39 protein-coding genes and 1 pseudogene (1 of these 40 running past the window's edge) are annotated in these 45,916 nt (G+C 55.3%); 25 read left to right on the forward strand and 15 right to left on the reverse strand.

The genetic code is table 11. The annotated features are described in order from the left end of the window. Together BR04_RS09155 and BR04_RS09160 are read left to right on the forward strand one after the other, a co-directional pair. Positions 1 to 1,061, forward strand: partial view of a response regulator gene (locus BR04_RS09155; RefSeq protein WP_496355698.1) — the 3' portion only. Its footprint begins 154 nt before the window's first position; only the last 1,061 of its 1,215 coding nucleotides appear in the window; the start codon falls outside the window, past its left edge; its stop codon occupies positions 1,059 to 1,061. Positions 1,062 to 1,179: 118 nt separating this feature from the next. Further along, on the forward strand, positions 1,180 to 1,614 hold the full coding sequence (locus BR04_RS09160; RefSeq protein ID WP_496355699.1) for a response regulator: 435 nt from the start codon (positions 1,180 to 1,182) through the stop codon (positions 1,612 to 1,614). Between the two features lie 121 nt (positions 1,615 to 1,735). On the opposite strand, the gene BR04_RS09165 is transcribed toward BR04_RS09160, so the two are convergent. From BR04_RS09165 to BR04_RS09205, 9 genes are all read right to left on the reverse strand, one after another. Continuing rightward, a complete protein-coding gene (locus BR04_RS09165) occupies positions 1,736 to 2,101 on the reverse strand; it encodes a DMT family protein (protein ID WP_496355700.1) in 366 nt (121 codons plus the stop codon). Positions 2,102 to 2,489: 388 nt separating this feature from the next. Beyond that, complete coding sequence (locus tag BR04_RS09170) at positions 2,490 to 3,908, reverse strand: transferase (RefSeq protein WP_496355701.1); 1,419 nt, start codon at positions 3,906 to 3,908, stop codon at positions 2,490 to 2,492. Between the two features lie 420 nt (positions 3,909 to 4,328). Then, positions 4,329 to 5,147 (reverse strand): DUF4198 domain-containing protein, encoded by an 819-nt coding sequence (locus BR04_RS09175; protein ID WP_496355702.1) that lies wholly within the window; start codon positions 5,145 to 5,147, stop codon positions 4,329 to 4,331. 492 nt (positions 5,148 to 5,639) lie between these two features. Beyond that, complete coding sequence (locus BR04_RS09180; RefSeq protein WP_496355703.1) at positions 5,640 to 6,383, reverse strand: NADH-quinone oxidoreductase subunit B family protein; 744 nt, start codon at positions 6,381 to 6,383, stop codon at positions 5,640 to 5,642. Between the two features lie 66 nt (positions 6,384 to 6,449). Continuing rightward, positions 6,450 to 7,958: a hydrogenase large subunit gene (locus tag BR04_RS09185; RefSeq protein ID WP_496355704.1), complete on the reverse strand. Its 1,509-nt coding sequence runs from the start codon at positions 7,956 to 7,958 to the stop codon at positions 6,450 to 6,452. Beyond that, the gene (locus BR04_RS09190) at positions 7,958 to 9,379 is read right to left on the reverse strand and encodes a proton-conducting transporter transmembrane domain-containing protein (protein WP_496355705.1); all 1,422 of its coding nucleotides are present in this window, start codon (positions 9,377 to 9,379) and stop codon (positions 7,958 to 7,960) included. Before BR04_RS09190 ends, BR04_RS09185 begins: the two co-directional genes overlap by 1 nt. A gap of 11 nt (positions 9,380 to 9,390) precedes the next feature. After that, positions 9,391 to 10,032 (reverse strand): hydrogenase, encoded by a 642-nt coding sequence (locus BR04_RS09195; protein ID WP_496355706.1) that lies wholly within the window; start codon positions 10,030 to 10,032, stop codon positions 9,391 to 9,393. Further along, positions 10,029 to 10,949, reverse strand: coding sequence for a respiratory chain complex I subunit 1 family protein (locus BR04_RS09200; protein WP_496355735.1), 921 nt, complete (start codon positions 10,947 to 10,949; stop codon positions 10,029 to 10,031). Before BR04_RS09200 ends, BR04_RS09195 begins: the two co-directional genes overlap by 4 nt. A gap of 133 nt (positions 10,950 to 11,082) precedes the next feature. Further along, the gene (locus tag BR04_RS09205; protein WP_496355707.1) at positions 11,083 to 13,041 is read right to left on the reverse strand and encodes a proton-conducting transporter transmembrane domain-containing protein; all 1,959 of its coding nucleotides are present in this window, start codon (positions 13,039 to 13,041) and stop codon (positions 11,083 to 11,085) included. Between the two features lie 688 nt (positions 13,042 to 13,729). Between BR04_RS09205 and BR04_RS09210 the strand changes: the two genes are divergently transcribed. The 11 genes from BR04_RS09210 to BR04_RS09260 all read left to right on the forward strand — a co-directional run bounded on the left by BR04_RS09210 (position 13,730) and on the right by BR04_RS09260 (position 30,535). Further along, the gene (locus tag BR04_RS09210) at positions 13,730 to 14,935 is read left to right on the forward strand and encodes a hypothetical protein (RefSeq protein ID WP_496355708.1); all 1,206 of its coding nucleotides are present in this window, start codon (positions 13,730 to 13,732) and stop codon (positions 14,933 to 14,935) included. A gap of 49 nt (positions 14,936 to 14,984) precedes the next feature. Further along, positions 14,985 to 15,983 carry a 4Fe-4S binding protein gene (locus BR04_RS09215; protein WP_496355709.1) on the forward strand — a complete coding sequence of 333 codons (999 nt, stop codon included), beginning with the start codon at positions 14,985 to 14,987 and terminating at the stop codon, positions 15,981 to 15,983. A gap of 72 nt (positions 15,984 to 16,055) precedes the next feature. Then, a complete protein-coding gene (locus BR04_RS09220; protein WP_496355710.1) occupies positions 16,056 to 17,411 on the forward strand; it encodes a 2-hydroxyacyl-CoA dehydratase in 1,356 nt (451 codons plus the stop codon). A 13-nt stretch (positions 17,412 to 17,424) separates the two neighbouring features. After that, positions 17,425 to 18,225: an acyl-CoA dehydratase activase gene (locus tag BR04_RS09225; protein WP_496355711.1), complete on the forward strand. Its 801-nt coding sequence runs from the start codon at positions 17,425 to 17,427 to the stop codon at positions 18,223 to 18,225. Beyond that, a complete protein-coding gene (locus tag BR04_RS09230; protein WP_496355712.1) occupies positions 18,222 to 18,881 on the forward strand; it encodes an urease accessory protein UreH domain-containing protein in 660 nt (219 codons plus the stop codon). The genes BR04_RS09225 and BR04_RS09230 overlap by 4 nt, the downstream gene beginning before the upstream one ends. Positions 18,882 to 19,046: 165 nt before the next feature. Continuing rightward, positions 19,047 to 20,861 (forward strand): TonB-dependent receptor plug domain-containing protein, encoded by a 1,815-nt coding sequence (locus tag BR04_RS09235; protein WP_496355713.1) that lies wholly within the window; start codon positions 19,047 to 19,049, stop codon positions 20,859 to 20,861. A gap of 267 nt (positions 20,862 to 21,128) precedes the next feature. Beyond that, entirely contained in the window at positions 21,129 to 21,746 is a 618-nt protein-coding gene (locus BR04_RS09240; protein ID WP_496355714.1) for a Fic family protein, read from the forward strand. A 48-nt stretch (positions 21,747 to 21,794) separates the two neighbouring features. Continuing rightward, positions 21,795 to 26,033 (forward strand): PAS domain S-box protein, encoded by a 4,239-nt coding sequence (locus BR04_RS09245; protein ID WP_496355715.1) that lies wholly within the window; start codon positions 21,795 to 21,797, stop codon positions 26,031 to 26,033. 3 nt (positions 26,034 to 26,036) lie between these two features. Next, positions 26,037 to 27,179, forward strand: a complete 1,143-nt coding sequence (locus tag BR04_RS09250; protein WP_496355716.1) for a hybrid sensor histidine kinase/response regulator — start codon at positions 26,037 to 26,039, stop codon at positions 27,177 to 27,179. Between the two features lie 23 nt (positions 27,180 to 27,202). Continuing rightward, on the forward strand, positions 27,203 to 28,357 hold the full coding sequence (locus tag BR04_RS09255; RefSeq protein WP_496355717.1) for a hybrid sensor histidine kinase/response regulator: 1,155 nt from the start codon (positions 27,203 to 27,205) through the stop codon (positions 28,355 to 28,357). 162 nt (positions 28,358 to 28,519) lie between these two features. Next, positions 28,520 to 30,535 carry a methyl-accepting chemotaxis protein gene (locus BR04_RS09260; RefSeq protein ID WP_496355718.1) on the forward strand — a complete coding sequence of 672 codons (2,016 nt, stop codon included), beginning with the start codon at positions 28,520 to 28,522 and terminating at the stop codon, positions 30,533 to 30,535. Positions 30,536 to 30,627: 92 nt separating this feature from the next. On the opposite strand, the gene BR04_RS09265 is transcribed toward BR04_RS09260, so the two are convergent. From BR04_RS09265 to BR04_RS09275, 3 genes are all read right to left on the reverse strand, one after another. Then, positions 30,628 to 31,449, reverse strand: a complete 822-nt coding sequence (locus BR04_RS09265) for a 4Fe-4S dicluster domain-containing protein (RefSeq protein WP_496355719.1) — start codon at positions 31,447 to 31,449, stop codon at positions 30,628 to 30,630. Between the two features lie 823 nt (positions 31,450 to 32,272). Continuing rightward, positions 32,273 to 32,593 carry a hypothetical protein gene (locus BR04_RS09270; RefSeq protein WP_496355720.1) on the reverse strand — a complete coding sequence of 107 codons (321 nt, stop codon included), beginning with the start codon at positions 32,591 to 32,593 and terminating at the stop codon, positions 32,273 to 32,275. Positions 32,594 to 32,820: 227 nt separating this feature from the next. Then, a complete protein-coding gene (locus BR04_RS09275; protein ID WP_496355721.1) occupies positions 32,821 to 32,949 on the reverse strand; it encodes a hypothetical protein in 129 nt (42 codons plus the stop codon). A gap of 192 nt (positions 32,950 to 33,141) precedes the next feature. Between BR04_RS09275 and BR04_RS09280 the strand changes: the two genes are divergently transcribed. From BR04_RS09280 to BR04_RS09310, 7 genes are all read left to right on the forward strand, one after another. After that, complete coding sequence (locus tag BR04_RS09280; RefSeq protein WP_496355722.1) at positions 33,142 to 34,419, forward strand: double-cubane-cluster-containing anaerobic reductase; 1,278 nt, start codon at positions 33,142 to 33,144, stop codon at positions 34,417 to 34,419. A gap of 30 nt (positions 34,420 to 34,449) precedes the next feature. Beyond that, complete coding sequence (locus tag BR04_RS09285) at positions 34,450 to 35,241, forward strand: acyl-CoA dehydratase activase (RefSeq protein ID WP_496355723.1); 792 nt, start codon at positions 34,450 to 34,452, stop codon at positions 35,239 to 35,241. 72 nt (positions 35,242 to 35,313) lie between these two features. Beyond that, positions 35,314 to 36,399, forward strand: coding sequence for a YedE family putative selenium transporter (gene yedE / locus BR04_RS09290; protein ID WP_496355724.1), 1,086 nt, complete (start codon positions 35,314 to 35,316; stop codon positions 36,397 to 36,399). Positions 36,400 to 36,427: 28 nt separating this feature from the next. Next, complete coding sequence (locus tag BR04_RS09295; protein ID WP_320356003.1) at positions 36,428 to 36,646, forward strand: sulfurtransferase TusA family protein; 219 nt, start codon at positions 36,428 to 36,430, stop codon at positions 36,644 to 36,646. Positions 36,647 to 36,729: 83 nt separating this feature from the next. Next, entirely contained in the window at positions 36,730 to 37,593 is an 864-nt protein-coding gene (locus BR04_RS09300; protein WP_496355725.1) for a radical SAM protein, read from the forward strand. After that, positions 37,575 to 38,426: a substrate-binding domain-containing protein gene (locus BR04_RS09305; protein ID WP_496355726.1), complete on the forward strand. Its 852-nt coding sequence runs from the start codon at positions 37,575 to 37,577 to the stop codon at positions 38,424 to 38,426. Before BR04_RS09300 ends, BR04_RS09305 begins: the two co-directional genes overlap by 19 nt. Then, positions 38,419 to 39,186 (forward strand): 4Fe-4S binding protein, encoded by a 768-nt coding sequence (locus BR04_RS09310; RefSeq protein ID WP_496355728.1) that lies wholly within the window; start codon positions 38,419 to 38,421, stop codon positions 39,184 to 39,186. The genes BR04_RS09305 and BR04_RS09310 overlap by 8 nt, the downstream gene beginning before the upstream one ends. 69 nt (positions 39,187 to 39,255) lie before the next feature. On the opposite strand, the gene BR04_RS09315 is transcribed toward BR04_RS09310, so the two are convergent. Continuing rightward, positions 39,256 to 39,693 (reverse strand): C-GCAxxG-C-C family protein, encoded by a 438-nt coding sequence (locus BR04_RS09315; protein WP_496355729.1) that lies wholly within the window; start codon positions 39,691 to 39,693, stop codon positions 39,256 to 39,258. Positions 39,694 to 39,808: 115 nt separating this feature from the next. On the opposite strand from BR04_RS09315, the pseudogene BR04_RS09320 reads away from it, so the two are divergent. The 3 genes and pseudogenes from BR04_RS09320 (at position 39,809) to BR04_RS09330 (ending at position 42,265) form a co-directional block, all read left to right on the forward strand. Beyond that, positions 39,809 to 40,699: pseudogene (locus BR04_RS09320) on the forward strand (LysR family transcriptional regulator). A gap of 147 nt (positions 40,700 to 40,846) precedes the next feature. Continuing rightward, complete coding sequence (gene pepE, locus BR04_RS09325; RefSeq protein WP_496355730.1) at positions 40,847 to 41,677, forward strand: dipeptidase PepE; 831 nt, start codon at positions 40,847 to 40,849, stop codon at positions 41,675 to 41,677. 213 nt (positions 41,678 to 41,890) lie between these two features. Then, positions 41,891 to 42,265, forward strand: coding sequence for a hypothetical protein (locus BR04_RS09330; protein ID WP_496355731.1), 375 nt, complete (start codon positions 41,891 to 41,893; stop codon positions 42,263 to 42,265). 67 nt (positions 42,266 to 42,332) lie between these two features. Here BR04_RS09330 and BR04_RS09335 read toward each other — a convergent pair whose 3' ends face one another. Next, positions 42,333 to 42,791 (reverse strand): 4Fe-4S dicluster domain-containing protein, encoded by a 459-nt coding sequence (locus BR04_RS09335; RefSeq protein WP_496355732.1) that lies wholly within the window; start codon positions 42,789 to 42,791, stop codon positions 42,333 to 42,335. A gap of 20 nt (positions 42,792 to 42,811) precedes the next feature. Then, on the reverse strand, positions 42,812 to 43,129 hold the full coding sequence (locus tag BR04_RS09340; protein WP_496355733.1) for a PCP reductase family protein: 318 nt from the start codon (positions 43,127 to 43,129) through the stop codon (positions 42,812 to 42,814). Between the two features lie 260 nt (positions 43,130 to 43,389). On the opposite strand from BR04_RS09340, the gene BR04_RS09345 reads away from it, so the two are divergent. Beyond that, the gene (locus BR04_RS09345; RefSeq protein WP_496355734.1) at positions 43,390 to 45,450 is read left to right on the forward strand and encodes an RNA/DNA-binding domain-containing protein; all 2,061 of its coding nucleotides are present in this window, start codon (positions 43,390 to 43,392) and stop codon (positions 45,448 to 45,450) included. 301 nt (positions 45,451 to 45,751) lie between these two features. Continuing rightward, the coding region (locus BR04_RS09350; protein WP_496355736.1) for an IS1634 family transposase N-terminal domain-related protein at positions 45,752 to 45,916 on the forward strand (165 nt) is incomplete at its 3' end.

Consider the following 45,916-nt stretch of genomic DNA (forward strand, 5'->3'; position numbering starts at 1 on the left):
AGGCCCTCTACAGCACGCCCAGCGTATTCAACAGCTTTACCCACGAAAAGGAACGCGCCGTGGCCTGCATGAAGGCAACCCTCGCGGACCTGCTGGAAACGGAAGGGCAGGTTTTCACAGGCCATGCTGCCCTGCTCTTTCCGCCTTCCGTCACCCATGCTCTGAGGGTTCTTGTCATGGCAGATCAGGGCTGGCGCATCAACCAGGCCAAGGCCATGGGGATTTCGGAAAAGGATGCACTGCGGGAAATCCGTCAGGACGATGAAAGTGCCTTTATCTGGGCCAAACATCTCTGGGACAAAAGCCCCTGGGATGCCAGCCGCTATGACATGGTGCTGCCCATGGACAAAACAGCCAACGCCCTGGAGCGTATTCTGGAACAAATGGAAAATCCTGCGGTGCAGATTACGGACATCAGCCGCAAAGCCATTGAGGATTTCCGCCTTGCAGCCCGCGTGGAACTGGCCCTCGCCCGTGAAGGCCACCCGATTTCCGTCAGCGCCTCCGGTGGCAAAGTCACGCTCACCATCGAAAAAAAGGTGACCCTCCTTTCCATGCTGGAAAAAGAACTCCAGAAAATCGCCTCTGCCGTAGAAGGGGTGCGGGAAGTGGAAACCACCGTGGGCCAGAAATTTCATCAGGCAGACATCTACCGCAAATACGATTTCGATATGAGCTACAAGGTTCTGCTGGTGGATGATGAACAGGAATTCGTACAGACCCTTTCCGAGCGTCTTCGTATGCGGGATGTACCCAGCCATGCCGTGTATTCCGGGGAAGAAGCCCTGGGAATCCTGGAAGATGAGACCCCGGAAGTCATGGTGCTGGATCTCAAGATGCCGGGAGTGGATGGCTTTGAAACCCTGGCCAGGGTTAAAAAGAGCAACCCGGATATTGAGGTGATTATTCTCACCGGCCATGGAACGGAAATGGACCGTCAGCGCTGCATGGAAATGGGAGCCTTTGCCTATCTCCAGAAACCTGCGGACATTGATCTGCTCACCACCACCATGAAACAGGCCTATGCCCGTATTCAGTCCAAACGTACCCTTTCCGCATAACCCCTGAGGGGAGCCGAACGGCTCCCCCGGATACCCTTTTCATCACAAGCCACGGCCAGGAGACTCCTTCAGCCGTGGCTTTGTCACACAAAGCCCAAGCCCCCCCAAAGGAAGGCCTATGAAAATCAGAACAGTTCTCGTGGACGACGAAGCCGCCTTTGCCGATACCCTTGCGGAAAGACTTTCCATGCGAAATTTTACCGTAGAGGTGGCCTACAGCGGCAGCCAGTTTCTGGAAACCCTCACCCGGAACAGCACAGGCATGGACGTCGTGGTACTGGATGTCCAGATGCCCGGAATCTCCGGCCTGGAGACCCTCAGGGAAATCAAAAAGATCAATCCCCTCATTCAGGTGATTCTTCTCACAGGTCAGGCAACGGTGGAAATGGCCATTGAGGGCATGAAACAGGGTGCCTTCGATTTTCTCATGAAGCCCACGGAAACCGAAGTCCTCGTACTGAAAATCGAGGGGGCTTTTGCCATCAAGGCGGCCCACGAAGAACGCATCCGCATGGCCGAAATGCAGAACATCCTTTCCCACAGGGGCTGGTAGGCCAGGCTTCTGCCTTCAGAAAAACGGAAGGGATGTGCAGAACGTCCCTCCCATGACTGGCCTGAAAGTGCCGTGCCTGCCAAGGGCCCTCTCTCCGCTGCCTCCCCCTCTCCCGGACAACTCACCCCATGATCCGGCTTCGGAACAGAAAAAACACCGCCCCCAGAATACAGAGTCCGGCCCAGAGGTAGTCCAGGGTAAGCCGCTCTTTCAGATAAAAGATGGAGAAGGGCACAAAAACGGAAAGGGTGATCACCTCCTGAAGAATCTTCAGTTCCCCCACCCGCATGACGCCATGGCCGATGCGGTTGGCCGGAACCTGAAAAAGATACTCAAACAGGGCTATCCCCCAGCTGGCGAGGGCCGCGATGATCCAGACCCTGTGATTCAGGTTCTTAAGGTGACCGTACCAGGCAAAGGTCATGAAAATATTGCTGATGAGAAGAAGGCCAATGGTAAGCAGCGTGGGATGCAGTGCGGGGTACATGGTGCAATGAGTCTCCGGACTTGGGGGAAGGATGTGAAAAAAACGCCTGTCAGGCTTTTCATCTCATAAAACCTTCCTGCATTCCTGTCCAGCACGTCCTTTCATGCGAAAAACAAAACTGATTACCATCTTGCTTCAGCTATCGTTCCCACGCTGGAGCGTGGGAACGATGGGTTCAATGCTGCATGGACAAAATCTGCGACTGCATGGCTGAATCAGAGTGGTAATCAGAAAAACAAATGCCGGATATGGTTTTTGAGAGCCTGCAAAAAGCCATATACAGCAAGACAAATACCTTCCCCTTCAGGTTTTCCGCTACAAATGATCCCGCAGGAAAAGCGCTTCTTCAAGCCCTCTTCCTGCGGGATACAGACCGTTTCTCCTGGAATCAGGGCCGGATATCAATGGTGGGGAAAAGCCCCTGATACCGTCCTGTCAGATAGGGCTGAATGGTATTGAAGGCAATGAAACTGTCATCCTGGGCATGGCCCGTCTGGCCGGTTTCCTTATAATAGGCCCCATTGACATCCAGGATATGGTCAATCCTGCGTTTAAAGACTTCCACAAAAGCCCTGCCATCTCCCCGGAACACCATGTTCCCCAAGGCCACCTCACCATCCACAGTCTCCAGATCTTTTAAGGCAATGCTGTGCATTTTCAGATCTTCGGCATTCCGGATCAGCCCCCAGACCGCGGTCTCGGGCGGTATTTCAAGGCCTTCTTCAAGGTCAATGATGGTATGGGGCATCACCATGCAGCCCCTGCCGATTTTAAGAGGAGCCCCTTCCGCGCCGCAGACAAAGGAATTGAAGCCCACAAACACCCTTTCAGCAAGATGGGCATTGATGATTTTAGCCCCATGGGCGGTGACATCATTCTTTTCCAGCCTGGAATTGATAATATAGGAATTTTCCTGGGCATTGGCCCCAGGCCCCATCCAGGCATTGTCCAGATAGGCTCTCTGGGAAACCAGCACGGCCTCATGCACCTGGGTCTGCCCCCGGATCACGGCATAGGAGCTGACAGCACTGTCTTCGGGCACATCAATGGGAAGCTCCAGATAGGGATTGGCAAACACCTCATCAAAGCCCTCCTTCCGGCTCTCCACAAAATCCATGATAATCCCTTCGGGAAGGGAACCCGGTTCAAAACGAATATAGGGTTTCAGCTTCTCAGCATCAAAGGTGTAACGGAACTCAAAGGCATCCTTTTTAAGCCAGATGGTACCATCGGGAATGTTTTCATGGAAAAGATCGCCTGCCTGCACATAGGAAAAGGTGCCGATTTTGCATCCATGCAGGGTGCACAGATCCACCGTGGCAAACGGCCCGAGAAAGCAGCCTTCCACGGGTGCGCCATGGATATTGGCATAGTGGGCAGCGGCGGTATTCTGGATCAGAAATTCCTCCGGATGTTCCGGGTCATGGGAATAATTATGCACCAGGGTATTGATTAAAAAACTGTCCCGGATACGGATGATCTCATCATCCTCCAGCACGATGCTGCCACCCTTGTGCTCAAAGACATCCCCTTTCCGTTTCAGTTCATCCCCCCGGATATCGCATTTATAGAGAATGGAATGATCCACAACACATTTACCGAGAAAGTAACTTCCGCCCACATTGGATTTTGAAAAATTGAAATACAGGGGATGCTGGCTGGTCACACCATAAAATCCATAAAACCTGACAAGTTTTTCCTTGGACACCAAATTCCCTATGGAGGTATCCACTTTAAAGTGGAACTCCCTGAGGTTAAGATTCACGCGGGAAAGGATTCGTTCAATCAGTAGTTCAAGCTGCTGCATGTTGCCTCCAGGTTCTTTACGTTTCCATTAGAAGATGGGGTCATGGTTGTGCGCTTCCGCCTTTGCTCCACATGTACCGATCCATGGGAATCTTTGCTGTCCGGGGCTTTCCCCCTGAAGAAAGTCCCTCCTGACCGATCTGTACTCTGCAAGAAATGATCCAGGGCCAAAACGCCCCCGGTCACCCAGCAGATCCGGGGCATCCTACCCTGAAAAGGGCGGCTTTACCAGAACCTCTCTCCGTAATCGGCAGGACAGAAGCCCGCCGGGGCCTCTTTTTTTCTGAAAAAGGGACAAAAAACATAAAGAAACAAAAAGACACAAACAAATTAAAACAAAAAGAGACAAATAAAAAAGCAGGCAACTGCATTCCCATCCCGCAGCTGCCTGCTGTACCCCATTCCTTCTGAAAGCGCCTGCTCATTCCCCCCGAACAAAGGGCAGGGCAAAGGTCATGGTGGCGGTGTAACTGATTTTCTCACATTTTTGGGCCAGCTCCCCGGTTGCCGGAAAGCTGCGACTGGCTTTCACAATCCATGGACCATAAAAGGTCTCCAGCAGAAGCTTTCCCCTGCCCGCACTGTCCGTACGGGTTTTCACCTGCCTGGCATTGGCTGCAAAAAGACTGCTGGCCACCAGCTCATAATCCGCAGCAGGACGTCCATCCATCCGAACCTCCACCTCCAGACTGTCCCCCGGCTGAAGGCGGTTGGGATTCACCAGGGGAAGAATTTCTACCTTCTGACCGATGGGTGTGGCAAAGGGATTGACATCCGGCCCGTCCAGGGGGAGGCTGCGCTGGGGCAGGACAGATACCAGGGCCTTGGCATATTTTTCATAATAGACCTGATGAAAATCCTTTTTCCCCTCCACAGGCCCGTAAAAGGCAGGGATCACACGGGCGGCAAAAACCCTGGCCCCCGGCGTTTCCATATCAAGCCGCACAGCCCGGAAACCTTCCTTCCCCACCTCCATGGGAACCCGCCTGCCGTCAGGCTCAATGCGCTCAAGCCCTCCCCAGATGTGATCCGAAATGAAATCCGCCATGGGATAGCTGTGTCCCCAGCCCACATACACCACAGTCTTGGCTCTGGGTGTGGGCGCATATTTGGGGTGCTGCCAGAGGGCAGGGCTGTATTCTGTCATGTTCAACCAGAGTTCATGGCTCCAGGCCTGGGGCAGCATAACGCCCAGCCCCAGAAGCCCTCCCAGTAAGAGGGCCTTTAAGCATTTTTTCATTTAACTCTCCTTTTTAGGGTCATCTAAAAAACTGCGTCAACCTTGACTATCCCCGACCCTTCCCTTTGTCAATTTATTTTTTATATGTAAAAAAAACTTTACAAAACTTTATCTTTTTAAACCTATGGAAAAGTTTCTGCAAAACCTGTGGCCAAGGATCCCCTTTCCATCTACGTGTCTCCACGCTTCCAGGGTCTTGACGCCACGGAACAGTGACATGCCCAAAGCCCGCAGGTGTCCAGAAACCGGACAGGCCCCATGTCGCCGCCTGTACCCTGTCGGCTTCACCATGCAGGTCTCCCGAAGAACGGAATCCTGAGGAGGACGGCCTGGGAACAGAAACACAGGGTTCGGCCTTCCCACGCTAACGCCTGGGAAGGCTGACTGAAACAAGGGGAGATTCATTTGAGGGCTGCGGAATACGCACACGCTGAAGGGACAACGGGGGATCAGAAAATGCCGCCTCCCCCTTTCGGGAGAGACGGCATTTTCCTATTTAAAGAAATTCAGGAAGGCATGGAGGTTGGTCAGGGGATGGGGCGGACATCCGGGAATAAAAAGATCCACGGGAAGGATGCTGTCCAGGCCCTCACTCACCTCTGGGCTGCCCCGGAAAGGGCCGCCACTCAAGGCACAGCTTCCCACGGCTATAACCACCTTGGGAGAAGGAACCGCCTCATAGGTCTGCATCAGAGCCGTTTTCATGTTGCGGGAAACAGGCCCTGTCACCACAATGCCGTCGGCATGACGGGGGGAAGCGACAAAATTGATACCAAAACGGGCCAGATCAAAAAAGGGCGTGGCCAGAACGTTGAGATCCGCCTCGCAGGCATTGCACCCCGCCGCAGACACCTGCCGCAGTTGCAGGGAACGGCCAAAGAGCTTTTTAAAATGCTGCTTGGAATGGGCGGCCAGTTCGGGCAGCCCCCCATCGGTCAGGAGGTGGGCCTTGTCCGCCACGGAAATGCCAAAATCCCGGGTAAAGGTGACGAACTTTCCTCCGGAAATCCGCTCGCAATCCCCGCAGAACACACATCTTGCCATGTCAATGGCGCGGGCCTTGACATGGATGGCCCCCTGGGGACAGGCGGCAGCGCATTGAAGCACAAGGGCTTCTTCCGCATCCTGGTTCACCTGGGGTCTTCCCCGGTAACGCAGGGGCAGCGCAATCTCCGCATTGGGATAGGCAGAGGTTCGGTACCCCTGCTCCATTCTGTTTTTCAGTATTTTCAGCATCGTCTTCTCTCAGATGTCTTAAGTTTCCATGAAAATGTCCGGAGACGCTGTCAGCCGGCCCTTTCCCTAGAGATCAAACCCGCAGTAGGACAGGTTGAAGCTCTTGTTGTTCAGGGGAAAATCCGAGATTTCCGTATTCCGCAGGGCCATGGACAGGCCGTTCCAGTTGTGGAAGGAAGGATCTTTCACCTTGTAGCGAAGAATCTCCCCTTTCTCATCGGTGAGAATGCAGTGGGACACCTCCCCCCGCCAGGCTTCATTCAGGGTCACCACAAAGGAGGAAGGCGCAAGGACATAGTCCTGATTTTCCACAGACTGCGTCACAATGGGCCCGTTGAGCAGGGCCTTCACAATATCCAGGGACTGCATCACCTCTTCCGCACGCACCGTTGCCCGGGCATGCACATCCCCCGTCGGTTTGGCGTTTTCAGGAATGTCGATCCTGGGATAATGCTCCGAAGGAAACACCCGCCGCACATCGTAGGAAAGACCGCAGGCCCGGCCCGCAGGCCCCACAAGCCCCAGCTCCTGGGCATGGGCAAGACTCACCGCACCGCAATGATCAAAACGGGACTGTACGCTGGAGGTGGTAAAAAGCAGATTCAGTACATGGGCCACCTGAAGGGACAGTTCCGCAAGCCGTTTGTTCAGCTCTTTGCGCACATCGTCTGTGATGGCAAAACGCACTCCGCCGGGACGTACCAGCCCCTTGCCAAAACGGTTGCCACACACAAGGAGGGCAAGATTGAGAAAATCCCCGCGCAGACGGCCAAAATAATTGGCCGGAGGCAGAAAGGCCACATCTCCGCTCAGGGCACCCAGATCACCAATATGGTTGGCAAGGCGTTCAAACTCAAGGGCAACGGTACGGATGATCTTGGCCCCCTCATCCGGTGTCAGGGAGGCCAGGGCCTCCACAGCCTGGGCCAGACAAAGGCCATGCCCCACGGAGGTATCTCCTGCAATGCTTTCCGCAAGAAGGGGCAGACGCCTTGGGGCCGCGCCCTTCAGCAGGGCTTCCACCCCCCGGTGCTGGTACCCCAGCTGAATTTCAAGGTTCAGCACCCGCTCCCCGATACAGTTGAAACGGAAATGCCCCGGCTCGATCACACCGGCATGGACAGGCCCCACGGCCACTTCGTGGATTTCTTCCCCTTCCACACTGTAATATTCAATATTTCCGGGAATATCCTGGGTATACTCATTGCCGAACACATCGGCGACCTTGCGCTCATTGGCATGGTAACGCACCATTTTCAGCCAGGGATGTCCCTGGGGAAGAATCCCGAACTGCTCGGCAAGCTCCCGCTCAAACATATGAAAAGGAGCACAGCGAACAGTCAGGGCCGGATAGGCTTCCGGCGCATCGCATCCCGCCACCCAGAGCCTGTCCGTCCGCAGTACGGCAAGCAGCCGCACACCGCCCTGATGGGGGTAGCCAAAAAACTGGACAACCTGTCCGCCCGCTTCCACAAGGGCCAGCGCCTCCCGGCTGAAGTCCTCAAAGGACAAATGGGGCAGCTTTTCCCTCTCCACAGCCAGACCAGGGGAAATTTCCAGAAAAAATGTTTCCATTAGTATCCTCCACCGATGGACGTTACCGCCGCCACAATCGTCTTGTACAGGGTCTCAGGCATCCAGAAAGACAGCAGCAGAGAGGTCAGGAGCAGGGCATACTGGGGCCAGAGCATCCAGTTGGTCACATGCAGCCGGTGAGGCGTTGTGGTGTCATCAAAGGAAATGCTCATGATCTGATAGGCGAAGCCTGCAAAAATCACGCAGAGACTCACAAGAAACAGCCCTGCGGCCAGATAATGCCCCGCCTGAAAGGTACCGATGATGATCAGCATCTCACCAACGAACATGCCAAAGGGCGGAAAACCTGAAATTGCCACAAACCCGCCGAAAAACACCACAAAGGTGCGGGGCATACGGGTCACCAGATCTCCGATGTTCTGGATAATCCGGCATCCATAGCCCAGCAGGATGTTCCCGGAGGTCAGAAAGAGGGAGGACTTGATGAGGCTGTGATGAATGAGACAGATCATGGCCCCGTACACCCCGATCCCCCCCACACCGGTACCAAAGGCGATGATGCCCATATTTTCGATACTGGAATAGGCGAGCAGCCTCTTGTATTCACTCTGCTTCAGAATATAGGTGGCCGCCGCCAGAATGGAGATCAGGCCGAAAAACATGAGGGTTCCGCCCGAAAAATCACCAAGCCCTGCGGACACCATCACCTTGTGGGTTTTAAAAATCCCCAGATAAGCGCAGTTGAGCAGCACCCCGGACAAAAGGGCTGAAGCCGGACTGGGGGCTTCACTGTGGGCATCGGGCAGCCAGGTGTGCATGGGGGCAAGGCCCATCTTTGTACCATACCCCACCAGAATAAACACAAAGCCCACCTTGAGCCAGAAGGGATCCAGACGGGTGGCCACCGCAGTGAGGGCGGAAAAGGAAACCGGAGCCTCCACACTGCCCGCATCCATGGCCACGGTGATAAGTACGGAACCGAGCAGGGCCATGGCAATCCCCACGGAACAGATCAGCACGTACTTCCATGTGGCTTCCAGGGCCTTGGCTGTCCGGTAGGTGTAGATCAGGGGCGCACTGGCCAGGGTCGTGGCTTCAATGGCGATCCACATGACCATGATATGGTCGGACAGGGTCACCATGGTCATGGTGGAAAGGAAGAGCAGCATGGAGCCGATGAAAACCGGTTCTCTTTCCAGTTCGGCCATTTTCAGGTAGGACATCGAATAAATGGACACCAGAAAAAATAAGAGGGAGATCACGATAAGGGAAAGCATCCCCTCCGGCGTGACGGCAAAATAGGCATTGAAGACCGCCTCCGGTCTCTGAATCCAGAGGGAAACGGAAAGAAGCAGATGCAGCACACCCGTCAGTGCAAGCAGCACCCGCCCCCAGGCAGCGGGAAAGAAAAAGGCCAGCACTCCCGCCATGAAAGGTATGAGAATAATGAGTTCAACCATGGATCACGCCCCTATTCCTTTAATGTACGGAGCAATGCCGTATCAATGTCGTCAAAGGTATGTTTGATGTTCTGGAGAATGATGGCCATGATCATGACAGCAGCCAGAATGTCCAGAAGAATGCCGAATTCCACAATATGGATAGCGCGTATGGAAAAGGTGGTTCCCACAAGGTAAATGCCATTTTCCATCATGATATAGCCCAGAACCATGGCGATGGCGTTGCGTCTGGCGATGAGGATGAACATGCCCGCCACAAGCAGGGTGATGGTGGTGGGCATGAGCAGGGCACTGGCACTGGTGGAGGGTACCGTAAAGTTCCGGCTCACATAGGTGGCAGCCACGATGAGGGCCAGGCCGATGAGAACCGAGGCATTGTATCCGATAATGGGTTCCACTTCCCGCCGTATGGCCACCTTCTTGATGGCCATGTAAATGCACAGGGGGATGATGATGCCCCGGATGGTCAGGGTGACCAGGGTAAAGACAACGCCACCGGCCCCCATGTCATGCTCCATGAAAAAGGGCACAATGGAAACGATGATTCCCTGAAAGGCCAGCAGCTTGATGAGACCGGGCAGCATGCTGGAACCAAAGGAAAAGAGTATGGACAGCAGAACAAGGGCTAAAAGGGTATCAATGGTTTCTATCATTTTATGAACTCCAGGGTGATGATGGTGGCAAAAACGGCCAGGCCAAAGGAGGCAATCACAAACCTTGGCACCATATCCATTCTGAAGCGTGCCACAACGGACTCGGTCACCCCCACAAGGACATAGACCAGCAGCAGCACACAGAGAAAGACCCCCGCATCCAGAAGGAAATATTCCATCTGGAAGGGAGAAAGCAGCAGGGTTACAAGGGCTGCATAAAAAAAGAGCTTGCAGAACGCTGCAAGCTCAATGAATCCCAGATCCGGGCCGCTGTGATCCAGCACCATGACCTCATGAATCATGGTCAGTTCCAGGTGGGTGGCAGGATCGTCCACGGGAACCCGGGAGTTTTCAGTCAGAAGGACAATGAAAAGGGAAACCGCCACAATCAGAAGGGGGGAACCCGCCGTCTGCCAGATGGCAAGGGTCTGACCGCCCGTAAAATAGGCGGCAAGGCTGAGGCCACCGGTCAGCTTGTACAGAAGGACAAGGATCATGAACATGGTGGCTTCGCAGATAATGGGAAAAAAGGCCTCCCGTGCCGCGCCCATCCCCTCAAAGGGAGAGGCGGTGTCCATGGCCGCCGTAATGGTGAAAAAGCGCCCCAGCCCCAGAAGATAAAAGACAAAAATCACATCCCCCTTAAAGGAGACCACGGGAGGATGTCCGGCAACGGGCAGAAAAAGCAGAACCGTCAGAACCGCTGCCAGGGAGACCATGGGCCCCAGCCGGAACATGAGGGTGGTGCTGGTGCTGTAAACGGAACCTTTCTGAAAGAGCTTGATCAGGGTGTAGTAATTGATCAGAAGAGGCGGCCCCTTCTTGCCACCAAAAAGGGCCTTGATCTTCAGAATAACCGCCGAGAAAAAGGGAGCGAGCAGAATGGCCAGCACCCAGAGAATTAGGGATTCAATCATCATGTTTTCTCACCTGTTGAAAGTGGATACCTGTCTGTAAAAACCAATGGAGTTTCTCCATTTTATGGATCCTCTGTTCCGGAAATCCCCTCTCAAGCCCCGCAAGGCCCCCAAGGGAAACCCTCTCCCCTGCCTACACAAAGAACAGCAGGATAAGAATGGTCAGCAGAATATAACCGACGTAAAGATGGATATCCCCGTGCTGAATCCAGCGCAGCTTGTCAAAGATGGCCAGTACGGGCCGGACAATGAGGGTCGTCATATGCAGCTCGGCAAGGTCATTGATCTGGCTTCTGAAATGGGTTTTTTCCGGAAAAACCCCTTCCACCCCGGGATGTTCCTGGCTGATGGGGGCGACAGGCTTAAAAAATCCCACAATGGAAGCGGCATAGGAGGTTCCCGTGTACTGCATTTTCGCCGTGGGCCGGGTAAAACCGCAGCCCCAGGTGCCGGAAGCGGTAACGGTTTTGTCCTTGTAGAGCAGGACACGCAGCCCATAGAGAAGGGCAAAGACCACCACGAAAAGAACGGCTCCCAGGGTGATACTCCCCGTAAGTTCAAAAAAAGGCCGCAGAGACACCTGACCATACCCCGGATCGATGCTGGCGACCCCCTTCAGGGCCATCAGGAAAAAAGGTTTCGGAAAAAGCCCGATGACCACGCAGGCAGCGGCAAGAACGGACATGGCCGCCAGCATGGACGGCGCTTTCTTCTCTCCCCCGCCTTTCAGGCCATTGCGCGGTTCTCCCTGAAACACCACGCCGATCACCTTGGTGAAACAGGCAAGGGAAAGGCCACCGATGATGGCAAGGCTGATGATGGCAAAATGACTCAGGAGAAAGGCCATCTGATCCAGCCCCACCCCTTTGAAAGCCCCCACGTAAATGAAGAGTTCTCCGGCAAATCCGTTGAGCAGCGGCAGCCCCGAAATGGCCAGGGAGGCAATGAGGAAGGTGATTCCCGTCACCCGCATGGTCTTCAGCAGCCCGCCCAGGGCATCAATGCGGCCCGTACCCGTTTCATGAATCACCATGCCCGCTCCCATGAAAAGAAGGGATTTGAAAATGGCATGGTTCAGAACATGGAAGAGACAGCCCGCAAAACCGAAAACCGCCATCAGAACCGTCCCGGAGGAAACCCCCATCATACCGATGCCCATACCGATGAGGATGATGCCGATATTTTCCACACTGGAAAAGGCCAGAAGCCGTTTCAGATCCTGCTGGCCCAGGGCATACACCACCCCGAGAATCCCGGAAGCCATGCCGAGAACCAGCACGATTTCCCCAAACAGCGGCGTTTCAGGATGCATGTGGGTATACATCCGCAAAAGGCCGTAAATGCCCGTTTTGATCATAACCCCGGACATGACGGCAGAGATATGGCTGGGGGCCGCAGGGTGGGCATGGGGAAGCCAGACGTGCAGGGGAAACATCCCCGCCTTGGAACCAAAACCCACAAGAAACAACAGGAGAACGATCAGCTTCATCCCTTCGGGCAAAGCCCCTGCAAGCCCGAGATCAAAGCTCCCGGTAAAGGAAAAGATCACCCCGAAAGCTGCAAACAGAAACATGGCCCCCACATGGGAAAAAACAAAATAAAGGTACCCGGCCTTCCGGTTTTCAAGGGACTGATAATTGTAAATGACAAGAAAAAAGGAAGAAAGGGACATGATTTCCCAGGCCAGCATAAAGGCAACCATGTTATCTGCCGTCACCACCAGGGCCATGGCCATGATGAGCAGACTGAAGAAAAGATATCCCAGGGCAGTTTTCAGACCGTTTTCCGCCTTGTCCATGTAATGGAAGCTGTACAGGGCAGCGACCATGGAAATGGCGAAAACCGGAACCAGAAAAAAGCAGGCCAGGCCATCCATTCTGAAGGACAGGGAAAAGGCATGGAGAAAACCTGCCGAGGCCGTGTGCACCCCTCCCTGAAACAGTTTCAGCAGGGCATCGGTCAGGCCCAGAAGACACCCTCCGCTGATCACAAGACAGGCCGCAGCCTTCATTTTCGTGAACCATCGTTGCAGTATCAGAGCCAGTATCCCTCCGAAAACAACAGTCCACAGGGCCAGAAAAAAAGAATCCATCAACACTCCTTTCATGCGAATAAAACAGAATCGGACAATGAGGGGCTGGTGAACCCCAAAAGAGCTGAATCAACCTGAATCAACTTGATTTAACCTGAATCAAATGGCCGGACACTATCCATTTTATAGGATGCTGTCCAGAATCTCTTTGCATGACGAGGGGGGAGGATGAAGGAAGAAAACCGAGGAGAATATCCATAAAACGAGATTTTCTTTCGTTTTAAGCGAAAAAAGAAAGAAAAACGATGGGAAAGCCCTTTAATTTTTTAAATATCATTTAATTTAAGACCGTTACAAAACCAAACCATCCAAAAAGCATTTTTTCTGTCTAAAACAGACTAAAAAGCCTCCGAAAAACCCTCGCCGCATCCAGCACGGCCCTCCCAGCTCCACCCCGAATTTTCTGCTTCCGGACATGCGCATCATGGCCCTGGCTTTTCGGCTGCCAACATTCTTTTATGTAAAAGAACTCTTTACAATCTTAAAGATTCTTTACAATTTAATTTTTTTCGTCACTCCGAATTTATCCTTGACTTTGAAGAAAGGCCCGACTATTTCATGCCCCACGGATATCTTTTTTGTTTCGATGAAATTAAAAAATAAAAACGAAAAGACTATGGCAAACCATGACCCTGTCTCCCTATGCTCCTGGCCAAGTTCAACACCAGACATCAGAAATCAGAAAACCATGAACCCATCGCCTTCCATACGCAGTAGCTCCCAGCCCGGACATCTCCTGCTCCTTTTCCTGCTGTTCCTGAGCTTCCCCGGAATTCCCGATGCCAGTTCCGCAGATCCCGGCTTTCTCTTCCTCACGCCCGGCCCGGAAATGCGGCGGGGCGGAGGTGGAGACAGCCAGGGCGGAGGCCATGGCTCAGGCATGGGCCTTGAGAAAAAAAAGAAGGACGGGGAAAAAACCGGGGCTGAAGAAAAGGCCCATCCCGGTGCAGGGGGGCCTCCGGCAAAGGCGGAAGCCCACAGGAAGGATGCCGGAAAAAAGGATGGCGATAAAAAAGACGCGGACAAAAAGGAAAAACGGGCCGCCATGTCCCATCCTGCCCACTACAGCCTCCTCCTTGGTACCCCTCCCGACATTCAGGCAGGTACCGCACCGGAACTTCTGAAAACAGAGGCCGTCATCCTGAGGCCGGATTTTTCCACGGAGACCCTGAAAGCCATGGAAGAGGATCAGGCCATCCGTATCCGGGATGCGGCCCTCATCCAGGGCACCTACCACCTGAAGGCCAGCCTCAAGACAGAAGACGGGGAGGGCAGAACATACCGGCTCTATACCCAGGCTTCCATGCGCAACACCGGAGAAAAAATCGCTCCCCCCGCTGACGGTGGAAAAGACCGGCCCAAGAACCCTCTTCCCTGGTTTTCCATTGAGGATCTCAGCCCGGACCCAGGGGAAAATTTCGCCAAAATCCACAGGAAATACACGGGAGACACCCTTCCTCTGAAAATCCGCCTGGGAGACACCCCCCTTCCCGGTCTTCCCGTCACCCTCACCACGGGCGGAGGCTGGAGCCAGACCCGGATCAGCAATGAGACGGGAGAGGTCACCTTCACCCTCATCAAGGAAAACTTCCATGACAGGGGTGTCCGGAAACAGCCCATTGTCTTTTACGTGACTGCGGAAATCCGGAGTACCCATCCCCTTTTCCAGGGAGAAGCGGGGAAAGAAAATCCCCCAGAAGGCGGTTCCGGCGGCCCTTCCTCTCCGAAAAAAGAGGAAATCCTGCGCACAGGGCTTGCCCTTTCCGTCCATCCCACACCGCTGGACTGGGAAAGCAGGGCCACGGGATTTTATGCCCTGCTCCTCGTCACCCTCACCGTGGCTCTGGGCACGGCCCTCCGCAGGCGCAGAAGAAAAGCCGGAGCATGGATATGAAAGGCCCCTCAATGAAGCTGACCCCGGAACCCAGAAGAAAGAAAAAACCATGCGCATAGACCGCATCCGCCTCCTTGTGCAGGCCCTCTGCCTTGTTTTTCTGCTCTATGGCGGGCTTGTCGGCCTTTCCATCGGCAACGCCATCCCCACCATGAGCTGCATCTATGCCGAAGGCCGGGGCGGTTCCTGTTTTCTCTATCCTTTCCAGCGTTTTCTCTCCCTGCCCTGGAGCAGTCTTTTCGGCAGCGCGGCAATTGGCTTTCTCATTTACCTCGGCACCTTTTTCATCTGGGCCCTGGTGTTCGGCAAAACCTTCTGCGGCTGGATCTGTCCTCTGGGCTTTCTTCAGGATCTCCTCACCAAAATCCGGGAGGCCATGGGGATCGACGGCTCCCGCTTCGCCTGGGCCACGCGGGATCGTTTTCAGTGGGTGAAATACGCCCTTCTGGCACTCCTCATCCTTTTGCCCATGGGCATCGGCAACAGCCTTTTCGGCCTGCCCCCCTTCACCCCGGACCTCGCCGTACCCTTCTGCCAGATCTGTCCGGGAAAACCCCTGCTTCCCCTCTTCCATGGCGACGCAAGCCACATCCTCATCGATTTCTCAAGCCCCACCAAAATCCTCATGACCAGCCTCTCCATGCTCATCGCAGGGCTTTTCCTTGCGGCAGGCTTTGTGAAACGCCGCTACCTCTGCGCCTTCTGCCCCATGGCGGCCCTTCTGTCCCTCTTTGACCGCATCGGCTTTGTGGGGCTCCGGAAAAAAGGGGAGGCCTGCACCCGCTGCGGCAACTGCTTCCGGGCCTGTCCCATGGAAATCCGGGAAATCGCCGATCTCCGGGACAGAAAACACATGGTCACCCAGGACTGCATGCTCTGCCTGCGCTGCATCGAGGTCTGCCCGGAAGACAAGGCCCTTCAGGCCACCCTCCTCGGCTTTCCCGTGTTTTCCGCATCCGCCGAGGGATTCCTGAAACGCCAGGCCCGCACCGCCGTTCTGCCGGAACCCCGAAACGACACCCCAAAAATCCTGACCCCGGAGCCCTAAGACCGGGCACGGCCCCCTTTTTGGGGATTTTGAAAGAGGCTTTTTTGAATGAAACAGGCACGGATTCAGAAATTGATCAGAATCAGAGAAAAAATAACCACCGGAAAAAAGGGGGAAAACCCCCAGCCCCTCCCCCTGAAGCCCGCTGATGCGGATGCGGAAGCCCGGGTGGCAAGACGGCTTTCCCTGCACCTGTCCATGGCCGTGCGGGAAATCTTTGACGCCATTTCCCTGGAAAAAAACCGGCCCGCTTCCATGGCACCCTTTGACACGGTTTTCAGAAATTTTGCGGACGCGCCGGACAACATTCTTCCCGCAACGGGCCGGAAAAAAATCGGCATCTACTGCATGGCCGTCCCCGAAGAGCTGATCTACGCCGCAGGCGCCCTTCCCGTACGCCTCTGCGCAGGCAGCGGCGATGCGGCGGAAGCCGGGGAAGCCCTCTTTCCCGATGTGTCCTGCCCCATGGTCAAGGCTGCCACGGGCTTCACCCGCACCGGCGTCCTCTCCATGTACCGGGACTGCGATCTGGTCATCATTCCCGCCACCTGCGACTGGAAGGTCAAACTCGGGGAACTCCTTTCCCGCCATGTACCGGTCATGATGCTCGGAGTTCCCAAACTGAAGGCTGCGGAAAGCTCCCGCAGATTCTGGTACGCGGAAATCCGCCGTCTGGTGCAGGCCCTTGAAAAGGTCACGGGAAAACGCATCACCCGAAACAGGCTGCGGGCCGCCATGGGCCTTCTCCACGAAGCCCAGCAGGAATTCAGGATCTTCCAGACCCTGCGCATGGACGAGCTCTGCCTGATCCGGGGCCGGGACGCAGCAGCCGTGGCCAATGCCTGGTTTTACATGGATGCGGCGGACTGGACCCATGCGGCAAGAACCCTCAATGAAGAGCTGAAAGAAAGAAAGGCCGAAGGCCTTGCCACCTCCCCGCCTTCGGCCCCGAGGATTCTCCTTACGGGCTCGCCCGTGGTCTTTCCCAACTGGAAGATTCCGGACCTCATCGAAAACGCGGGCGGCGCCCTGGTCTGTGATGAACTGTGCAGCTCGGGAAGGCTTCTCTGGGACATGGCCTGCATTGACGAGCCCCTCTTTGAGGACATGCTGGATGCCCTCGCCGACCGGGCCGTTCTGCCCTGCACCTGCCCCGTGTTCACGGATACCGGGGATCGCAGGACGAAACTCTTCCGCATGATTCAGGACTACAGGGTGGAGGGTGTGGTGCACCATGTGCTGAAAGGCTGCCACCCCTATGACATGGAGCTGCGGCCCCTTGAGGCGGAACTTGCCGCTGCGGGGGTTTCCCAGCTCAAGATCGAAACGGACTACAGCCCCGAAGATACGGAACCCCTGCGCACCCGCGTGGAAGCCTTTGTGGAAACCCTCAAAGGCAGACGGCTCCGCATGGGAAAAAACGCATAGAAAGGAGACGCCCATGGATCTTTACCTTGGCATTGACATCGGCTCCACCACCACCAAGATCGCCCTCATGGATGCCGGAGGCCTTGCGGGCAGCCGGGTGCAGCCCACGGGCGTGCACTGCGGCGACACCGTGGAAAACGCCCTGAAGGATCTCCTCCGGGAAACCGGCTTCCGTCGGGAAGACATCCGCAAAACCGTGGCCACGGGCTACGGCCGCCGCCTCATTCCCTTTGCCGATGAAGTGATCAGCGAAATCACGGCCAACGTCCGGGGCACCTCCTGGAGCTGCACGGATCTGGAGACGCCCGTCCGCACCATCCTCAACATCGGCGGTCAGGACAGCAAGGTCATCAGCGTGGACAGCTTCGGGGTGACGGAAAACTTCGCCATGAACGACAAGTGCGCCGCAGGCACGGGCCGCTTTCTCGAAACCGTGGCCCGGATTCTTGAAGTCAACATGACGGATCTTGGCCCCCTTTCCCTTGAAGCGGAAATCCCCCTCAAGATCAACGCCACCTGCGCCGTGTTCGCGGAATCCGAAATCATTTCCCTCATCGCCCGGAAAAAAGCCCCTGCGGAGATTGCGGCGGGCGCCCATTTTGCCATCGCAAGGCGGCTTTCCCGCATGGCCCGGCGGGTGGGCGTCACGGAACCCGTGGCCTTTGACGGCGGCCCCGCCCTGAACGCGGGCCTTGTGAAGGCCATTGAGGATGAGCTGGCCGTGGCCATCCATGTCCCGGCCTGGCCCCAGATCACGACCGCCATCGGGGCGGCCCTTCTGGCCCGGGATGCCCACATGGCGGCGGCCGCATGAGTACGCTTCCCGAACTTCCCCTGACCCTTCCCGCCCTCTTTCTTGCGGGGCTGGCCTTGGGTCTTGGCATCTGCAGCACCTCCTGCCTGCCGCTGGTGGGTACCTGCATTCTGGGAAACAGCCGGAAGGCGGGCGACGGATTCTGGGCCCTCGCAAGCTTTGCCTGCGGAAGGCTCTTGACCGCAGGCCTTCTCGGCGGACTCTGCGGCGGCTTAGGGCAGGCGGCCATGGCCCGGATGGAAAGCCCCTCCATGACCCTGGCCTCGGGCCTCTTCACCCTGCTGGCGGGCCTTTTGCTGCTCTTCCGGCCCCGCTGCGGCGGATGCGCCAGCCGGAAACGGGCGGGAACCCCGCCCCTTCTTCTGGGCCTTGCCAGCCCCCTTCTTCCCTGCCTGCCCTATGCCGCCATGATGGCAGCGGCAGCTGCTTCGGGATCTTTTCTGAAGGGCGGGGGCGTGGCCCTTGTCTTTACTTTGGGTACCACTCTTTCCCCCCTCATCCTCGCCTGCCTTGCCATGGGCTGGATGGGGGCGGGCATGGCGCAGAAACTCCCTTCCCAGATTCAGGGCTTTTCCAGGATCTCCGGGCTGGTGGTGGCGGTTTTTGGCGTCAAAACCCTCTGGCTGGGGCTTGTCCTGGCCCAGGGGATTTCCTGAGACAGAGCAGTCTTGTGCTACCTTCTCCCTCTGGGAGAGGGCCGGGGGGAGAAAAAACGGGATTCCTCTGCTTTTTATTTTAGTCAAAACAAAAAATTTGCAAAAGATATCAAAAAATCAGTCTTTCTAAATTCAAACCTGTTCCCGCAAACAAGGAGATGCCCCATGTCGTACCGCAGTATGAAAACGCCCTTCCTTCTTTTTCTGGCCGCAGGACTGCTCACCCTGCCCGGTCAGGCCAGTCAGATGCCGGAAAGCGAACTGGAGCAGATGGTGGTCAGCGCCAGTCGCAGTGAACAGCAGGTGCAGGATGCCGCAAGCCAGGTGCATGTCATCACCGCAGCGGATATCCAGGCCCGGCAGATCACGAACATCCAGGATCTGCTGCGGGAAATTCCCGGCGTCCGCATCACGGAATCCACAGGCTCCTGGGGCAATGGCGGCAATGTCCAGCTCATGGGCATGAATCCGGATCAGAGCCTCATCCTGCTGGACGGCCAGCGCCTCACCGGCGGCCATGGCAGTGTGGACATTTCTTCCATTCCCGTGGAAAGCATTGAGCGTATTGAAATCGTCAAAGGCCCCGGTTCCGCCCTCTACGGCTCCGACGCCATGGCAGGTGTGGTACACATCCTTACCCGCAAGGCAAAAGACGGAAAACATCTGCGTGCCGGTATCAGCGGCGGCAGCCGTGACCGGATCACGGCCACAGCGGGAACGGATCTGGGCAATGACCGCATGGGCCTGCGCCTGGACTACACCCACAAATCCACCTCAGGGGTCAATGAAGACACGGACAAAATGAACAGCAACGCCCTTTCCGCAAGCCTGCACTACCAGCCCGTGGAAAGCACCACCCTGCGTCTCCAGCCCTTCTTCTCCCGTCAGAAAAACAGGGTCAAGGGCGAGGCAGACCGCATCCAGGAACGCAGCAGTGTCAACGCTTCAGCAGAAATCCGGCCCGATGCCCTCTCCCGTATCCAGACCAGGGCCAGTTATTTTTCCCATGACCACAGAAAGGTGGACAAAAGTTTTGACGCCGTTTCCACCCTCCAGGAATTTGAAGCAGGCTACGCCCGTGTTTTCGGCCTTCAGGCCGTCAGTCTGGGGTATGCCTATTCCGGAGAGTCCGTGGATGACAAACAAAAAACCTACACAAAAGACTCCCAGAGTACCCACGGGGTCTATCTTCAGGATGAAATCGATCTTGGCCGCCTTTCCCTCACCCTGGGCGGACGTCTGGATCACCATGATGAATGGGGCACGGAAACCCATCCCAGGGCAGGCATCCTCTTTCGTGCCACGGACACTCTGCGCATCCGGGCCTCCGCAGGAACCTCCTTCATGGCCCCCACCCTCCTGAAACTCTACGCCGACGGCTGGAAAATGGGCCCCTGGACCATGAAAGCCAACCCGGATCTCAAGCCGGAAAAAGCCCTCTCCTATCAGGCAGGCATGGATTTTCAGGCCCACCCCACCCTCCTTCTCCGGGCGGCCCTCTTCCGCAACGAAATCGACGACCTGATCGAAACCACCCGTACGGGCCGAACCATGACCTACCGCAACGTCAGCGAAGCCCTTACCCAGGGCCTTGAAACCACCCTCACCTGGAAACCTGCCCGCGCCTTCAGCGCCACCCTGGGCTACACCTGGACGGACACGGAAAACAAACAGACGGACAAACGCCTTCTCGACCGGCCCGAGCACAAGGCCACCCTGGATCTCGACTATCACCTCACATGGCCCGACCTCCGCTTCCGCCTCACCACGGCCTGGACAGGAGAACGGGAATTTGAGGAAAACAATGTCCGCAAGACCCGAAGCGATTATACCCAGATGGATCTTACGGTCACCTACGGGGTGATCGAAAACATGGAAGTCTTCGCCCGCCTTGAAAACCTCACCAACGAAAAGAATGTGGGGGATGAGCCGGACATGGACGGCAGCGAGTGGCTGGCGGGGATGAACCTGAAGTTCTGAGGCTGAAACTCACGGCAGGCCGCTAAAGCAAAAGGGCTGACTCCCGGAAAAGAAAACCGGGACTCAGTCCTTTTTTTATCCTGAGACGGATGCCTGATGCTTGCAATGGCAGCGGGGCTGGCTTAAGCTTTCAGGCTCATACCGAAAAAGCCTCTCCCCTGCAAAACTCTGAACGGTTCCGGGAAGGATTTTTCTGCTATATACTTAAGATTATAATGGATTTATAGCCTATTTCCCAAATACCCCCAAGCTGACTCCGAGGCCCCCATGCCGGATAAACTTCCCATCAGACTCCGTGACCTGCTCCACCAGCGTACCGTGGAAGGCGAGCGCATTGAAGTACGCATCAGCCGTGAAGAACTGGTGGTTTTGAGCTTTCCAGGCCCGGATCGATCCATCAGACTTGCAGACTTCACCGTTGGCCGGGGGGTGAGCCGACGCTACCGCAACCGCCGTATCGGAGAATTTCTCAAGGAACTGGGACTGACCGAAGGCCGCTCCACGGGTGTACCCAAAATCCTCAAGGCAATGCGTGCCAACGGCTCTCCTGCACCGGCATTTGAAACCGATGAGGATCGTCTGGCGTATGTGATCCGGCTGCCGGTACACCCCTTGGCGGAATCCCCCGTAATCGAAGTCACCCCCGAAGTCACCCCCGAAATTCTGGGAATGCTTGCAGTGATGCAGGGAGACATGAGCCGTTCAGAAATCATGGCGGCCCTTGGACTGAAAGAGGAAAAACACTTTCGCGAAAATTATCTGCATGCCGGGATTGCCAGTGGTGTGATTGAAATGACCCAGCCAGACAAACCACGCAGCAGCAGACAGCGCTACCGGCTGACAGCCGGAGGTGAAAACCTCCTGAAAGCCAGGGGGAAGGGATAACAAAAATGAGTAAATCCCCTAAAAAACACAGCTCTAAAAGGTAAAAACATGCCCCTGACTTTATCCCCCCGGAATGAAAAAGTATCTGGCATCCTCATCAGACAACCCCTTATCACGACACTGTTTATCAGCCTTCTTGCAGGAACCCTTTTGCTGAGCTGGTGGCGGCTCAATCTTGCAGAAAAGGAATATCTTGACAACTTGCTGGTGCAGACCGGGCTTCTTGCGGAAACCATCAACACGGAACGTGTCAGGGCCTTATCCGGATCTGCTGAAGATCTTGAAAAACCGGAATACCAGCGTTTAAAAAAACAGCTTGCCTCCGCCATCGGGCTGTCACCGGACTATCGCTACATCTACCTCATGGGCAGAAACGACGAAGGTCTTCTTTTTTTCTTTATGGATGTGGGACAGACAGGGGGCGGGGTAAAGGAAGCTCTGCCCGGTGATATCTATCCTGACCCGAAAGGTTCCATGGCAAAACTTTTTACGGAAGAACTCTCCATAGCCGGAGGCCCCTACACGGATGCCTGGGGCACCTTTATCTCCGGGGTTGTCCCCCTCAAAGACCCCAGAACCGGTACCGTGCTTGCACTCCTTGGCCTGGATGTGGATGTCAGGGCATGGAGACAAAACATCTGTTCCAAGGCCATCCCGCCCCTCTTCTTCCTCCTGTTTCTTATGGTTGCCCTGCCCATTGGCCTGTGGGTGCTATCCCGCCCCCAAAAGACCGAAAAACCCTTGCCTGCCAGCATGGTTGATCAACTACCAAAGATACTTTTTCTCCTTGCCCTTTCAGTCACGGCCCTGCTTGCCTGGGCTGCCCATTCCTATGAGTATCACAGGCGCCATGGTATTTTTTCGGAGCTGGCCCTTGGACAGATCCGGGCCGTGAAGGAAACTTTCCGGAATCTCCGGGACTCTCAAATGGAAGGACTGGCGGCCTTCTTCGAAGGATCGGAAAAGGTGGAAAGATCTGATTTCCAGACATACACAAGTCACCTTGTAAAAAATTCAGCCATCCACGCCTGGGGCTGGGTTCCCCTTATCCGGGGTGGGGAAAAAACAAATTTTGAAACCGGTATACGACGTGAGGGATCGAAAAATTTTATGGTCTGGCACACGGACAGCAAGGGAGAGAGGACACCCTCTTCCCTGCAAGAAGTCTATTTTCCCCTTGCGATGGTCAGCCCTCTTAAAGAAAATGAAACCCTGCTGGGTTTTGACCTTGGATCAACCCCTTTGCGAAGGGCTGCACTGGAAGAATCCTGGCAGACAGGGCTGATCACAGCAAGCTCTCCGGTCACATCCATCCACCAGATTCCGGGAGAAAAGGGCATTTTTGTGTTCCGTCCTGTGTTTCCCAAAGAGGAATCCGGTGATCCGGAAGGCTTCATTCTGGCCCTGGTGAGAATGCAACCACTTTTACATTCTGTCTCATCCTCCAGAACTCTGACGAATCTTGAACTTCTTTTTCTGTCTCCGGACAGGAAAGCAGAACAGCTTGGCCGTACGGATACCTCCATAAAAATTTCTGAAACGGAGCTGTCTCTCTCCTGCCCTCTCTTTATTTTTGGCAAGGTATTTGCTGTTTCCGTGCAGGCGAATACAAACTTTTTCCGGCTGTATCCCCCAAGATCCGGTTTTTTTATTTTCATAACAGGAAGCCTTCTGAGTACAGCCCTTACCTTTTTTCTCAGTCAGATGCTTCAGCGCCGCCGGATTCTGGAAAAAATGGTTGAAGAAAAAACCTCAGATCTGCAAAAAAACAACATGATCCTTGAAAGTATCATGGAAACAACCCTTTCCGGCTATTGGGACTGGTGCATACCGGAAAAGAGGCTGTACCTCAGCCCTGGCTTCAAAGCCATGTTCGGGTACAAGGATACAGAACTTCCCAATACCATCCGTGCCTGGAGAAGTCTGCTCCATGGGGCGGATTATGCCGTTGTTGAAAAAAACTTTGAGAAACATGTCTTGAACCATGGCCGGGAACCCTTGTTCTGCGAACTCCGGTACACCCATCAGGAAGGGCATACCATCTGGGCAATCTGCGCAGGCAATGTCATCGCATGGACTGAGGATGGCACCCCCCTCCGTATGGTGGGGTGCCATGTAAACATCACAGCACAAAAAGAGGTTCAGGCAAGGCTCAAGGCCCTCAATGAACGACAACAGTCCCTTCTGATGACGGTTCCGGAAATCGTGATGGAGGTGGATACCCGAAAAATTTATACATGGGCCAATGATGCGGGTTTCCAGTTTTTCGGTGAAAATGTCATCGGCAGAGAGGCTCAGGATTTTTTTGAGGGAGAACAGCCTACCTATAAAATTGTCACGCCTCTTTTTCAGGGAGAAGAGCAGGTGCTCTCTCTGGAAAGCTGGCAGCGCAGGCAGGATGGTGCCATCCGCCTGCTGGCGTGGCGCTGCCGAAGCCTCAGGGATGGCGAGGGGAATGTGACCGGTGTGCTTTCCGTGGCAAGGGACATTACGGAAAACCTGCAACATGCGCGGAACCTCATTGAAACAAGTCTGGATCCCATGGTCACCATCAATGCCGAAGGTGTTATTACGGATGTCAACAAAGCCACAGAAAAAATGACGGGGATCAACCGGAACATCCTCATGGGAAGTGACTTCTCAGCGTATTTCACAAACCCTTCAGCAGCACGTCAGGGATACCTGGATGTGCTGAAAAAGGGTGAAGTAAGGGACTATCCCCTCGTAATGCGCCATGTTTCCGGAAAACTCTATGATGTTCTTTACAATGCTTCCGTCTATCGCAGTGAGGACGGGGAGGTTCTGGGTATCTTTGCTGCGGCCCGCGACATCACAGAGCGGAAACATGCGGAGCTGGAACTGCAAAAAGCCAAGGAAGAAGCAGAGCAGGCCAGCCGGGCCAAAAGTGCCTTTGTGGCCAGCATGAGCCATGAAATCCGCACTCCCCTCAACGCCATTATCGGATTCAGCGCCATCCTGGAGCGCCAGCCCCTCCTGGCTCCCCCACAGCGGGAACAGGTGACACTCATCCGCCAAAACGGTGAGCATCTGCTGGAACTCATCAACGATATCCTGGAAATGGCCAGGATAGAAGCCGATGCCCTTACACTGCATCCTGAAATTTTCCATCTGAAAACCTTTTTCCATGACCTGGAAACCATGATCCATAACAGGACAGAAGCCAGAGGACTGCACTTCCAGACCACATATGCGGCCCATGATTTCCCGGAATATGTGAAAGGCGATGTGGTCAAGCTGCGTCAGGTACTCATCAATCTCCTGGGAAATGCCGCAAAATTTACGGAATCCGGCATGGTGGGGCTTCATATCAACATGGAAAAGGATGCCGACCACAGCCCGTCCCTAAACCTTGTCATGGAGGTGAAAGATACGGGGCCGGGTATTCCTGAACAGGAACTGTCCCGGATTTTTCTGCCCTTCCATCAGGCCGATGCAGGGATACGGGCCGGAGGTACAGGGCTTGGACTTGCCATCAGCCAGCGCATTGCAGCGTTTATGGGAGGAAGCATCAGAGCCGAGAGCCAGCCCGGCCAGGGATCGACCTTCACCTTCCGGGTTCCGGTAAAAAAAGCAGATGCATCCGAGCTACAGCCTTCCACAGCGTCAGACAAAAAAATTATCGGGGTCAGGGCAAGATCCGGTGCACGGCGGATTCTCCTTGTGGATGATCTGGATCAGAACCGCCGTATGCTGCATACCATGCTGTCTCCCTTTGGGTTTGAAATCCGGGATGCGGAGAATGGACAGGAAGCATTGAAAATTTTTGAAACCTGGAGTCCCCATGCCATCCTCATGGACATGCTCATGCCCGTCATGAATGGCCATGAAGCCACACGCCGCATCAAAGCCCATGCGAAAGGTGCGGAAACACCGGTCATTGCGATCACGACCCTTGCGCTGGAAGAAGATGTGCAGGATATGCTGGCATCCGGCGTGTCGCGCTGCCTGAGCAAGCCCTTTAAAATGGAGGAGCTGTTCCGGATTCTGGCCGATACCCTTCACCTGGATCTGATCTATGAAGAAACAAAGCGCCATGAAGACACAAGGGTATCCCTTCCCCTCACCCCCAAAGACCTGGCAGGCATACCGGCGCCTCTGCTTTATGGCATGAAAGAGGCGGTTGAGAACGGAGAAATCACCCGGATGAATGAGCTCCTTGAATCCCTGCAACGGCTGGACGAACCTCTTGCGGACAGAATCAAAAAGCTCAGTGATGCCTTTGAATATGAAAAACTGCTGCATCTTCTGAATCGGGAGGAAAAATAGGGCATGGATCAGGAAAAAACAAAAATCATGATTGTGGATGATACGCCGGCCAATCTTAAAATCCTTGCGGAAATCCTCTACAGGCAGGGCTACCATGTGCTTGCTTTCCCCAGTGGCCCTGCGGCCCTGCGTGCCCTCCAGAAAAGTCTGCCGGATCTCATTCTCCTGGATATCATGATGCCGGAGATGGATGGGTTTGATGTTTGCAGGATTCTGAAAAATGATACGGCCCTTCGTTCCATCCCCGTGATTTTCATCAGTGCCCGGGATGACACCACCAGCAAAATCAGGGCCTTTGCCGAAGGGGGGGTGGATTATGTGGTCAAACCCTTTCAGGAAGACGTACTGCTCGCCAGGGTCCGGACGCACCTGCATCTGCACTGCCAGAAAATCCAGATTGAAAAACAGAAAAAAAAACTTCAGGAAAACTATGACCGCCTGATGGTTCTTGAAAACATGAGGGACAGCCTCGTGCATATGGTGGCCCATGACATGAATTCCCCCCTGATGGGCATCATGGGATACGCAGAACTGCTTGGCATGGAGCTTCAGGATTCCGGCAACGAAACCCTTTACGCCATGACCCGGAAACTGTCCGCTTCAGCCCAGACCTTGCAGCGGATGATCATGAACCTTCTGGATATCAGCCGTCTTGAGGCCGACAAAATGCCCACCCAGACCCTGGCCTGTGAACCGGATCAGCTGATTCAGAATGCCCTGGATGTTATGGAACCCCTTCTTCTGAAGACAGAGCTGCTCTGGAAAAAAGGGACTGTAGGGGAAAAGGTGCTCTGTGATCCGGATCTCTCCCTGAGGGTTCTTGAAAATCTGATCGGAAATGCAATCAAACATGGGGGAGAAAAGAGCCGCATCACCCTTGCGGTATCGTCCGAAGAAGCCTTTATGAAATTTTCAGTTACCGACACCGGCCCTGGCATCCCAAGTGACTGTCACAACAGTATTTTTGAAAAATATGCACAGGTACCGGATAAAACAAAACGACGGCCCTATGGTACGGGACTGGGACTGGCATTCTGTATGCTTGCCGTTGAATCTCAGGGTGGAAAGATCGGTTTTGACAGCAGGGAAGGTGAGGGGGCAACCTTCTGGTTTTCCCTTCCCTCCACAACAGCATTCCCGTCTTGATCAGCAAGAAAAGGAGTCCTTCAATGAACCCGGAAACCCCCGGATCTACCGTGATGCTTGTGGATGACAAGCCCGCCAACCTGAAACTTCTGTATCAGATCCTCATTGGAAGGGGATACCGGGTTTCTGCTTTTCTGGCGGGCCCCCTGGCCCTGAAGGCCGCCCTGAAAAATCCACCGGATCTCATTCTCCTGGATGTCATGATGCCGGACATGAATGGATTTGAGGTTTGCAGCCTGCTGAAAAAAGAAAAATCTCTTCAATCCATTCCCGTAATCTTCATCAGTGCCCTGAATGATACCCAGAGTAAAATAAGGGCCTTTGCCGAAGGGGGCGTGGACTACATCACCAAACCCTTTCAGGAGGAAGAAGTCCTGGCCAGGGTGGAAACGCATCTGAAAATGATGAGCCTTCAGCAGAGTCTCCGGCTGCACAATGAAAACCTGGAACAGCTTGTAAAGGAACGTACCCGGGAACTGGCCCTTGCCAACACACGGCTTGTGGAAATGACCCGCCTTAAGGACAACTTTCTTTCCATGATTTCCCACGAACTGCGGACACCTGCCAACGGCATTCTCGGCCTTGGCGAGCTGCTCATTGAAAACTGCCACGACAATGAGGAAACCCATATACTTGCGGAAATGTTCCGCGAGAGCAGCCAGCGCATGAGAAACCTGATTGAAGATGCAAGCCTTATCGTTTCCATGGACATGGCGGTCTGTACGGGAAAAAAAGGCGTTCTCTTTTCGGAGCTGCTGGCCGAGGTACAGGCCTCTCTTCCGGAAATTTTTCTGGAGATAAGGTTTTCGGAAGCCACGCCTCCATGGCTTCTGGAAATAGACCGGGATCTTCTGAAAAAAACCATGACCACCCTCATGCGCCTTGCCGCCTCCTTTTCAAAAAACCGACACTGTGTAAAATTTTCTGTCATGGGGGAGGAGGAGGCGATCTCCCTCTGTTTTCCCCTGAATGCACTGTTTCTGAGCGAGACAGAGGCCAGCTCTTTTTTTGATCTGGAGTCTCCCGTACGGGGCGCATCCCATGCCCAGGAGCTGGGGCTTGCCCCTGTTGTCGCCCACAGGATCATCCAGGCCCTCGGGGGCCGTCTGCACCTTGTCAGAACGGGAAAGGACTCCGGAGAACTTCAGGCCTTTCTGCCCTGTCCGAAGTGTTTCTGATGGATCAGAACTTGCATATCAGAAAACGCTGTGGAGTTCCTGATGTACCAACCCTTCTGGCACGGACACATGGCTCCTACATCCGCAGCGTCCCATGCTCTCACGCTGAAAAAAGGGATTTCTGGACGGAAAAATTTTTACGCTCTGAAAAGGGAGACTTCCATGAAGAGATCCTGGACGATAGGAAAAAAACTCATCACGGCCTTTTTTTGTGTTTCTTTCATTACCCTTTTTGTGGGTCTTGTCAGTTTTATCAATATGTTCCGTGTATCCGGCATAGCGGAAAACCTTGCGGAAAGCCGGGTACCTGCCGTAGCCGTGGCAAACGATGTGGAGCGCATGGCCATGAGAACCCTGTACGCTTCCCGTGGATACGCTTATACGGAAGACAGGGCCTTTCTTGCAGATGCACGGAAAAGTCTTGCCCTCACCCTGAAGCACATCGAAGACGCCAGAACCCATGGTGCTGTAAGGCAGATGGCCATCCTGAAAAACAATGCGGATACAGCGGCAACCTCCACAGAAACCTATGCTCGCCTTCTGGATCAGACGGAACAGCAGACAGACATCATCCATGGTCTTGTCGCGGGAGCCGATGAGGCTGCAACGCAGTTCGGGCAAAGCATGGAGGCCTATCTCCGAATTCAGGACAGGGCCATGGAAAGCTTTCTGGAGCAGAACCTTTCTTCCGGGGAAAGGGCCATGACGGCGGAAGGCCGCCAGTTCATCCGTAACGAGGTATGGATACGCACCCTCAGAATCAAGACCGGAAACAATATTCTGGATCTCGGCAATGCCATCATCAGCGGCACATGGCGGGCCATTGCGGACAGGGATGTGCAAGGCTTCCGGCAGACCATGGAGCGTTTTGCGGATCTCAGCGGGAAACTGGAATCCCTTCAGCAGGAAACCCGGCAGGAACAGAACCTGAGGCTGCTCCAGACCTGCCGGACGGCTGCGGATACCTATCTTGAAAACATGCGTCTTTTTCTGGAAGCATGGCTGGCTCGGGAAGCCCTGGAGATACAAAGAAACAATGCCGCAGAAAAGGTTCTGAAAGCCGCAGCGGATACGGCGCAGGCAGGAATTGCGGACACACGGCAGGCAGCCCTTTCCGTCACACAGCAGCTGGATCTTGCCTCTACCATCATCACCGTTTCTGCGCTCTTTGCCGTACTCATTGCCCTGGGTCTGGGCCTGCTCATCACCCGCAACATCAATACCAACCTGACACAGGTCATTTCCGGTCTCAACGATGGGGCCAACCAGGTGGCTTCTGCCGCAGGCCAGGTCTCTTCAGCCAGCATTTCCCTTGCGGAGGGTGCAAGTGAACAGGCCGCCTCCATAGAGGAAACCTCCTCTTCCCTGGAAGAAATGTCGTCCATGACCCGGCAGAATGCGGAGAATGCTGGTCAGGCCAACGCCCTGATGACCCAGGCAAATCAGGTGGTGGAAACCGCCAATGACGCCATGACCGCACTGACGCACGCCATGAGCGAAGTCTCCAGGGCCAGCAGCGAAACTTCAAAGATCATCAAATCCATTGATGAAATCGCTTTCCAGACCAACCTTCTGGCCCTGAATGCCGCCGTTGAGGCTGCCCGGGCAGGAGAAGCCGGAGCCGGTTTTGCCGTGGTGGCCAATGAAGTGAGAAGCCTTGCCATGCGGGCGGCAGAGGCGGCACGCAATACGGCAGAGCTGATTGAGGGTACGGTGAAGAAGGTCGGGGAAGGTTCCGCCCTCGTTTCCCGCACCAGTCAGGCCTTTGCGGAAGTGGCCTCCAGCAATCACCGGATCGGCCAGCTGGTGGCGGAAATCGCAACAGCTTCCAGGGAACAGTCCCAGGGAATAGAGCAGATCAACAGGGCCACAGAAGAAATGGACAAAGTGGTACAACAGAATGCCGCAAGTGCGGAAGAATCCGCATCCGCCTCTGAGGAACTGAATGCCCAGGCGGAACAGATGACGTCCATGGTACAGGAACTGATGGCCATGGTTGTCCGTTCATCAGACGATGAAAAAAAAGAGCTTTACTCCCGGCATTTCAGTGAAGACGTCTTCAGCAGTGCACCTCGATCCCAGCGCCCCGTTCCCGTCCGCCAGACACCGTTCATCCAGAGGCATACCGGAGTAAAGGGCAGAAAAATCCCCTCCAGACAGATCCTTCCCAATGCCTAAAAACCATGGGGTTGCTTCGGTCTGATGGATCCCCTGGCTCCGCCATGCCGCCTCAAAGGCACTGATCACGTTCCTCTTTGTCCTTACAATGCTCAGCCCGGATTCCCCGAAGGCGGCAGACACCGCCCCAGATCTTCGGGCTGAAGCATCCGTGAAAAACGCTCCACAGGCCCCTGGCCCGATTTCCAGAACGCCAGGGCCGACACAAGAATGGTCTCCACCCCATCCACCGTATACAGACCCGGCAGGGCCAGCCCCAGACGGGGATGGCGGCCCAGACGTCCGCCCAGAAGCACCCGGAAGCCCTCCTCCCGAACCGCCAGCACCCCGTCCCCGCAGGCGGCAATGCAGAGACCGCATCCCATGCAGCGCTCCCTGTCCATACCGATGCCCTCCCCCTCAACACAAAGCGCCCCGTCCGGACAGACCGCCACACACTGGCCACACTGGGAGCAGGCCCTTTGTGTCACCCTGGGAAACCGCAGGGCAAAAATGCCCATATCCCGGATCTGGGGCTGGGAGCAGGCATTGGGACAGCCTGCTATGGATACGCGGAATTCATGGTGAAAACGCAGGGGGCCTTCCACCCGCTTTTTCAGAAAAGAGAGAAGATCCTGGGAGAGAAGGCAGGATTCCAGCCTCCGGGTCAGGGAATCCATTTCCAGCACCCGGTTGGGACAGCCCTCTGAGGCAAAACAGCTTTCCACCTTAAAACCCGTAATCAGGGTTTCCTGATCCTCCATGAAGGCCTTCCGGGCAAGGTGCACCTCGTTGAGGGTCACAGCAAGCCTGCCCTGTGCGACAGCCATAGCCTCGATACGGGCCTTCACTTTTTTCCGGACAAAAAAGGGAACCTTTTCCAGGGCAGCACGGGCCGCCTGCTCCCAGGGCATGGAATCGGGTGCGGGTTTCATGGGGTCTCATCCTTTGCAGGGGCATGAATATTTCCTCCAAAAAAATGGAGTGTCACGCTATATACAGCAAAAAACAGAAACGACTGCCTTGATCTGGATCAAGGGACAGGCAGAAGGTCTTTCAGGTCAGGCGCTTTTGGCGCGTAGGGATTGCCGGATTACCGTCTTACGACAGCCCGCATTCTCCCGCTCCAGCGTGGAAACACGGGCTTCATGCGTAACGTAAAGGGAAATCCTGTGCCTGTTCCCAGCTCTCGGGGCAAGGGGATGGAAGCAGACCAACACCCGGAACCGCAAAACTAAAACTGATTACTATCTTTCTTCAGCTATCGTTCCCATACTCCAGCGAGGGAACGATAGCTGAAGCAAGATGGTAATCAGAAAAGAAAAAGCGCTTTTATCCCCGGGAAACCTGCCTTTCAAGCATAGAAAAGGGGCCGCCCCCCTGGGAGCGGCCCCTTCTTCTCTCACAAAAGCTTATTTGATTACCACCCTGACTCAGTCATGTAATCGTAGATTTTGCCCATACAGCATTGAACCCATCGTTCCCACGCTCCAGCGTGGGAATGCATCTTAAGACGCTCCAGCGTCTTGAATCCCGGAACACTGCCATGGCCCAAAAGCCTGTAGGACATTCAGAAACCGGAAACTCCCCATGTTTGGGTCTGGATCGTCCCGGCGCTTCGACGGTACCCATTTCCCAGAAAAAGAATTCCCGAGGATACTGGCCTTGGGCGCAGGAGCGCCCGGTATGGCGTTCCCACGCTGGAGCATGGGAACGATAGCTGAAGCAAAATTGTAATCACAAAAAGATTTAAACCAATCAGTGCCGGCCCGGCTGGATCAGATCGCTTTCAATGCGGCCTGCAATCTCTAAGGCCTGACTCATGAGGTCATGGATGGCAAAGAGTTCCTTTTTCAGCTGACGGATGCCGCCGCTGGGCAGGGAAGGCAGGGAGGCTTCGGCGAAAAGATCGGAAAGAACCCTGGCCTTGCCGGAAAGGCTGTCCATGCGCTCGGAAAAGGCGACCACTTCATCGGCCCATTTCCGGAGTTCGTTTTTCTGGGATTTCTGGGGGCCTTCGAATTTGGGCTGAATGGCGCTGATGTCGTAGTCGGGGGTACGGAAGGTGAGGGAAAACATGGTTGTTGCTCCTTTAAAGACTGGGGTTGCACCGCAGGGCCGTCTGGACGGATCGGCGGAGTGAATCGGGGATCTCCCCTTAAAAAAACGGCCTGCCTGTTTCCTGTCCTGCCGGACAGCGGCAAAAAGCCCTGCCCAAACGGACACCGCCTTCCATAAGCATTTTTTCTGCCACAGCCCCATAAAAACATGAAAGCCAATCTAAAAAAAAGATAAACATCTTCATATTAAAACAGATACTTCTTAAAAATATTTTTTACCCCCCCATCCCCCTCCCAGTCTCCCCTCTTTCTTCCCAGGAAACCAGCAACATCCAGAGTACAGCATACAATCAAAAAATGAACAAATTCCTTCATGCTGTTTCCGGATAGAAAAATTCGATCTGCCCTTCAAAAAGCATTGAAAGGAACAATTTGATCCGGGGGCTTTCCATTGCCTATATCTATGCGCCATGCGGGTTTGCATACAGAAAATCTTCTTTTAACCCATCGGGGCGGAAAGGAAAAAGCAACCGGCCTGTCCCTACCCTGTTTTTTGAAGGAGCCTCCATGACCGACGCGCGCTATGCCGAAATGTGGGAAAAACTCAACCTGGATCTTCCCGCCCATGATGCCCTGCTGGGCGTACTGGGCCAGTTTTACGGCGATATCTACATGTCCCAGGAAGGACGTCTCAAAGGCATGGAATACCTCGATTTTGTCCTGAGCGAGGTGCATGGCCTGAGAGTTCAGGAGTTGCAGGAAGCCAGGGCCAGGGGCGCAAAGGTGGTCGGCACCTTCTGCGTTTTTGTGCCCGAAGAGCTGACCCTTGCTGCCGGAGCCGTGCATGTGGGGCTTTGCGCCGGTGCGGAGGCGGGAACGGAGGAAGCGGAAAAAATCCTGCCCCGCAACACCTGCGCCCTCATCAAGTCCTTTGTGGGCTTCAAGATGGCAAGGATCTGTCCCTTTACGGAATCCTGCGATCTGGTGGTGGGAGAAACCACCTGCGACGGCAAGAAAAAAGCCTATGAAGCCTTCGGGGAACTGGTGCCCATGCATGTGATGGAACTGCCCCAGACCAAAACCGATGCGGCCCGCGTCCTCTTCCGCAGTGAAGTGATCCGCTACAAAGAAAAACTGGAGACCCTTACCGGTGTTGCCATCACCCCCGAAAAACTCCGGGCCGCCATGGCCACCGTCAATGCCAAACGCAAGGCCCTCCAGCGCCTTGATGCCCTGCGCAGCGCCGATCCCTCCCCCATCTCCGGCCGGGATGCCCTGCTCATCCATCAGGTGGCCTTTTATGATGATCCCGTCCGCTTCACCGCCTCCATCAATGCCCTCTGCGACCAGATGGAAGTCCGGGTAAAGGCGCAGGAAGGGATCAGCCCCAAAGGTACCCCCCGCATCCTTCTTTCCGGCTGTCCCATGGCCGTACCCAACTGGAAACTGCCCTATATCACGGAAAGCTCCGGTGCTGTCATCGTGGGCGAGGAATCCTGCATCGGAACGCGCAATATCCGGGATCTCACGGACGAGAGCGCCCAGGACATGGACGGCCTCATCGATGCCCTGGTGGACCGCTACCTGCGCATCGACTGCGCCTGCTTCACGCCCAACACGGAGCGCATGGCCAATGTGATCTCCATGGCAAGGGAACTGAAGGCCGACGGCGTGCTGCACTACGGTCTCATGTTCTGCCAGCCCTATGCCCATGAAGCCATCAAGCTGGAAAAGGTGCTGCGCAAAGAGGACATCCCCATGCTGGCCATTGAAACGGATTACAGCATGGAGGACATGGAGCAGCTGAAAACCCGCGTGGAAGCCTTTGTGGAAATGATCCGCTGACCCCTTCACCCCGGAACACGGAGGTTTTCCATGGCCCTTACCTTTGCAGGTCTTGATATCGGCTCCCGCTCCATTGCCCTGGTGCGGCTGCGGGAAGGACGGATTTTAGACGAAAGACGGCTTCCCACCACCTTTGATCCCCTGCGCCAGATCCGGACTCTTCTGGAAAAACTGGAGGCGGATCGTCTCATTGCCACGGGCTACGGCAGGGGGCTTGTGGAACGCATGGGGCTTTCCCTTCCCGTGGAAACCCTCACGGAGATCAAAGCCCACGGCCTGGCCGCCCGCCATCTCTTTCCCGAGGCCCGTATGGTGCTGGATATCGGCGGTCAGGATACCAAGGCCATCGGTCTTACGGCCACGGGCAAGGTGTCCCGCTTTGAGATGAACGACCGCTGCGCCGCAGGTACGGGCAAGTTTCTGGAATACACGGCCAACATCTTCCAGATTCCTGTGGAGGATTTCGGCGCTTACGCCCTCATGGGGGATACGCCGCCGCTCATCAACAATATGTGCACCGTGTTTGCGGAAACCGAAGCCACCTCCCTCATGGCCCAGGGGGTAAGGCCGGAAAACATCGCCTTAGGGCTGCACCTTTCCATTGTCCGCCGCACCGTGGGCATGCTGCGGCGGGTGGGACTGGAAAGTCCGCTGGTCTTTGCGGGAGGGGTTGCCCACAACCCCTGTATCCGGGCCCTTCTTGAGAAGGAGCTAAAGCTTGAAGAAGGAAAGACTCTCTGCATCCCCCTGAACCCGGATATGTCCGGCGCCCTGGGAGCCGCCCTCTGGGGGCAGGAAAATGAGGGAAAACTCGCTGCCTGAAACCGTTTTTTTTCCGATGCCCCCAAAGGGGCTCGGTTCTGTCCAAATCCGAACAAAGGAGAAAACACCACCATGAAAAACCATTTATCCACCCGATGGGGCATCATCGCCGTCGGTGCTGTCATCGGTCTTCTCGCAGCCCTTTTGCAGAAGCTGGGCAACCCGCCCAACATGGGCATCTGTGTGGCCTGCTTTGAGCGGGACATCGCAGGCGCTCTGGGCCTTCACCGTGCCGGTGTGGTGCAGTACCTCAGACCCGAAATCATGGGCTTTGTGCTGGGCGCCCTCGTGGCCGCCCTTCTGGCGAAAGACTTCCGTCCCCGCACAGGCTCTGCCCCGGTGATCCGTTTTGCCTTGGGCTTTTTCGCCATGATCGGTGCTCTGATCTTTCTCGGCTGTCCCTGGCGGGCCCTGCTCCGTCTGGCAGGGGGGGACTGGAACGCCCTCTTCGGTCTTCTCGGTCTTACGGCCGGGGTCTTTATCGGAACCCTTTTCCTGAGAGGCGGCTACAACCTGGGGCCTGCAAAGAAAGCCCCGAAATTCGTGGGCCTTGCCATGCCCCTTCTCATGCTGGGCCTTCTGGCGCTGGCCTTTTACAATCCGCCCGTAGCGGGTCAGCCCCAAAGCGGCGTGCTCTTTTACAGCGTAAAAGGCCCTGGAGCCATGTACGCGCCCCTTCTCATTGCCCTGGCCATCGGCCTTCTCGTGGGCGGACTTGCCCAGCGCAGCCGCTTCTGCACCATGGGGGCCCTGCGGGATCTCATCCTCTTTAAACAGATGCACCTCTTCTCCGGACTCATCGCCCTGGTGGTCGTGGCCTTTCTTGCCAACCTCGCCTTTGGTCAGTTCAACCCCGGCTTTGAAAAACAGCCCGTGGCTCACAGCTTAGGCCTCTGGAACTTCATGGGCATGGTGCTGGCAGGCCTTGCCTTTGCCCTGGCCGGAGGCTGCCCCGGACGCCAGCTCTTTCTTTCCGGAGAAGGGGACGGCGATGCCGCCATCTTTGTGCTGGGCATGATTGTCGGTGCCGCCTTTGCCCACAACTTCGGCATGGCCAGCTCCCCTGCGGGTGTGGGCCCCAACGGCATTCTGGGCCTTGGCGTGGGCCTCGTGGTCTGCCTTGCCATCGGATTTTTCGGAACCCTGAAAAAAGCCTGATTCTTTAAAGGATATAAGGAGAAGAACCATGACAGAAACACTGGATGAGCGGGGGCTTTCCTGTCCCCAGCCCGTGCTGGACACCCTGAAGGCCCTCCCCCTCGTCAAAGGAGGAAAACTTTCCGTGCTGGTGGATACGGAGGCGGCCCGTGAAAACGTGGCACGCGCTGCGGAATCCAGGGGCTGGAAGCTTGCCTCCGTGGATGAAAAGGACGGCGACTACACCCTGCATCTGGTAAAGGGCTGATCGCCTTTTCCCCCAAAGGCCCTGTTTGTAAGGATTTTCCGAAAACAGGGCCTTCCTTTTTTAAAAGCCTGTGGAGTCAGACCATGTTTTCTGCACCGGTCAGAAGACCGAAACTGCCCTTTCATCCCTGCGTGCATGAAGAGGCGCACCACCAAATCGCCCGGCTGCATCTGCCCGTGGCCCCGGCGTGCAACCTGCACTGCATCTACTGCACCCGCAGCATCGGCCCGGAAAATCCGGAAACCATGGCGGCCGGGGGGCCGGGAAAGGCCTCCTGCCTGCTGTCTCCGGAAGCCGCCCTGAAAAAGACCGCAGACTTCATCGCCACCTGGGGCAGGGAGTCTGTGATCGGCATTGCAGGCCCCGGTGATCCCCTGGCCAACCCCGAAACCTTCATGACCCTTGCCGCCATCCGCAGGCGTTTTCCCGAAGCACGGCTCTGCCTCTGCACCAATGGCCTTGCCCTTCCCGAAAACCTTGACACCCTGCTCCGCCTTGGGCTGGAGCACCTCAGCATCACCATCAACGCGGTGGACCCTGGGATCACGGCAAAAATCCAGCCCTGGATTCTGGACGGAAAAGAAAAAATCAGGGGGGAGGAAGGGGCCGGAATACTGCTTGAACGCCAGCTTTGGGGCCTGAAGGAGGCGGTTCGTGCGGGAATGTTCGTCAAAATCAACACCGTGGTGGTGCCGGGCATCAACGATGGGCACATCCCGGAAATCGCGGCCAGGGTGGCGGCCCTGGGCGCGGGGATCCTCAACCCCATGCCCCTCATCCCCAATGGCGCGACAGCCCATATGGCCCCACCGTCGGCAAAAGAGATGGCGACCCTTCACGAGACCTGCGCTCCCCTGCTGCCGACCTTCAGGCGTTGCCGTCAGTGCCGGGCGGATGCGGAGGGCATTCCTGGAAAGGAGAATATTTCATGTCGGAAAACGGCCTGACAAGGCGCAATTTTCTTAAAGGGAGCGGCCTTGCCCTGGGCGGCCTTCTTGCCGCCAGTACCGGTGCAGGTGCAGCCCCCTTTTCCGGCCAGAGCCTTGAGGTCTGGTCCTGCGGCGGGCTTGCCGAAGCCATGATGCCCGCCAATGCGGCATTCGAAAAGGCCACGGGCTGCGCCATCGCCTACACCGGCGCCTTTGCCGCAGCCCTGGGGAAATCCCTCCTCACCCACGGGCAGACCGAGGTCTTTGCCCCGAGAGTGCTGGATCTGGCCCGGAAGCTCAAAGCCGAAGGCCGGATGCTGTCCTTCAGGCCCCTCTGTTTCACCGAGTATGTGCTGGCCGTTCCCAAAGGCAATCCCGGAAAGGTTTATGGCATGGAGGATCTGAAACGGCCTGATGTGCGCATGGTGCTGGCACCGGAGGCCTCTCCTCCCGGCGGGCAGGCCGCTCTGGTCATTCTGAAAAAAGCGGGAGTGGAAGAGGCGGCGCTGGCTCAGGCCAGCGTTCTCGGAGACTGCGTGCAGACCGTGCTTCCGGAACTCCTCAGCGGCAGGGGAGAGGCCACCATCATCGAAAAGCGCCTCACCTGCCTGCCCCAGTTCAGGGGAAAACTGGAAACCCTGGCCATACCGGAAGCCTTCATCCCCGCCCCGCCCGTTCCCTTTACCATCGGGGTCATGAAGTGGGCCAAAAACCGGGATCTGGCGGAGGCGTACGTGGATTTCATGCTCTCGGACAAAGGCCAGGTCTGGTTTGAAAAGGCGGGCTTCATTCCGGCAGCCTCCCTTCAGGGTCAGAGACTCAGCACAAAGTACGGGGTGCACGATGCCTGAATCCATCCGTCTTTCCCTGAAACGCCGCGTGGTCCAGTGCCTTTCCCTCGGCATCATCGGGGAGTGGTCCTTTTACGGTATTTTTCGCTGCCCCTTTGCCGTTCCCTACATCGGATGCGGCAACTGCCCGGTGATTCAGTGCCCCGGCCGATCCCTCTGGATGTGGAGCTGGATTTTCATCGCAGCCCTCACCCTGGTCTTCGGCAGGGCCTTCTGCGGCTGGATCTGCCCCGGCGGTCTGGTGCAGGATCTTCTGGCGCCCTTTGCCTTTCTCCGGCAGAAGGTTTCAGGCCTTATGGAAAAGATCCTCGGCCCTGGCAAATACCTTCTTCTCTTTTCCAGCCTCTGGGTCTTTTTTATCATGGCCAACCCCAGAGGGGCCATTCCCATCCGCACGGGAGATTTCTTCGGCGCCGTAGGGCTCACCTTCGAACACGCCAGTTTCTGGTGGCTGACCCGCACCGTGGCCATCCTCGCAGCCCTGGGCCTTGGGCTTCTGATTCCCCATTTCTGGTGCCGCTTTCTCTGTCCCACGGGAGCGGCCCAGGATCTTTTCCGGAAAATCGCCCTTTTCCGTTTTGCCATGACCCCTTCCTGCACGGACTGCAATCACTGCAAAAAGGTCTGCGCCCTGGAAACCCGGCCCGGAGAAGCCAGCTGCACCCAGTGCGGGGACTGCAAAAGCGTCTGCCCCCACAATGCCATCGTCATCCGTCCCCTCCTTGAAATCAAAAAAGGCGGGGAAGAAATCCAGGTCTGATTCTCTTCTGGCAGGGGCTCTGCGCCCCTGCTTGATTGCCCCTCCAGAAAGCACATGCTGAACCACTTCTCAGCCCTTCTCCACCAGCAGTCCCACCAGCATCTGCGCCGTCCTTTCCACAACCTTCCGGCACTCTTCCATCTGGGCCTTTTCACCAAAGCGTATCCGGAGCTTCAGACAGTTTGAGGTTCCGAAGGCTTCGACAAAGCGGGTTCGGATCTCTGCCCCCATCTCTGCCGGAAGATCCCAGGCCATACCTGAAGCCCTCCTGCCATGAAGATGGCCTATGGCAATCAGGCTTCCTGATAAGGCGCCACACGCCTCTTCAAAGGTTTTGCCAAATCCGCCGCCAAACGCCGTGGCATGGGCTGTGGCCTCGGAAGACGGCTGGCCAAGGGTTTCGAGTACGGCTGCCGCAACGGCTTCGGCACAGTGAAATCCGCTGCCGAAATAGTCTGCGGCCTTCTCTCCGGCGATTTTTTCCGGGTTCTCAATAATGCATGACATGGCGCCCCTCCTTATGGTTAAGTGATCGATGGCTTCTATTATTTCATGGTTTGAATCAGGTCTAACGATTTATTCAGATGGTAAGGATCGGACGGGACGATAAAGGAAATAGCCCATGGAATTTCGTCTTCTCAGAACTTTTCGGGTGGTTGCGGAACAGTTGCATTTTACCCGGGCCGCAGAGCAGCTCAATATGGCGCAATCGTCTGTATCCGCTCAGATTCTCTCCCTTGAAGAGACCCTGGGCGTAAAACTGTTCGACAGGATTGGAAGAAAGGTGCTGCTGACGGATGCCGGGCTGAAGCTGATGGACTATGCCCGAAAAATAGAAGGCATGACCGAAGAGATCCGGGCAGAGATAGGCGGTGGTACCAACTCCCGGGGGACGCTCAGAATAAGAATTCCGGAAACCGTGGCATCGGTATACATGCCTGAAATCGTGGAAGGTTTTCTCATCAGAAACCCCGAAGTAACGCTCACCCTGATCAACTGTTCCGATACCCGCCTGAGGGAGGAGCTGAATTCCGGGAGAATCGACCTGGCATTTCTGATAACCGACAGCTTTCAGATGAGGGATGTGAATGTCCAGATGCTGAAAACGGAAAATCTGGTGCTCGTTTCAAGCCCCTCTCATCCTCTGGCCGGTTTCCGGAACATCACCTACGCGGATCTTGACGGGCAGACAGTGCTGCTGCCAAAAACAGACTGAAGCTACCCCAGCACCTTCGAGCGGTCGCTTGAAAAAAACAGAACATCCGCCACACTGCACAGGTTTTCGAGTATGAACAGTCTGAAAAACTGCCTGAAACGGGGAGTGGGCCTGAGCATTTGCCCGGAAGTATCGGTCAGAGAGGATCTTGCCAGCGGCATTCTGAAAAAACTGGACTGGGCACTCAACGATGAGGAAACCTCCCTTTTAATGATATGGCATCATGAAAAATGGTGTTCGCCACTGCTCAAACAGTTTATGGACATGGCTTCCGAAAAAATGGCCCCTGGCCGATGAGCGTGGCATGGACTCTTCCATTACATCCAAAAAGACCGCAGCCGGACAAAAGGCAGATCCGGAAAGCCCTGCCAAAAAGGGCTTCCGCCCAGACACCGCTCCCGCCGTACCCCCTGCGGGAAAACCCAGAAAAACAGGAAGACCCCAATGCCCCAGCTCAGACAGCGGCTCAGACATCTTCTTTCTCCTTTTTTTTCACAGACCGGTTTCCGGGACGGGCTGGACAATGCCCTTCTGCAAAACCGCAGCCTTCTTCTGCTGAGCAATTCCTCTTCCCCCGGAACGGGCTATCTGGAATGGCCCAGAGCGCATATGGCGGATTTCATCCGGGGCCGGAATCTCCGGGAAATGCTTTTCATCCCCTGGGCGGGTATCAGCCTTGCCGCCTCCGGGCAAAAGGACGGGCTGACCGCCTCCTTCAACGCCTATACCGCCAAAGTGGCAGAGGCCTTTTCTCCTCTGGGAATCCGCATCCGGCCCATCCACAGGGAGGCAGATGTCCTCCGCGCCGTCAAAAGGGCAGAAGGACTTCTTGTGGGCGGCGGCAACACCTTCCACCTGACCCATATGCTCCACGCCTCCGGCATCATCCCTGCCGTGCGTCGGAAAGTGGTGGAAGGCTGTCCCTACATCGGATGGAGTGCCGGGGCCAATGTGGCCTGCCCCAGCCTGCGCACCACCAATGACATGCCCATCATTGAGCCGGAGAGCTTCAGCACCTTCGGGCTTGTTCCTTTTCAGATCAATCCCCATTACCTCGACACCCATCCCGAAGGCCACGCAGGAGAAACCCGGCAGATGCGCATTGAGGAATTCCTCCGGCTCCATCCTCAGGGGATCGTTCTGGGGCTGCGGGAAGGCACGGGCCTTGTGCTGAGGGGGCCTTCCATCCGCCTGATCGGAAACAGCACCCTGCGGGTTTTTAAAAGCGACAAAGCGCCCGTGGAGATCCTGCCCGGAGAGGATGTCAGGCTTTAGCGAGTCCTGTTTTATCAGGCTGGCGTAAAGGGGTTGAGACCCTTTTGTTTTTTTCTTGATGGAACGATTCCTGCAAAATTCAGATACGGACCGGCTTCAGGTGGTCAGGATGCTCTGAACGACCATTTTGTTGGCGGACAGGCCCAAAAAATTGGCAAAAAGAAGAAATCCCCACTTTCCCCGTCAGACCCTTGCCCCTACAGGAGGAGACCCATGAAAAAGACACTGTTCAGACTGCTGCCCTGCCTGCTGGCTTTCCTGTTCTTTGTCCCTGCCGTTCCGGCTGAAGAGACCAAACCGGTCTATGAGATCGAGGCAAGGGATGCCTTCGGCAACCCCACACGCAGATTCATTGTCCAGAAGGGAGCTGTTTTTGCCATGATCAGGACACGTGCAGGGGATGAGCTGATATACCAGGGGGGACAGGCCAGAGACCCCGATACGGCAGAGCTAAGAAATGAGCTGTTAATGGGAAGGATTTCGGCGCATATGTTTAAAAATGGTATTCTTCTGGATCAAAAGAAGGAGATAAGCCCGCAGCAGAAAGCCATCTTTGACTATAAAAGGGATAAATTTTACGGATTCTGAACAGGAAGGGGGGGCGAGATGCTTATTTCCAGGATCATGATTTCAACTGCCCCCCTTTTTAACCCCCTTATATATTATAGCAGCAGAATCGTCCCAGATCTTCAGACTGAAGCATCCGCGAAAAACGCTCCACAGGCCCGGTTCCGGATTTCCAGAAGGCCAGGACGGAAAGAAGAAGGGCTTCCGCGCCATCGGCGGTATAAAGGCCCGGAAGCGGAACCCTAAGCGGGGATGACGCCCCAGACGGCCTCCCAGCAGTATCCTGAATCTTCAGCGCCCCTTCCCCGCAGGCGGCAATGCAGAGACCGCAGCCCATGCAGCGGTCCCTGTCCACCCCAATGCCGTCTTCCTTCAGCAAAAGAGCCCTGTCCGGGCAGACCGCCACGCAGAGGCCACACCGGGAACAGTCCTTCTCGCTGATCCCCGGAAACCGCAGGGCGAAAATGCCCATATCCTGGATCTGGGGCTGGGAGCAGGCATTGGGACAGCCTGCAAGGGACACGCGGAATTCGTGGTGAAAGAGCAAGTGACCCTCCACCCTTTTTTTCAGAAAAGAGAGAAGATCCTGGGATGAAAGGCAGAATTCCAGCCTCCGGACCAGGGCATCCGTTTCCAGAACCCGGTTGGGGCAGCCGCCTGAGGCAAAACAGTTTTCCACCTTAAACCCGTGACCATGGTCTCCTGCCCCTCCATGAAAGCCTTGCGGGCAAGGGGAACATCTTTCAGGCTCACACAGGATATTCCCTCTGCAAGGGCCGTGGCTTCGATGCGGGCCTTCACTTTTTTCCTGACAAAAAAGGGAACATTCTCCAGGGTCGCACGGGCCGCCTGCTCCCAGGGCATGGAACCGGGTGCTGTTTTCATGGACGTTCATCCTTTGCTCAGGGCATGAACATTTTCTCCCAAAACCTGGAAGACTGAAGGCCTCTACACCAGAAAAAGAAAGGACTGCCTTGATCTGGGTCAAGGGGAGGGCTGTTTTTTTGAGGTCATGCCCTTTTGGGCTGTATGGATAAAATACAAAGAATTCTGTATGCTTTTTCATCCCGGCTTCTACACAACCGGATTCCTGACAAGGGTATGAAGTTTCTTTATGAATACATGAATACGCCGGAGAAAAATTCATGGTTGATTTTATAGGCATGATGGAAACCCTCGCCGAATCCTGCGATCTGGAATGCAAACTGGCCTCCGGACAGGATGGCAAGGGTAAACTTCCCGACGATTTCTGGAAAACGTACAGTGCTTTTGCCAACACCTATGGAGGGACGGTTTTTCTTGGAGTCAGGGAAAACCCCAGAGGTCAATTCCAGATAAACGGTATCCCGAATCCACAAAAAGTTATCGGGGATCTCTTCAACAGCCTCAACAACCCACAAAAGATCAGCTGCAATCTGATCCTCGATAAAGATGTACAGGTTCTGGATATCGAGGGAAAAAACGTCATTCAGATTTCTGTCCGCAAGGCCACCCGCCATGAGAAACCCGTTCATCTTGGTGCCACGCCTTTCAATGGCAATACCTACCGCCGTCTTCAGGAGGGCGACCGCCATTGCGACGATGAAACGGTTCGAAGAATGCTGGCTGAACGGATAGAAGATGAGCGGGACAATCGCATTCTGTCCGGTTTTAGCTGGGAAGACATTGATAAACGCAGCTTTGCGATTTACCGGCAGATGTTCAGAGATGCCAGGCCCATCCATCCCTTTCTGGAACTGGATGATTTTGGATTTTTGCAAAAAATCCGTGGGTGGCGCAAAGACCGGGAAAACAATAGGGAAGGACTCACCCTCGCAGGACTTCTGATGTTCGGCACCTGGGATGCCATCCAGGAAGCAGCACCAAACTATTTTGTGGATTACCAGGAACGGGCCGAAGCTGGAGCGGAACAGCGCTGGATGGATCGCCTGGTTCCTGATGGCAGCTGGTCCGGTAACCTTTTTGATTTTTACCGCATTGTATATCGTAAGCTGACCGATCCCGCAGGATTAAAAATTCCCTTTTGTCTCAAAGAAGGACAGCGAATGGACGATACGCCTGTGCACCAGGCAGTCCGAGAAGCGCTGGTGAATACCCTGGTACATGCCGACTACTCTGGCCGGGTATCGGTTCTGGTCATCAAAAGACCGGATATGATGGGATTCAGGAATCCCGGAGATATGCGCATCCCCCTTGAGCGAGCCCTTCATGGAGGTGACTCGGACTGCCGTAACCGCATCATGCACCAGATATTTCTCATGATTGGCGCAGGAGAACGGGCAGGATCGGGAATTCCAAAAATTTACAGTGGCTGGAACTGGCGTCATTGGCGGACACCCTCCATCTACGAGGTTGATGAGCCACCCCAGACGATTCTTGAGATGCGTATGCTGGAGCTGATGCCGAACGGTGTGCTGGAGCAGCTCCAGGCCTCCTATGGAGACAGGTTCCGCTTACAGCCCACGCTGGGGCGGCTGATACTTGCAACAGCAGCAACGGAACAGGTCATTTCCCACAAGCGCATTACCGATATCACCCTGGATCACAGCCACGATATCACCCTCACCCTGCGGACTTTGGTCAGGCAAGGACTGCTGGAAATGCACGGGCACGGCCGTGGTGCTGTTTATCATCTGCAGGGACAGAATCTACCGACCCCCGATCAGGTATTCGGAATGGGAGTACAGACCAGTCCGGAATCCCAAATCCCCTACTCCGAAGATTTGGAGAGCTGCTCCGAAGATTTGAGAACCCGCTCCGAAGATTTGAGAACCCGCTCCGAAGATTTGAGAACCCGCTCCGAAGATTTGAGAACCCGCTCCGAAGATTTGCCGCCTCTTTTTGACAACATAGATATCCATGGCCGACTGTTGACACCCTCCCTTCCCGCACCCGTAATTCATGATCTGGATCTCCTGTCTCCAACATTTCTGGCAACGTTGAAGGCAAAGGCAAGCCTGGCCAGGCAAAAGAAAAAACTCCCCAAAACCCTCATGCGGGATGTGATTCTTTCCCTGTGCGAAGAACAGTTCATTACCCGTAACTGCCTTGCACGACTGCTGAACAGAGACCCGGATTCTCTGCGACAACAGTATCTCAAAGAGCTGCTGGAAGAAGGACTCCTCAAACAAGCCTTCCCTCAGAATCCCACAGACAGTCGTCAGGCCTATATGACGGCGGACATCCCAAGCCCCCCATCCACATAGAAAAAATCCATGAAATTCCCAAACCCCATCGAAAAGAACGATTTGATTGAGGCGCTTTCCATTGCCTATATCTATGCCCTATTGGGGGTTGCATACAAAAAATCTTCCTTCATTCAAAAGGAAGCCTAACCCAACTTCGTCAAAATTGATCGGGCAACGCTTATTTTTTGCCCAAAACCCCATGTCTTGCAGGCATAACCGCCTGAAATCATTGTTTTGCACCGGGCAAAACCCAAATGTAGTGACCCATAAAACAAAATAATTATTGACACCCCCCTGTTTTTTAGCTACGGTGACGGGTATGTATATTAAACGCGTCCGCAAATCGAACCGTAACAGCAAGAAGGTGTATGAATATCTGCACCTTGTTGAAACTATCCGAACCCCGAAAGGGCCTCGGCAGCGTCTTATTTTAAATCTGGGGATTCTCGATGTGCCCCAGGAGCAGTTCAAAGAGCTTGCCAAT

The sequence above is a fragment of the Desulfobotulus sapovorans DSM 2055 genome, assembly GCF_059569355.1.

Excerpts from the sequence above, each read along its gene's own strand:
- BR04_RS09160 (WP_496355699.1), top strand. The coding sequence starts at position 1,180 with ATGAAAATCAGAACAGTTCTCGTGGACGACGAAGCCGCCTTTGCCGAT.
- BR04_RS09165 (WP_496355700.1), bottom strand. The coding sequence starts at position 2,101 with ATGTACCCCGCACTGCATCCCACGCTGCTTACCATTGGCCTTCTTCTC.
- BR04_RS09170 (WP_496355701.1), bottom strand. The coding sequence starts at position 3,908 with ATGCAGCAGCTTGAACTACTGATTGAACGAATCCTTTCCCGCGTGAAT.
- BR04_RS09175 (WP_496355702.1), bottom strand. The coding sequence starts at position 5,147 with ATGAAAAAATGCTTAAAGGCCCTCTTACTGGGAGGGCTTCTGGGGCTG.
- BR04_RS09180 (WP_496355703.1), bottom strand. The coding sequence starts at position 6,383 with ATGCTGAAAATACTGAAAAACAGAATGGAGCAGGGGTACCGAACCTCT.
- BR04_RS09185 (WP_496355704.1), bottom strand. The coding sequence starts at position 7,958 with ATGGAAACATTTTTTCTGGAAATTTCCCCTGGTCTGGCTGTGGAGAGG.
- BR04_RS09190 (WP_496355705.1), bottom strand. The coding sequence starts at position 9,379 with ATGGTTGAACTCATTATTCTCATACCTTTCATGGCGGGAGTGCTGGCC.
- BR04_RS09195 (WP_496355706.1), bottom strand. The coding sequence starts at position 10,032 with ATGATAGAAACCATTGATACCCTTTTAGCCCTTGTTCTGCTGTCCATA.
- BR04_RS09200 (WP_496355735.1), bottom strand. The coding sequence starts at position 10,949 with ATGATTGAATCCCTAATTCTCTGGGTGCTGGCCATTCTGCTCGCTCCC.
- BR04_RS09205 (WP_496355707.1), bottom strand. The coding sequence starts at position 13,041 with ATGGATTCTTTTTTTCTGGCCCTGTGGACTGTTGTTTTCGGAGGGATA.
- BR04_RS09210 (WP_496355708.1), top strand. The coding sequence starts at position 13,730 with ATGAACCCATCGCCTTCCATACGCAGTAGCTCCCAGCCCGGACATCTC.
- BR04_RS09215 (WP_496355709.1), top strand. The coding sequence starts at position 14,985 with ATGCGCATAGACCGCATCCGCCTCCTTGTGCAGGCCCTCTGCCTTGTT.
- BR04_RS09225 (WP_496355711.1), top strand. The coding sequence starts at position 17,425 with ATGGATCTTTACCTTGGCATTGACATCGGCTCCACCACCACCAAGATC.
- BR04_RS09230 (WP_496355712.1), top strand. The coding sequence starts at position 18,222 with ATGAGTACGCTTCCCGAACTTCCCCTGACCCTTCCCGCCCTCTTTCTT.
- BR04_RS09235 (WP_496355713.1), top strand. The coding sequence starts at position 19,047 with ATGTCGTACCGCAGTATGAAAACGCCCTTCCTTCTTTTTCTGGCCGCA.
- BR04_RS09240 (WP_496355714.1), top strand. The coding sequence starts at position 21,129 with ATGCCGGATAAACTTCCCATCAGACTCCGTGACCTGCTCCACCAGCGT.
- BR04_RS09245 (WP_496355715.1), top strand. The coding sequence starts at position 21,795 with ATGCCCCTGACTTTATCCCCCCGGAATGAAAAAGTATCTGGCATCCTC.
- BR04_RS09250 (WP_496355716.1), top strand. The coding sequence starts at position 26,037 with ATGGATCAGGAAAAAACAAAAATCATGATTGTGGATGATACGCCGGCC.
- BR04_RS09255 (WP_496355717.1), top strand. The coding sequence starts at position 27,203 with ATGAACCCGGAAACCCCCGGATCTACCGTGATGCTTGTGGATGACAAG.
- BR04_RS09260 (WP_496355718.1), top strand. The coding sequence starts at position 28,520 with ATGAAGAGATCCTGGACGATAGGAAAAAAACTCATCACGGCCTTTTTT.
- BR04_RS09265 (WP_496355719.1), bottom strand. The coding sequence starts at position 31,449 with ATGAAACCCGCACCCGATTCCATGCCCTGGGAGCAGGCGGCCCGTGCT.
- BR04_RS09270 (WP_496355720.1), bottom strand. The coding sequence starts at position 32,593 with ATGTTTTCCCTCACCTTCCGTACCCCCGACTACGACATCAGCGCCATT.
- BR04_RS09275 (WP_496355721.1), bottom strand. The coding sequence starts at position 32,949 with ATGAAGGAATTTGTTCATTTTTTGATTGTATGCTGTACTCTGGATGTT.
- BR04_RS09280 (WP_496355722.1), top strand. The coding sequence starts at position 33,142 with ATGACCGACGCGCGCTATGCCGAAATGTGGGAAAAACTCAACCTGGAT.
- BR04_RS09285 (WP_496355723.1), top strand. The coding sequence starts at position 34,450 with ATGGCCCTTACCTTTGCAGGTCTTGATATCGGCTCCCGCTCCATTGCC.
- yedE (WP_496355724.1), top strand. The coding sequence starts at position 35,314 with ATGAAAAACCATTTATCCACCCGATGGGGCATCATCGCCGTCGGTGCT.
- BR04_RS09295 (WP_320356003.1), top strand. The coding sequence starts at position 36,428 with ATGACAGAAACACTGGATGAGCGGGGGCTTTCCTGTCCCCAGCCCGTG.
- BR04_RS09300 (WP_496355725.1), top strand. The coding sequence starts at position 36,730 with ATGTTTTCTGCACCGGTCAGAAGACCGAAACTGCCCTTTCATCCCTGC.
- BR04_RS09305 (WP_496355726.1), top strand. The coding sequence starts at position 37,575 with ATGTCGGAAAACGGCCTGACAAGGCGCAATTTTCTTAAAGGGAGCGGC.
- BR04_RS09310 (WP_496355728.1), top strand. The coding sequence starts at position 38,419 with ATGCCTGAATCCATCCGTCTTTCCCTGAAACGCCGCGTGGTCCAGTGC.
- BR04_RS09315 (WP_496355729.1), bottom strand. The coding sequence starts at position 39,693 with ATGTCATGCATTATTGAGAACCCGGAAAAAATCGCCGGAGAGAAGGCC.
- pepE (WP_496355730.1), top strand. The coding sequence starts at position 40,847 with ATGCCCCAGCTCAGACAGCGGCTCAGACATCTTCTTTCTCCTTTTTTT.
- BR04_RS09330 (WP_496355731.1), top strand. The coding sequence starts at position 41,891 with ATGAAAAAGACACTGTTCAGACTGCTGCCCTGCCTGCTGGCTTTCCTG.
- BR04_RS09340 (WP_496355733.1), bottom strand. The coding sequence starts at position 43,129 with ATGAAAACAGCACCCGGTTCCATGCCCTGGGAGCAGGCGGCCCGTGCG.
- BR04_RS09345 (WP_496355734.1), top strand. The coding sequence starts at position 43,390 with ATGGTTGATTTTATAGGCATGATGGAAACCCTCGCCGAATCCTGCGAT.